52 protein-coding genes, 1 tRNA gene and 1 riboswitch (1 of these 54 running past the window's edge) are annotated in these 57,671 nt (G+C 65.9%); of the genes, 41 read left to right on the forward strand and 12 right to left on the reverse strand.

What is annotated here, in order from left to right; translation table 11 throughout:
• Both HMI58_RS12935 and HMI58_RS12940 read left to right on the forward strand, forming a co-directional pair.
• A partial coding sequence (locus HMI58_RS12935) for an HNH endonuclease signature motif containing protein (protein ID WP_171620328.1) occupies positions 1 to 603 on the forward strand: 603 nt, incomplete at its 5' end.
• Positions 604 to 755: 152 nt separating this feature from the next.
• On the forward strand, positions 756 to 1,529 hold the full coding sequence (locus tag HMI58_RS12940; protein ID WP_171620330.1) for a hypothetical protein: 774 nt from the start codon (positions 756 to 758) through the stop codon (positions 1,527 to 1,529).
• Between the two features lie 364 nt (positions 1,530 to 1,893).
• Here the strand turns inward: HMI58_RS12940 and HMI58_RS12945 are convergent, their stop codons facing one another.
• The gene (locus HMI58_RS12945) at positions 1,894 to 2,151 is read right to left on the reverse strand and encodes a mycoredoxin (protein ID WP_318779267.1); all 258 of its coding nucleotides are present in this window, start codon (positions 2,149 to 2,151) and stop codon (positions 1,894 to 1,896) included.
• Between the two features lie 137 nt (positions 2,152 to 2,288).
• The gene (locus HMI58_RS12950; protein WP_171586953.1) at positions 2,289 to 2,726 is read right to left on the reverse strand and encodes a VOC family protein; all 438 of its coding nucleotides are present in this window, start codon (positions 2,724 to 2,726) and stop codon (positions 2,289 to 2,291) included.
• A gap of 128 nt (positions 2,727 to 2,854) precedes the next feature.
• Here HMI58_RS12950 and thrS point away from each other — a divergent pair, with 128 nt between their 5' ends.
• The 4 genes from thrS (at position 2,855) to pdxS (ending at position 7,152) form a co-directional block, all read left to right on the forward strand.
• On the forward strand, positions 2,855 to 4,870 hold the full coding sequence (gene thrS, locus HMI58_RS12955; RefSeq protein WP_171586952.1) for a threonine--tRNA ligase: 2,016 nt from the start codon (positions 2,855 to 2,857) through the stop codon (positions 4,868 to 4,870).
• Between the two features lie 5 nt (positions 4,871 to 4,875).
• Positions 4,876 to 5,559 (forward strand): HIT domain-containing protein, encoded by a 684-nt coding sequence (locus HMI58_RS12960; protein WP_171620332.1) that lies wholly within the window; start codon positions 4,876 to 4,878, stop codon positions 5,557 to 5,559.
• Positions 5,549 to 6,169: a phosphatidylinositol phosphate synthase gene (pgsA, locus tag HMI58_RS12965; protein ID WP_171620334.1), complete on the forward strand. Its 621-nt coding sequence runs from the start codon at positions 5,549 to 5,551 to the stop codon at positions 6,167 to 6,169. Before HMI58_RS12960 ends, pgsA begins: the two co-directional genes overlap by 11 nt.
• Before the next feature lie 68 nt (positions 6,170 to 6,237).
• On the forward strand, positions 6,238 to 7,152 hold the full coding sequence (gene pdxS, locus HMI58_RS12970) for a pyridoxal 5'-phosphate synthase lyase subunit PdxS (protein WP_171586949.1): 915 nt from the start codon (positions 6,238 to 6,240) through the stop codon (positions 7,150 to 7,152).
• A gap of 76 nt (positions 7,153 to 7,228) precedes the next feature.
• On the opposite strand, the gene HMI58_RS12975 is transcribed toward pdxS, so the two are convergent.
• Positions 7,229 to 7,939, reverse strand: coding sequence for a GNAT family N-acetyltransferase (locus HMI58_RS12975; protein ID WP_171620336.1), 711 nt, complete (start codon positions 7,937 to 7,939; stop codon positions 7,229 to 7,231).
• A 6-nt stretch (positions 7,940 to 7,945) separates the two neighbouring features.
• Complete coding sequence (locus tag HMI58_RS12980; protein WP_171620338.1) at positions 7,946 to 9,955, reverse strand: M3 family metallopeptidase; 2,010 nt, start codon at positions 9,953 to 9,955, stop codon at positions 7,946 to 7,948.
• 389 nt (positions 9,956 to 10,344) lie between these two features.
• Here HMI58_RS12980 and HMI58_RS12985 point away from each other — a divergent pair, with 389 nt between their 5' ends.
• Positions 10,345 to 11,361: a CapA family protein gene (locus HMI58_RS12985; RefSeq protein ID WP_318779268.1), complete on the forward strand. Its 1,017-nt coding sequence runs from the start codon at positions 10,345 to 10,347 to the stop codon at positions 11,359 to 11,361.
• A gap of 44 nt (positions 11,362 to 11,405) precedes the next feature.
• On the opposite strand, the gene HMI58_RS12990 is transcribed toward HMI58_RS12985, so the two are convergent.
• Both HMI58_RS12990 and HMI58_RS12995 read right to left on the reverse strand, forming a co-directional pair.
• A complete protein-coding gene (locus HMI58_RS12990) occupies positions 11,406 to 12,128 on the reverse strand; it encodes a glutamine amidotransferase (RefSeq protein WP_171620340.1) in 723 nt (240 codons plus the stop codon).
• Positions 12,128 to 13,399 carry a Mur ligase family protein gene (locus tag HMI58_RS12995; RefSeq protein ID WP_171620342.1) on the reverse strand — a complete coding sequence of 424 codons (1,272 nt, stop codon included), beginning with the start codon at positions 13,397 to 13,399 and terminating at the stop codon, positions 12,128 to 12,130. Before HMI58_RS12995 ends, HMI58_RS12990 begins: the two co-directional genes overlap by 1 nt.
• 69 nt (positions 13,400 to 13,468) lie before the next feature.
• On the opposite strand from HMI58_RS12995, the gene pdxT reads away from it, so the two are divergent.
• The 9 genes from pdxT to HMI58_RS13040 all read left to right on the forward strand — a co-directional run bounded on the left by pdxT (position 13,469) and on the right by HMI58_RS13040 (position 23,571).
• Positions 13,469 to 14,185, forward strand: coding sequence for a pyridoxal 5'-phosphate synthase glutaminase subunit PdxT (gene pdxT / locus HMI58_RS13000; RefSeq protein ID WP_171620344.1), 717 nt, complete (start codon positions 13,469 to 13,471; stop codon positions 14,183 to 14,185).
• On the forward strand, positions 14,169 to 14,927 hold the full coding sequence (locus HMI58_RS13005) for a YebC/PmpR family DNA-binding transcriptional regulator (protein ID WP_171620346.1): 759 nt from the start codon (positions 14,169 to 14,171) through the stop codon (positions 14,925 to 14,927). Before pdxT ends, HMI58_RS13005 begins: the two co-directional genes overlap by 17 nt.
• Before the next feature lie 49 nt (positions 14,928 to 14,976).
• The gene (gene ruvC, locus HMI58_RS13010) at positions 14,977 to 15,549 is read left to right on the forward strand and encodes a crossover junction endodeoxyribonuclease RuvC (RefSeq protein ID WP_171620348.1); all 573 of its coding nucleotides are present in this window, start codon (positions 14,977 to 14,979) and stop codon (positions 15,547 to 15,549) included.
• Between the two features lie 117 nt (positions 15,550 to 15,666).
• Positions 15,667 to 16,293: a Holliday junction branch migration protein RuvA gene (ruvA, locus tag HMI58_RS13015; protein WP_171620350.1), complete on the forward strand. Its 627-nt coding sequence runs from the start codon at positions 15,667 to 15,669 to the stop codon at positions 16,291 to 16,293.
• Positions 16,293 to 17,432, forward strand: coding sequence for a Holliday junction branch migration DNA helicase RuvB (ruvB, locus tag HMI58_RS13020; RefSeq protein WP_225668751.1), 1,140 nt, complete (start codon positions 16,293 to 16,295; stop codon positions 17,430 to 17,432). Before ruvA ends, ruvB begins: the two co-directional genes overlap by 1 nt.
• A gap of 106 nt (positions 17,433 to 17,538) precedes the next feature.
• Entirely contained in the window at positions 17,539 to 18,090 is a 552-nt protein-coding gene (locus tag HMI58_RS13025; RefSeq protein WP_318779269.1) for a preprotein translocase subunit YajC, read from the forward strand.
• Between the two features lie 86 nt (positions 18,091 to 18,176).
• The gene (secD, locus tag HMI58_RS13030; protein WP_171586938.1) at positions 18,177 to 19,913 is read left to right on the forward strand and encodes a protein translocase subunit SecD; all 1,737 of its coding nucleotides are present in this window, start codon (positions 18,177 to 18,179) and stop codon (positions 19,911 to 19,913) included.
• Positions 19,914 to 20,924, forward strand: a complete 1,011-nt coding sequence (secF, locus tag HMI58_RS13035; protein ID WP_171620352.1) for a protein translocase subunit SecF — start codon at positions 19,914 to 19,916, stop codon at positions 20,922 to 20,924.
• Between the two features lie 397 nt (positions 20,925 to 21,321).
• Positions 21,322 to 23,571 carry a bifunctional (p)ppGpp synthetase/guanosine-3',5'-bis(diphosphate) 3'-pyrophosphohydrolase gene (locus HMI58_RS13040; protein WP_171587009.1) on the forward strand — a complete coding sequence of 750 codons (2,250 nt, stop codon included), beginning with the start codon at positions 21,322 to 21,324 and terminating at the stop codon, positions 23,569 to 23,571.
• Here HMI58_RS13040 and HMI58_RS13045 read toward each other — a convergent pair.
• On the reverse strand, positions 23,568 to 24,209 hold the full coding sequence (locus HMI58_RS13045) for a hypothetical protein (protein WP_171586936.1): 642 nt from the start codon (positions 24,207 to 24,209) through the stop codon (positions 23,568 to 23,570). The genes HMI58_RS13040 and HMI58_RS13045 overlap by 4 nt on opposite strands.
• Positions 24,210 to 24,299: 90 nt before the next feature.
• Positions 24,300 to 25,847 carry a DUF349 domain-containing protein gene (locus HMI58_RS13050; RefSeq protein WP_171620354.1) on the reverse strand — a complete coding sequence of 516 codons (1,548 nt, stop codon included), beginning with the start codon at positions 25,845 to 25,847 and terminating at the stop codon, positions 24,300 to 24,302.
• 311 nt (positions 25,848 to 26,158) lie between these two features.
• On the opposite strand from HMI58_RS13050, the gene hisS reads away from it, so the two are divergent.
• Positions 26,159 to 27,505 (forward strand): histidine--tRNA ligase, encoded by a 1,347-nt coding sequence (hisS, locus tag HMI58_RS13055; RefSeq protein ID WP_171620356.1) that lies wholly within the window; start codon positions 26,159 to 26,161, stop codon positions 27,503 to 27,505.
• 31 nt (positions 27,506 to 27,536) lie between these two features.
• Here the strand turns inward: hisS and HMI58_RS13060 are convergent, their stop codons facing one another.
• Positions 27,537 to 28,787, reverse strand: coding sequence for an APC family permease (locus HMI58_RS13060; protein ID WP_171620358.1), 1,251 nt, complete (start codon positions 28,785 to 28,787; stop codon positions 27,537 to 27,539).
• Positions 28,788 to 28,904: 117 nt separating this feature from the next.
• Between HMI58_RS13060 and aspS the strand changes: the two genes are divergently transcribed.
• The 11 genes from aspS to hisF all read left to right on the forward strand — a co-directional run bounded on the left by aspS (position 28,905) and on the right by hisF (position 39,382).
• Positions 28,905 to 30,671, forward strand: a complete 1,767-nt coding sequence (gene aspS, locus HMI58_RS13065) for an aspartate--tRNA ligase (protein WP_171620360.1) — start codon at positions 28,905 to 28,907, stop codon at positions 30,669 to 30,671.
• Between the two features lie 219 nt (positions 30,672 to 30,890).
• Complete coding sequence (locus tag HMI58_RS13070) at positions 30,891 to 32,441, forward strand: HNH endonuclease signature motif containing protein (protein WP_171620362.1); 1,551 nt, start codon at positions 30,891 to 30,893, stop codon at positions 32,439 to 32,441.
• A 225-nt stretch (positions 32,442 to 32,666) separates the two neighbouring features.
• Positions 32,667 to 32,812, forward strand: a riboswitch (FMN riboswitch).
• 101 nt (positions 32,813 to 32,913) lie between these two features.
• Complete coding sequence (gene pnuC, locus HMI58_RS13075) at positions 32,914 to 33,594, forward strand: nicotinamide riboside transporter PnuC (RefSeq protein ID WP_171620364.1); 681 nt, start codon at positions 32,914 to 32,916, stop codon at positions 33,592 to 33,594.
• A gap of 5 nt (positions 33,595 to 33,599) precedes the next feature.
• On the forward strand, positions 33,600 to 34,739 hold the full coding sequence (gene ribD / locus HMI58_RS13080) for a bifunctional diaminohydroxyphosphoribosylaminopyrimidine deaminase/5-amino-6-(5-phosphoribosylamino)uracil reductase RibD (protein WP_171620366.1): 1,140 nt from the start codon (positions 33,600 to 33,602) through the stop codon (positions 34,737 to 34,739).
• Positions 34,724 to 35,434 carry a riboflavin synthase gene (locus tag HMI58_RS13085; protein WP_171586841.1) on the forward strand — a complete coding sequence of 237 codons (711 nt, stop codon included), beginning with the start codon at positions 34,724 to 34,726 and terminating at the stop codon, positions 35,432 to 35,434. The genes ribD and HMI58_RS13085 overlap by 16 nt, the downstream gene beginning before the upstream one ends.
• Positions 35,431 to 36,126, forward strand: a complete 696-nt coding sequence (ribB, locus tag HMI58_RS13090) for a 3,4-dihydroxy-2-butanone-4-phosphate synthase (RefSeq protein WP_171620368.1) — start codon at positions 35,431 to 35,433, stop codon at positions 36,124 to 36,126. The genes HMI58_RS13085 and ribB overlap by 4 nt, the downstream gene beginning before the upstream one ends.
• Positions 36,123 to 36,806, forward strand: coding sequence for a GTP cyclohydrolase II (gene ribA, locus HMI58_RS13095; protein ID WP_171620370.1), 684 nt, complete (start codon positions 36,123 to 36,125; stop codon positions 36,804 to 36,806). The genes ribB and ribA overlap by 4 nt, the downstream gene beginning before the upstream one ends.
• 73 nt (positions 36,807 to 36,879) lie before the next feature.
• On the forward strand, positions 36,880 to 37,359 hold the full coding sequence (gene ribH, locus HMI58_RS13100) for a 6,7-dimethyl-8-ribityllumazine synthase (protein WP_171620372.1): 480 nt from the start codon (positions 36,880 to 36,882) through the stop codon (positions 37,357 to 37,359).
• A gap of 63 nt (positions 37,360 to 37,422) precedes the next feature.
• Entirely contained in the window at positions 37,423 to 37,686 is a 264-nt protein-coding gene (locus tag HMI58_RS13105) for a phosphoribosyl-ATP diphosphatase (RefSeq protein WP_171586837.1), read from the forward strand.
• A gap of 72 nt (positions 37,687 to 37,758) precedes the next feature.
• A complete protein-coding gene (gene hisG, locus HMI58_RS13110) occupies positions 37,759 to 38,601 on the forward strand; it encodes an ATP phosphoribosyltransferase (protein WP_171586836.1) in 843 nt (280 codons plus the stop codon).
• A 10-nt stretch (positions 38,602 to 38,611) separates the two neighbouring features.
• Positions 38,612 to 39,382, forward strand: coding sequence for an imidazole glycerol phosphate synthase subunit HisF (gene hisF / locus HMI58_RS13115; RefSeq protein ID WP_171620374.1), 771 nt, complete (start codon positions 38,612 to 38,614; stop codon positions 39,380 to 39,382).
• Positions 39,383 to 39,705: 323 nt separating this feature from the next.
• Here the strand turns inward: hisF and HMI58_RS13120 are convergent, their stop codons facing one another.
• A complete protein-coding gene (locus HMI58_RS13120; protein WP_171586853.1) occupies positions 39,706 to 40,353 on the reverse strand; it encodes a TIGR03085 family metal-binding protein in 648 nt (215 codons plus the stop codon).
• Positions 40,354 to 40,472: 119 nt separating this feature from the next.
• Between HMI58_RS13120 and hisI the strand changes: the two genes are divergently transcribed.
• The 11 genes from hisI to pyk all read left to right on the forward strand — a co-directional run bounded on the left by hisI (position 40,473) and on the right by pyk (position 55,700).
• On the forward strand, positions 40,473 to 40,883 hold the full coding sequence (gene hisI, locus HMI58_RS13125; protein WP_171586834.1) for a phosphoribosyl-AMP cyclohydrolase: 411 nt from the start codon (positions 40,473 to 40,475) through the stop codon (positions 40,881 to 40,883).
• A gap of 60 nt (positions 40,884 to 40,943) precedes the next feature.
• Complete coding sequence (locus tag HMI58_RS13130) at positions 40,944 to 42,518, forward strand: anthranilate synthase component I (RefSeq protein ID WP_171586833.1); 1,575 nt, start codon at positions 40,944 to 40,946, stop codon at positions 42,516 to 42,518.
• Positions 42,515 to 43,177, forward strand: coding sequence for a Trp biosynthesis-associated membrane protein (locus HMI58_RS13135; RefSeq protein ID WP_171620376.1), 663 nt, complete (start codon positions 42,515 to 42,517; stop codon positions 43,175 to 43,177). The genes HMI58_RS13130 and HMI58_RS13135 overlap by 4 nt, the downstream gene beginning before the upstream one ends.
• 74 nt (positions 43,178 to 43,251) lie before the next feature.
• Positions 43,252 to 43,584, forward strand: coding sequence for an HGxxPAAW family protein (locus HMI58_RS13140; protein WP_171586831.1), 333 nt, complete (start codon positions 43,252 to 43,254; stop codon positions 43,582 to 43,584).
• Positions 43,585 to 44,409 carry an indole-3-glycerol phosphate synthase TrpC gene (gene trpC, locus HMI58_RS13145; protein WP_171620378.1) on the forward strand — a complete coding sequence of 275 codons (825 nt, stop codon included), beginning with the start codon at positions 43,585 to 43,587 and terminating at the stop codon, positions 44,407 to 44,409.
• Positions 44,410 to 44,452: 43 nt separating this feature from the next.
• Positions 44,453 to 45,808: a tryptophan synthase subunit beta gene (trpB, locus tag HMI58_RS13150; protein ID WP_225668321.1), complete on the forward strand. Its 1,356-nt coding sequence runs from the start codon at positions 44,453 to 44,455 to the stop codon at positions 45,806 to 45,808.
• A complete protein-coding gene (trpA, locus tag HMI58_RS13155) occupies positions 45,805 to 46,605 on the forward strand; it encodes a tryptophan synthase subunit alpha (protein WP_171586828.1) in 801 nt (266 codons plus the stop codon). Before trpB ends, trpA begins: the two co-directional genes overlap by 4 nt.
• Positions 46,606 to 46,608: 3 nt before the next feature.
• Positions 46,609 to 47,661: a prolipoprotein diacylglyceryl transferase gene (gene lgt, locus HMI58_RS13160; RefSeq protein ID WP_171586827.1), complete on the forward strand. Its 1,053-nt coding sequence runs from the start codon at positions 46,609 to 46,611 to the stop codon at positions 47,659 to 47,661.
• Positions 47,662 to 47,934: 273 nt separating this feature from the next.
• On the forward strand, positions 47,935 to 52,686 hold the full coding sequence (gltB, locus tag HMI58_RS13165) for a glutamate synthase large subunit (RefSeq protein WP_205208169.1): 4,752 nt from the start codon (positions 47,935 to 47,937) through the stop codon (positions 52,684 to 52,686).
• A complete protein-coding gene (locus tag HMI58_RS13170) occupies positions 52,679 to 54,136 on the forward strand; it encodes a glutamate synthase subunit beta (RefSeq protein WP_171620380.1) in 1,458 nt (485 codons plus the stop codon). The genes gltB and HMI58_RS13170 overlap by 8 nt, the downstream gene beginning before the upstream one ends.
• 70 nt (positions 54,137 to 54,206) lie before the next feature.
• Positions 54,207 to 55,700: a pyruvate kinase gene (pyk, locus tag HMI58_RS13175; RefSeq protein ID WP_171586825.1), complete on the forward strand. Its 1,494-nt coding sequence runs from the start codon at positions 54,207 to 54,209 to the stop codon at positions 55,698 to 55,700.
• Positions 55,701 to 55,783: 83 nt separating this feature from the next.
• Here pyk and HMI58_RS13180 read toward each other — a convergent pair whose 3' ends face one another.
• A complete protein-coding gene (locus HMI58_RS13180; protein ID WP_318779235.1) occupies positions 55,784 to 56,386 on the reverse strand; it encodes a response regulator in 603 nt (200 codons plus the stop codon).
• A gap of 194 nt (positions 56,387 to 56,580) precedes the next feature.
• On the opposite strand from HMI58_RS13180, the gene HMI58_RS13185 reads away from it, so the two are divergent.
• Positions 56,581 to 56,662 (forward strand) — tRNA-Leu (locus HMI58_RS13185).
• Positions 56,663 to 57,091: 429 nt separating this feature from the next.
• On the forward strand, positions 57,092 to 57,451 hold the full coding sequence (locus HMI58_RS13190; RefSeq protein ID WP_275690917.1) for an SOS response-associated peptidase family protein: 360 nt from the start codon (positions 57,092 to 57,094) through the stop codon (positions 57,449 to 57,451).
• 219 nt (positions 57,452 to 57,670) lie between these two features.
• On the opposite strand, the gene HMI58_RS13195 is transcribed toward HMI58_RS13190, so the two are convergent.
• A protein-coding gene (locus HMI58_RS13195) for a hypothetical protein (RefSeq protein ID WP_171620384.1) crosses the window boundary here: on the reverse strand, position 57,671 shows a 1-nt sliver of it. The gene runs 740 nt beyond the window's last position; just 1 of its 741 coding nucleotides falls inside the window; its start codon lies beyond the right edge, outside the window — the gene reads right to left on this strand; only part of the stop codon is in view: it crosses the right edge, with 1 base visible at position 57,671.

The raw sequence follows: 57,671 nt of genomic DNA on the forward strand, positions 1-57,671 counted from the left end.
AGTGACACCCGTGCCAGCGACACCGTCACCGGCGGGACCCGTACCCGGCCCGCGGACGCCAGCGGAACGGGTGCCGGTGAAGACCCTGCTGAGGGTGCGGGGGTGGTGGATTTGGCATCGGTGCTCGGTGTCCAGCCCGTGGTGTTCGTGACCGTTCCCGTGCTGACCCTGCTCGGCGGGAACGAACCAGCCGAACTCGAGGGTTTCGGACCGATCGACCCGGACACCGCAAGGAACCTCGCCGCCCACGCCAAAGGATTCACCAGGATCCTCACACACCCGGAAACCGGGACAGTGCTCAGCGTTGGCCGGGACCGCTACAAAGTCCCCAAAGACCTCCGCAAAACCGTCCTGATCAGAGACAAAACCTGCCGGCACCCTGGGTGTAACCGGCCCGGCCCGGTATGCGACCTGGACCACACCATCCCCTGGCACCACGGCGGAACCACCAGCTACGACAACCTCACCGCCCTCTGCCGGAAACACCACCTGCTCAAAACCGCCGGCTACTGGCACTACCAACAACCCCACCCCGGCACCCTCACCGCCACCTCACTCACCGGCAAAACCTACACCACACAACCCCAACCACCCCCGTTCTAACCAAAGGAAACCGCGCCCCGAAGAAAACCGCCCCGAAAAGAAGACAAGGGGCACCCCCGTGGCAATTAGATCTGATTCCAAATGGCGGGCAGGGGAGGATACTGGTCGCTAAGTGGTCAGAGTCGAAGATCAATTGAGGGCTGAGGTGGCTGATGCGACGCAGGGATCGGCGTGTTCTGGTGGCCACCGCGATCACCGGTGCTGCGCTGCTCGGGGGCTGCAGCGTTCCGGACGGGCCCCGTGGCGATGCGACCTGGCACCTTGCCCGTCCCGCCGACGTATCAGCCGATTCGACCAGCCTTGAAGTGGGGGTTGAGCGCGCTGCCTGTGCCAGCGGCAGGACGGGGACTGTACTCGAGCCGGAGGTCACCTACGAGACGGACCGGATCATCGTGACGACCTATGTCGAGCCCCTGACCGGCGGCGTCCAATCATGCCAGGGCAACGATGTAGTGCCACTCACCGTTGAGCTTGGAGAGCCGATCGGGGAAAGGAAACTGGTGGATGGTGTATGCCTGGTGCCCGACGCGGTACCCGCATCGTTGTGTGAGGACGACGGCGTTCGCTGGGCTATCCGTACACCGTCTGCGTCTGCTGTCTGGGGACTACCGAAGGGAGAGGTGGTCCGGCCAGGTTCGACGAGCTTCAGGGTTGATGTGACCCGGACGGGTTGTTCTGGCGGTGTGACTGGGCGTGTGCTGGAGCCAATGATCACCTACGGGGCGGACCAGATCATCATCAGGACCGATGTCGAGCCGTTGCCGGAGGGCGCATATGACTGTCCGGGCAATGAAATTGTCGAAAAGACAGTCGAACTATCAGAACCAGTTGGGGACAGGGAACTGGTCGATGCGGCATGCGTGACCGGCGACGCTGTCACCACTACCTTCTGCGAGGACGACGGCGTTCGCTGGGCTCCGCGGTGACTCAGCAGCTTGCCGGACTAGCGACCGGCCACCACGGGACGCTTTCTGACCTCTACTCCCCAGAATGCGGTCACCGGGTGACCGCATCTCTCGGTAGCGTGGGGATCCAGTCATAAGTCCAACCCTGCTGGACACCAGCTGGCAGGGCCGGAGGGTCCGCGCAGTGCACGGACCCACCGACCTCAGCTGGCGCGTGGGTTCGGTCTGCCGCCTGCGGTAGCCGATGCTGCGTTGGGCATGTCGACAGGACTGCGGGACGACTTCACTCCCGAGCAGCCACGGACCGTTGCCACGACCACCGCCACCTCACTGTCGTCCTGGGTCCACGACGAACTTATTGCCCAGATCTGAACCCAGGGTCGGACTAGCTACCCAGGCGGGCCATCACATCGGAGACTGAAGGATTGGTGGCGGCAGAGCCGTCAGGGAACAACACCGTCGGGACCGTCTGGTTGCCACCGTTGAGGGATTCCACCAGGGCTGCGGTGCCTTCGACCTCTTCGATGTTGATCTCCGTGTAGCCGACACCCTTGGCATCAAGCTGCTTCTTCAGTCGGCGGCAGTACCCGCACCAGCTGGTTGAGAACATGGTGATCGTGCCGGCATCGGGGGTGTAGTCCACGGTGCTCCTTTGAGAAATTGTTGGTGGCGGCAAGACAGGAACGCCTTGCACGGATACGCAATGATTCACGTATACAGGGTTCAACACACGCGGGGTCGGTTAGATTCCGCGCGCGGTGATGATGGGTTGCTGGCGGGTCAAACGATCTCGCGGAGCGTGACCGTCCCGTCGTCGGCTACAGACAGGCCCGGGTTGTGGCAGACCTCCCAGTGGAAACCGTCCGGATCGGCGAAATATCCCGAATAGCCGCCCCAGCTCATCGCGGTGCCCTCAGCGACCAGTTCCGCACCAGCGCTGACAACCGTCTGGAGAATCGCGTCCACCTCGTCCGGTGAATCGACGTTGTGGCCCAGCGTCAGCGGTGGGGCGATCGGACCGTGGCCAATATCCCCTGCCTCCGCAGCCAGGTGATCGGCCCGGAAAAGTGATAGCACCAGGCCGTGGCCTACCTGGAAGAACGCCACCTCATCAGGGACGTACACGAGGGGCTCCCACCCCAGAGCCTTTGCGTAAAAAGCGTAGGAGGTGTCAAGGTTTCGGACACCCAGCGTGATGACTGTGACCTGAGGTTTCATGAGTTGATCCTACTGACACATTCGCGGGTTCAGCACCGGCGCGCGCTGGCCGGGTTGTTGGTCGCTTCAGGCGCAGCGGATACCATCAGAGAGTTAACCCACCGCACCACCTTTGCTAGGAGACCACTGTGTCAGCGCCTTCCCTTATCACCCTCCTCGTCGACGGCGAAGAGCATCAGGTGACTACGGGCACTACCGGCGTTGACCTGTTCGCCGACCGCCGCGATGTAGTTGTCGTCCGTGTTGACGGCGAATTGGTGGACCTGGATCAGCCCATCCCCGCCGGTGCCAAGGTCGAGCCCATCACTATCGGCTCGCCCGAGGGCCTGGAAGTGTTGCGCCACTCGGCGGCGCACGTCATGGCTCAGGCAGTGCAGCAGCTGCGTCCCGGCGCCAAACTGGGCATCGGCCCGTACATCACCGACGGCTTTTACTTCGACTTCGACGTCGAGACCCCCTTCACCCCCGAAGACCTGAAGCAGCTCGAGAAGATGATGCTGAAGATCGTCAACAGCAACCAGCTGTTCGTCCGCCGCGTCGCGACCGAGGCAGAAGCCCGCGAAGCGATGGCTGACGAACCCTACAAGCTGGAACTCATCGGTCTCAAGGGCGGTTCGGGAGACATCACTGACGACGACGGCGCGTCCGTCGAGGTCGGTGCCGGCGAACTGACCATTTACGACAACATTGACCGCAAGAGTGGCGACGTCGTCTGGAAAGACCTGTGCCGCGGCCCGCACCTGCCCAACACCAAGCTCATCTCCAACGCCTACGCTCTGACCCGTTCAGCCGCCGCCTACTGGCGCGGCAGCGAAAAGAACCCCCAGCTGCAGCGCATCTACGGCACTGCCTGGCCCACCAAGGACGAACTCAAGGCCTACCAGGAGCGCATCGCTGAGGCTGAGCGCCGCGACCACCGCAAGCTCGGCACCGAACTGGACCTGTTCTCCTTTCCCGACGAGCTGGGCTCGGGCCTGCCCGTGTTCCACCCCAAGGGCGGAATCATCCGCAAGGCGATGGAAGACTACTCACGCCAGCGCCACGTCGACGCCGGCTACGAGTTCGTCTACACGCCCCACATCACGAAGGGCCACCTCTACGAGGTGTCGGGCCACCTGGACTGGTACCGCGACGGCATGTTCCCGGCGATGCACGTCGACGAGGAACTCAATGAGGACGGCACCGTGCGCAAACCGGGCCAGGACTACTACCTCAAGCCGATGAACTGCCCCATGCACAACCTGATCTTCAAGTCCCGGGGCCGGTCCTACCGCGAACTGCCGCTGCGCATGTTCGAGTTCGGATCCGTCTACCGGTACGAAAAGTCAGGCGTGGTGCACGGGCTGACCCGGGTGCGCGGCATGACCCAGGACGACGCCCACATCTACTGCACCCGCGAGCAGATGAAGGACGAGCTCACCGAGACGCTGAACTTCGTGCTGGGCCTGCTCAAGGACTACGGCCTGGACGATTTCTACCTGGAGCTCTCCACCAAGAACCCCGAAAAGTCGGTGGGCTCGGATGAGATCTGGGACGAGGCAACCCGGACCCTCGCCGAGGTGGGCGAAGCCTCGGGGCTCGAACTGCGTCCCGATCCAGGCGGAGCCGCGTTCTACGGTCCCAAGATCTCTGTCCAGGCCCGCGACGCCATCGGCCGCACCTGGCAGATGTCCACCATCCAGCTGGACTTCAACCTGCCGGAACGGTTCGAACTGGAGTATCAGGCCGCCGATGGTACCCGTCAACGCCCGGTCATGATCCACCGTGCATTGTTCGGCTCGATTGAACGGTTCATGGGGGTGCTCACCGAGCACTACGCCGGTGCGTTCCCGGCCTGGCTTGCGCCCGTTCAGGTGCTGGCCATTCCGGTCGCTGAGGCCTTCAACGAGTACCTGTTCGACGTCGTGGACAAGCTCAAGGCCGAGGGCATCCGTGCCCAGGTGGACATCGGCACTGACCGCTTCCCGAAGAAGATCCGCACCGCGAGCAAGGAGAAGGTTCCCTTCGTCCTAATCGCTGGCGGCGACGACCAGGACGCCGGAGCAGTATCGTTCAGGTTCCGCGATGGCAGCCAGGACAACCAGGTGCCGGTCGACGAGGCAGTCCGGCGCATCGTCGAGGCCGTCCGGAATCGGGATAAGTAAAACGTATGGAGGGTACTACGGGGGCTGACGGGGCGAACGCCGACGGGCATTATCCTGGCGACGACGATGTGAGGGACGACTTCGAGCTTGCCGGGGTGCCCGACGCTTTTCAGCGCCTGTGGACTCCGCACCGGATGGCCTACATCAAGGGCGGGCAATCCCAGTTCAAGGACAAGGACTGCCCGTTCTGTGTGGCGCCATCCCGTAGCGACGAGGAATCCCTCATCGTGCACCGCGGCACCCATGCCTATGTGATCCTCAACCTCTTCCCGTACAACCCGGGTCACCTGCTGGTCTGCCCGTACCGGCACGTTCCCGACTACACCGACGTCGACGCCGCCGAGACGGTCGAGATCGCCGAGCTCACCCAGACCGCGATGCGCGTGCTGCGGGAGGTTGCCAAGCCCACCGGGTTCAATCTCGGCATGAACCAGGGTGTGACCGGCGGCGCTGGAATCGCAGCGCACCTGCACCAGCATGTGGTGCCGCGCTGGGGTGGCGACGGCAACTTCCTGCCGATCATCGCGCAGACCAAGGCGATCACGCAGACCCTCGACGAGGTGCGGACCCAGATGGCTGACGCCTGGCCGCAGCCGTCAGGTGCCGCGCCGTCCGATGCAGGTCCGTCATCCGATGCAGCTCCGTCAGGGGAGAAGACCCAGCAGGCCGGTGGCGACGATGCTCAATAAGTATGCGCGGAGGTTCTTCACCTCGCTGTTCAGCCCCCTGGCGAAGCTCCTCCTCAAATGGGGTGTCTCGCCTGACGCCGTGACCATCGTCGGTACTCTCGGTGTCGCCGTCGGCGCGCTGGTGTTCTACCCGATGGGCGAGCTGTTCTGGGGCACCGTGTTCATCACGGTGTTCGTGTTCTCCGACCTGGTGGATGGCATCATGGCACGCATCAAGGGCGCGGGAGGGACCTGGGGCAACTTCCTCGATTCCACCCTCGACCGGATCGCCGACGGCGCCCTGTTCGCCGGGGTGGCCATCTGGTTCTTCGGCGACGGTGACAACACCCCCATCGCGATTGCCGCGCTGGCGTGCCTCGTCCTCGGGATGCTCGTGTCCTATGCGAGGGCGAAGGCCGAATCGCTGGGCTTCACGGCCAATGTGGGGATCGCCGAACGGGCCGAACGGCTGGTGTCGGTGCTGGTGGTGACTGGCCTGACCGGGTTGGGGCTGCCCGAGGTGGTGCTGCTCACGGTACTGATCCTGCTGGCCCTCGCCAGCACTGCCACGGTCATTCAGCGGGTAGCGGTGGTCCACAAACAGGCGATGGCCTCCAGCGGAAGCCACTAGCGGCAGATCCCGGTCTTTCGCGGGCGTATTATTAATTGTTATCTTTTTACCTAACTTAGGGGCGAATTGTGTCCACCGTTGAAGAAACTTCGACAACCGCGCCCGTGACCGGCAGCAGCCGGGTCAAGCGCGGCATGGCTGAAATGCTCAAGGGCGGCGTCATCATGGACGTTGTCACGGCCGAGCAGGCGCGCATCGCTGAAGATGCCGGCGCCGTCGCCGTCATGGCACTCGAGCGCGTACCGGCCGATATCAGGGCGCAGGGCGGCGTGTCACGGATGAGCGACCCGGACATGATCGACAGCATCATCGAGGCCGTCTCCATCCCGGTGATGGCCAAGGCCCGGATCGGCCACTTTGTTGAGGCGCAGGTGCTGCAGTCCCTCGGCGTCGACTACATCGACGAGTCCGAGGTACTGACCCCGGCCGACTACGCCAACCACATCGACAAGTGGAAGTTCACTGTTCCCTTCGTCTGCGGTGCCACGAACCTGGGCGAGGCGCTGCGCCGCCTCAACGAGGGTGCAGCGATGATCAGGTCCAAGGGCGAGGCCGGCACCGGTGACGTCTCGAACGCCACCATGCACATGCGGAAGATCCGTTCCGAGATTCTGCGCCTGTCCTCGATGGCCGAGGACGAACTGTACGTGGCCGCCAAGGAACTGCAGGCACCCTTTGACCTGGTCAAGGAAGTTGCCCGCACCGGCAAGCTTCCGGTGGTGCTTTTCACCGCCGGCGGCATCGCCACCCCGTCCGACGCCGCAATGATGATGCAGCTCGGCGCCGACGGCGTCTTTGTGGGCTCCGGCATCTTCAAGTCCGGCAACCCGGCCGAGCGCGCGGCAGCCATCGTGAAGGCGACCACCTTCCACGACGACCCCGACATGATCGCCAAGGTCTCCCGTGGCCTCGGCGAAGCGATGGTCGGTATCAACGTCGACGAAATCCCCGAACCGCACCGTCTCGCAGAGCGCGGCTGGTAGCAGTTCACCCACCAGTACAAAAAATGCGGACCGCCCTTCGGGGTGGTCCGCATTTCTTGTGTGCTGTGGCCCGGAACTAGAGTTCCAGCCAGTACGTCTGGCCCCGGCCAATCAGCTCAAATCCCCGGCGCGAATACAGCTCAAAGCCCTGCGGCGTGGCGTTCAACGCGAGGTTCTCGGCGCCCGAAGCGGCAGCGGCACTGCTCAACCGGCTCAGCAGCGCAGTCCCCAGGCCCCGCCGCTGGTAGTCCGGCAGCACCTCCATGTTGAAGATGCCGCCCAGTCCCTTCAGCCCCGACACCCCTGATGGGTAGAACGAGTACCCGGCGCCCGCAATGGAACCGTCCACCCTCGCCTCCGCGTGCCACGCCTGACGGGGCTGGGACCTCACCACCCGCAGCTCCTGCAGCAATGGCCCCCGGTAGTCGGGGACCTCGGTGGTGAGGAGCGCGGCGGCGTCGTCGTACCCGGCCGGATCCTCCACACTGGCGGCCATCCACCAGGGCTGCCACCCTGGGCTGAAACCCAGCCCGGTCAGGGGTGACCCTTTGACCCCACCGCCCAGCCAGACGCCCACCCGGTGGGCGCCCAGCCGGGTCGCCTCGGCGAGGGCTGGCCGGATCCCGGCAGGCGAGATTTCCAGCGGAAAGAGCAGGATCAGTTCCCGGCGCGCCGGAAGCCAGACCCACTCCGAGCCGTGGGTGGTGAACATGCGCCCGCCCGTGGCCGAGGACACCGCAGCGAACCAGGATCGTTGCAGGCGCTGGCACGCCGCGATGGTGACCATGGGTTCCTAGGCCAGCCCGCGCCGGGTGAGCAGCGGATCAATCAGCGCGTCGCGGCCACGGAAGTTGCGGAACGCCTGCAGCGGGTCAATGCTGTTGCCGCGGGACAGCAGCTCGGTCCTGAAGTGGTCACCATTCTCGCGGGTCAAACCACCGGAGGACTTGAACCATTCGACGGTGTCGGCGTCAAGCACTTCGCTCCAGATGTACGCGTAGTACGCGGCCGAGTAGCCTCCGGCGAAGATGTGCTTGAAGTAGCCGGTCCGGTAGCGCGGCGGTACGGGGGAGAAATCGAGGCCAGCCTTGGTGAGCGCCTCCCGTTCGAACTCCACCGGGTCCTCGACGGTGGTCCCTGCCGGGATCGCGTGCCAGGCCAGGTCCAGCAGCGCAGCCCCCAGATACTCGGTGGTCGCGAAGCCTTCACCCCAGGTCTGGGCGGCGAGCAGCTTCTCGACGGTCCCGGCTGGCAGCGGCTCGCCCGTCTGGTAGTGCTTGGCGTAGTTGGCCACCACCTCCGGCCACAGGATCCACATCTCGTTCACCTGTGACGGGTACTCGACGAAGTCCCGCGGCACTGAAGTCCCGGAGAACGTTGGGTAGGTGACCGATGAGAACAGGCCGTGAAGGGCATGCCCGAACTCGTGGAACGTGGTCACCACCTGGTCGAACGTCAGGAGGGTGGGTTCGCCGGCGGGCGGCTTGGGGATGTTCAGGTTATTCACGACGACGGCGTGCGTGCCGGTGAGTGTCGACTGCTCGACGAAGGAGTTCATCCAGGCGCCGCCGTTTTTGGTGTCCCGGGTGTAGTAGTCGCCGAGGAACAGTCCCAGTTCCCCGCCGTCGGCGTCCCTGACCTCCCAGACCCGCACCTCGGGGTGGTAGCCCTCAAGGTCGGACCGCTCGGAAAAGGTCAGGCCGTAGAGCTTGTTCGCGGCGAAGAAGATGCCGTCCTGCAGCACCCGCTCCAGTTCGAAGTAGGGGCGCAGGGCGGACAGGTCGACGTCGAACTTGTCGGCACGCACCTTCTCTGAGTAGTACGCCCAGTCCCAGGCTTCGATCGGATGGCCGGCGGCGGCTTCAAGGTCCACTGCCTCGGCCCGCGCGTTGCGGACCGCCGCGGGAGCCAGCTGGCCCAGCATCTGGTGGATGGCGTCAAGCGACGGGGCCGTCTGGTCGTCGGTAGCGGCCGCGGCGTGGCTGTCGAACCCCAGCAGTGCGGCGCGGTTGGCACGCAGCTCGGCCATCCGGGCGGCAATGCCGAGGGTCCGGTTCTCGTTGTCGGCGAATCCGCGGTTGACTGAGGCCTCGTGCAGCCGCTGTCGGGTGGCCCGGTTGGTCAGGGTCTCCATCGCCGGCTGCGCCGTGGGCAGGATCAGGGTGAGCAGGAACTTCCCCGGGTGGCCAGCGGATTCGGCTGCGGCAGCGGCCGATCCGATGTCGTCAGCCGACAGGCCGGCGAGCTCCTCAGCTGTGTCGACCAGGAGCGCCGAGTTGTTCGTGTCCCGGAGCAGCCGCTGCTGGAAGTCGGTGCTGAGCTGGGAGAGTTCGGTGTTCAGTGCCCGCAGCTTGCCCTGGGCGTCGTCATCGAGCTGTGCACCGGCGCGGATGAACCGCTTGATGTACTCCTCGACCAGCCGCGTGGACTCGGCGTCCAGGCCGTCGGTCGGCACTGCCTTGATCCTGTCGAAGAGGCCCCGGTTCAGGGAAATGTTGTCCTCGTGCTCGGCGTAGCGGGGAAAGATCTCGGTCTCCAGCGCCTGAATAGCGGGCGTGGAGTGCGCGGAGGAGCTGTTGTAAAACGTCAGCGCCACCCGCCGGAGGGTGGACCCGGCACGTTCGAGGGCAACAACTGTGTTCTCGAAGGACGCTGGCTCCGGCGAGGACACGATCGACTCGATTTCCGCGAGATGCTCGGCGAACCCCGCCTCGAAGGCTGGCAGGTAGTGGTCATCCTGGACCAGGCCAAAGGGTGGGAGCTGGTACGGCAGGGTACTGGGGGCAAGGAAAGGGTTGCTCATAACAACTAACCCTTACACATGGCGGGCGGGCACTCCAGCAACCCGCGAATCAGCTTCGGCGCGCGGCGGGGCCCGGATCGCACGGCGGGGCCTATCATGGGGGAACATCGACGAGGGGGTCAGCCGTGCGGGCAACTTTGACCAGTTTGGCAGGAGCAGTGCTGGCTATCGGGCTGCTCAGTAGCTGCTCGGCGCCGGGGGAGAGCCCGACCCCCGACGGACAGGAGCCGACGACTGCGTCCGCTGCAAGCGAGCCAGCGGCCACAGGTGAGCCGGCCCCATCACCGGGCACCGACACCGCGACCCCCGAACCCACAACACCCGAACCCACAACACCTGAGCCCACGCCGGGCGAGGGGCCCCCGTGTGACGCGGACAGGTGTTTCAGCGTGGCCGCCACCGGTGACTTGCTGATCCACCCCGGACTGTGGGAGCAGGCCGCCGCCGACGGGGAGGCGGCCGGCACGGGGGACCTCGACTTCGAGCCGCTGCTCGCGGGGCAGCGCGGGTATCTGGACCAGGCCGATCTGGGAATCTGCCACATGGAAACGCCGGTTGCGTTACCAGAGGGCCCGTTCAGCGGCTACCCCCAGTTCAATGTTCCCCCGCAGATCCTCGACGCTGCCCGCGACGTCGGCTACGACGCCTGCACCACCGCGAGCAACCACACGATCGACGCCGGAACCGAGGGGCTGAACCGCACCCTCGATGTCCTGGACGGGCTGGGCCTCGAACACACTGGCTCCTACGCCGATGAGGAGTCTTCAGGTGACGTAATGATCCTCGAGACCCCTGCGGCCCGGGTGGCGGTGATCCAGGCGACCTATGGCCTGAACGGGCTGATCCCCGAGCAGCCGTGGCAGGTGGACCTCATCGACGCCGCTGTGATGACTGAGAAGGCCAGGCAGGCCAGGGACGAAGGCGCCGACGTCGTCATCGCTGTCATCCACGCAGGCGATGAATACGCGACAGTGCCCAACGCACAGCAGGTGGAGGTGGCCCACGCCCTCGCCGACAGTGGGGAGGTCGACTTCATCTACGGCCACCACACCCACTCGGTGCTGCCGATCGAGAAGTACAACGACACCTGGATTGTCTACGGCCTGGGCAACGGCGTCAGTGAACTGTCACCAACCTACGCGGTGAACAACGAGGGCCTGATGGTGAGGGCCCAGTTCGCCCAGGACGACGGCGGCGACTGGACGGTCAGCGACCTCGCCTGGGTGCCCTCCATCATCGTCGCCGACCCGTACCGCTGGTGCGCGCTGGCACCGGAGCAGCCCGCCGGGACCTGCACCGCACCCGACCGCGAGGCGGAGGTCAGCGGACGGATCGCGCAGGTGGTCGACACGTTCGGCGCTGTCGACGACGGCGCCCACCTCTGGGACCTCACCGACGACCAGTGAGCGGTACGGCTGGGGATAGCCAGCCCGGAGCCGCGGGGATTTCCCTAGCGGGGGCGGGCCCCCGCATGGCGGCGCGCCAGGTCAGCGAGGCTGTCGTCGAGGTCCGCTGGCTCGAATGAGCCGAACTTACGCTCGGCGGCCTTCCTCAGCAGGAAGTCGGCAATGGCCGGGTTCTTCGGCAGCAGCGAGCCGTGCAGGTAGCTCGCGACAACATTCAGGTGGCGTGCGCCCTCGTGGCCGTCCTGGGAGTTGTTGCCGGCTCCCTTGGTGACCGTACCCAGTGGACGGACGCCGGGACCCAGCCGGGTCTGGCCGCTGTGGTTCTCGTACCCGTGGATCTCGCCGAACTCCTCGCTGTCCGCGACCACGTTCCCGATCAGGCGCTCATTGGTGCCGTGGGTTTCCAGATCGAGAATCCCGATGCCGGGGATGACCGTGCCGTCGTGGGTCTTGAAGAAGTTGCCGAATAGCTGGTAAAGCCCGCAGATGACGAGCATCGGCAGGCCATCCTCGGCGAGTTCCCGCAGATTCGGGGCGATGGCCTGCAGATCCTGCTGGATGACCAGCTGGCCGCTGTCCTGCCCGCCGCCCCCGATGATCAGGTCAATGTCTTCGGGAAAGGTGTCCCCGGCGCTGTGCTCAAGGATGTTCGCCGTGTACCCGTGCCAGGCCAGCCGCTGTTTCAGCACTAGGACGTTGCCCCAGTCGCCATAGATATTCATTTCGCGGGGGTAGAGCTGCAGGATGTTCAGGGTGCCTTTGGACATCAGGAAACCACCTCGACTGTCGTGATCTTGGAGAGGTCTCGGCGGACCGCGAGCATCGCGGTGTAGGTGCAGAAAATCCGCTTGGGCTGGTCATGGGTGGCGCTGATGAACGCCTTCAACGCCGCAGTCGTGTCGGGTTCGACGGCGCGGACGTCGACGTCGTCGTACTTGAGCCGCAGCGCCATGTCATAGGCCCGGACACCGCTGACCATGTCCACCCCGGCCAGTCCGAGGGAATCGAAGTCGACGTCCCAGAGCCAGGACATGTCCCGGCCGTCGGCGTAGTTGTCGTTGATGGCGATCATGGTGGCGTACCCGGCGGCGTCGAAGGACTTCAACCCGAGGCGGAACCCGCTTGGGTTCTTCACCAGCACCAGTTCGAGCGGCTTGCCGTCCACCACGAGGGATTCACCGCGGCCGAAGGCGGGCTCGACGGTGGCGAGGGAGGCGAACAGGGCGGCACGGTTGATGGCCCCGCCGAGAACGGTACGCGCCATGGCCAGCGCCGCGGCCGCATTGAAGATGTTGTAGACCCCACGGAGCCGCAGGTCGACGCTCGTCGATTCGCCGTCGGTCAGGAACATTGCCGTGTTCCCATCGACGTGTTCGAGGATCACATCGGCGGGGAGGCTCGACGGGGGAGCGACACCGATATCCCCGCGCAGTTCGTCGTCGTTGGGAAAGGTGCTGCGCAGCGACGCGTCGAGACCGAAGTAGGTGATCTCGGCGTCGTGGACTGTCGACGCGATCCCGGCGACGCGGGGGTCCTCACGGTTGAGCACCACGGTACCGGTGGTCTTCGCGGCGATCTGTTCCAGGAGGCGGGTGGTCTGGTCGATCTCGCCGAAACGGTCCAGCTGGTCGCGCAGCACGTTCAGCAGCAGGCAGTGGGTGGGCGGGACCAGTTTCACGAAGTGGACCGCGTGCGCCTCGTCGAGCTCGAGGACCGCGATGTCGGCCTTGAGCCGGCCCCGCCAGTTCACTTCGCCGAGCAGCGCGGCGGCCACTCCGCGGGTGAAGTTGCTGCCGGTGCGGTTGGTGAAGACGGTCAGGCCCTGGCCTTGGAGGAGTTCCACGACCATCTTGGTGGTGGTGGTTTTCCCGTTGGTTCCGCTGATGACCACCACTCCGTGGGGCAGGCCGCTCAGGGCACGGCCCATGAACCCCGGATCGATCTTTTCGACGACCAGGCCCGGCAGCGCCGAGCCTCCGCCACGCAACCGCGAGATGCGGCGCACGGCCTTACCGACCAGCACACTGAAGGGAAACATGGAACCTAACTTATCGCAGTCCGGGCTCCGGTTTATCGCTGGCTGGCCCGCCCAACCTAGAATGGATCAATGACCACTTACCCCGTACCCGCCCCCTCCGGCGTGCATGTTGGCGTGCTGGCTGTCCAGGGCGACGTGCGGGAACACATCCGCACCATCGAGTCCCTCGGCGGGCGGGCCAGCGCGATTCGCCGGCCCGGCGAGCTGGCCGGGATCGACGGCCTCATCATCCCGGGCGGCGAATCGACGGCGATCGACAAGCTCACCCGGGCCTTTGACCTGGCCGGACCGCTGCAGGAACTCATCGCGTCGGGGCTCCCGGTCTACGGATCCTGCGCCGGGATGATCATGCTCGCCGACGCCATCGCCGACCCCGCCACCGACCTGCAGGGCAGGCCACAGCAGACGCTGGGCGGTCTCGACATTGTCGTCCGCCGGAACGCTTTCGGCCGCCAGCGGGACTCCTTCGAAACGGATCTTGAGTTCGCCGGCCTGGCACCGTCGTCGTCGGGGGAGGTACCGCCGGTGCGGGCCGTGTTCATCCGTGCGCCCTGGGTGGAGCGGGTCGGGGAGTCGGTCGAGGTGCTTGCACAGGTACCGGCGCAGGCTCTTGCCGGCGACGCGCCGCAGCCGGATGCGGGCCGGGTCGCTAGGATTGTTGCGGTGCGGTCGGGGAACCTGCTCGCCACCAGCTTTCATCCCGAGGTAACCGGGGAGCGGCGGATACACGAATTGTTTATGCAGATGATCGTAAGGAGAACGGTAGATCATGTCGGGGCACTCTAAATGGGCAACCACCAAACACAAGAAGGCCGCGATTGATGCGAAGCGGGCCAAATCCTTTGCCAAGCTGATCAAGAACATCGAGGTGGCCGCGCGAGCCGGCGGCGCCGACATGGCCGGTAACCCCGGCCTGGAACTCGCCGTGCAGAAGGCCAAGAAGACCTCTGTGCCGATCGACAACATCAACCGTGCAGTGAAGCGCGGCGCCGGGCTGCTCGGCGACGCCGTCGAATACCAGACCATCATGTATGAGGCCCGCGGACCGCAGGGTTCGGCACTGCTGATCGAGTGCCTCACCGACAACAAGAACCGTGCCGCCTCGGAGGTCCGCCTGGGTGTCACCCGCAACGGTGGCTCGATGGCCGACCCGGGGTCGGTGTCCTACCTGTTCACCCGTAAGGGTGTGGTCACCCTCCCGGCCAACGAGCTCACTGAGGATGACCTGCTGCTCGCCGTGCTCGACGCCGGCGCCGAGGAAGTCAAGGAAACCGGCGGGCGTTTCGAGGTCATCTCTGAACCGCAGGACCTCCGGGCCGTCGTCGCCGGCCTTGAGGAGGCCGGAATCGACTACGACACCGACGAGGCCGAGTTTGTGCCCTCCATGCAGGTGGAACTCGACGCCGACGGCGCGCGCAAGTTCATCCGCCTGGTCGACGCGCTCGAAGACCTGGACGACGTGCAGAACGTATATTCCAACGCCGACCTCTCCGACGAGGTACTGGCCGAGCTGGACGGCGACGACTAAGCCCAGTGGCTACCCTTCCCCTCCAGCCCCCTCACCGCCGGGCCATCCGATGACCCTGCGCGTGATGGGGGTGGACCCGGGCCTCACCCGCTGTGGTCTGGCGGTGGTCGACATCGAGCCCAACCGGCGGTCATCGCTCGTTGCCGTAGGGGTGGTCGGCACACCGGCGGGCCAGGACCTCGACCAGCGGCTGCTCGTCATCTCCGACGCCGTCGATGAGTGGCTCGACACCCATTCACCCGACGTGCTCGCCGTCGAACGGGTGTTCAGCCAGCTCAACGTGAGCACGGTGATGGGCACCGCCCAGGCATCAGGGGTGGTGATCGTCGCCGCCGCACGCCGCGGCATCCCGGTGGCCCTCCACACGCCCACCGAGGTGAAGGCCGCCGTCACCGGCAACGGCCAGTCCGACAAGGTAGCGGTCACCAAGATGGTCACCAAGATTCTGCGGCTGGACACCGCGCCCAAGCCGGCCGACGCCGCCGACGCCCTCGCCCTTGCCATCACCCACGCCTGGCGGCAGGGTGTTGCAGCGAACCGGGCCTCGGCCAGCGGTGGCACCGCCACGGCGGCCCAGCGGATCTGGGCTGAGGCCGAAGCCAAGGCCCGACGACGGCGCTAGCCCCGCCGTACACCGTCGCTAACGGTGTGGCGCACGGGTCAACGAGCGTTGATACCGGTACGCTGTTCGTAGATATGTTCGTAGATATGTTCGGATAGAAATTTTGGAGTAGCTCGCATGATCAGTTCCCTCCGCGGCACGGTTGCCCACGTTGGCCTCAACTCGGCAGTGCTGGATGTCAATGGGTTCGGCATGCAGATCCTGGCCACCCCGCAGACCCTCGCCACCCTGCGTACGGGGCAGGAGGCGCAGGTCTTCACCGCGATGATTGTCCGTGAGGACTCGATGACCCTGTTCGGGTTCGAGGAGGCCGACCAGCGCGAGGTGTTCGAGACCCTGCTTGGCGTCAGCGGCGTCGGCCCAAGGCTTGCCCTCGCCGTCCTGGCCGTGCATACCCCCGAGGCCATCCGGGTGGCTGCCTCCTCCGGAGATGACAAGGCGTTCAGCAAGGTACCGGGAATCGGCCCGAAGGGCGCCCGGCGAATCGTGCTCGAACTGGCGGACAAACTCGTTCCCCTCGGCACTACCGGTGGAACCCCGAAGAACGCTTGGCAGGGTCAGGTGCTGACGGCGATGATGGGTCTGGGCTGGTCCGAGAAGGATGCGGGCGCCGCCATTGATGCAGCGACCGCAGAGGCGCCCGAGATAGCCGCCACCGGCGACGTGGGAGCCATCCTGAAGCTCACGCTTCGCCGTCTCGGCCAGGACGGCGCCCGAGCCTCCGCCCGGAGCCGGGTGAGCTGATGGCGCGCGACGACGCAGCAGCGGGGGAGGAGACCCCAGTGGTTTCACCCGCCGGCGACCCCGAGGACCGGGCGGTTGAGGCTGCGCTCCGGCCCAAGAACCTCGACGACTTCGTGGGCCAGCAGCGGGTCCGCCGTCAGCTGTCCCTGGTGCTGGAGGCATCCCGGCTTCGCGGCCGGACGGCCGACCACGTCCTGCTCTCGGGCCCCCCGGGGCTGGGCAAGACCACCCTCGCCATGATCATCGCCGCCGAAATGAACGCACCACTGCGGATCAGTTCCGGACCGGCGATCCAGCATGCCGGTGATCTTGCCGCCATCCTCTCCTCCCTCACCGACGGCGAGGTCCTCTTCCTCGACGAGATCCACCGGATGTCCCGACCGGCGGAGGAAATGCTCTACATGGCGATGGAGGACTTCAGGGTTGACATCATCGTCGGCAAGGGGCCCGGGGCGACGGCCATCCCGCTGGACCTGCCGCCCTTCACCCTCGTCGGCGCCACCACCCGCGCCGGGCTGCTGCCCGGACCGTTGCGCGACCGGTTCGGTTTCACCGGGCACCTGGAGTTCTACTCGACCGAGGAACTTGAGCTGGTGCTCCGTCGGTCGGCCATGCTCATGGATATGAAGGTCAATTCGGCGGCGTTCTCCGAGATTGCTGGCCGGTCCCGCGGGACCCCCCGTATCGCGAACCGGCTGCTGCGCCGGGTCCGTGACTGGGCGCTCGTCCACGGGGTGGACCTGATCGACGCCCGCTGCGCCGGGGCAGCCCTGGACATGTACGAGGTCGACGCGAAGGGCCTGGACCGCCTGGACCGGGCCGTACTGACTGCCCTGATTACCAAGTTCAACGGCGGCCCGGTGGGACTATCCACCCTGGCCATCGCCGTCGGCGAGGAACCCGAGACGGTGGAGACGGTCGCCGAACCCTACCTCGTCCGGGAGGGCATGCTGGGGCGCACGCCCCGCGGACGGATCGCCACCCGGGCCGCCTGGGACCATCTGGGCCTCGTCATGCCAGCCACCGTCGCAGCCGCGATGCCGGACGATCTCTTCGCCGTCCTGTCCGAGGAAACACTCTCCGATGACACCCTCGTTGATGGCAACGGTGAGGTAACGGAATGGGTCAATACCGACTGATAGGCGAGCCGCAAGGACGCGGACAATCCCGTTTCCCTTTACACTGATATGACGTGCGGCACGTCAGGTGCGTGCGGATCCCAAGATATAGAAACGGAATTACTCTGTGTTCTCAACCTTATTAGCCCAGACTGCCGCCCCAGAGCAAGGCTTTGATATTTTCAGCCTTCTTTTGCCGCTGGCGCTCGGAGCATTGATCTTCATGATGTTCCGGAGGCAGCGGAAGACCCAGAAGACCATCAAGGAACAGCGCACCCAGATGGTTCCCGGCACCGAAGTAATGACCAACTTCGGCCTGTTCGGCACTGTGCTCTCCCTCGATGTGGAGAACAACAAGGCGGTGCTGGAGCTCGGCCCCGGCGCCACCGCTACCGTGCACATGCAGACCCTCACCAAGGTGGTCCAGCCTGAGCCCGCCGAGGACGACGACGATACCCCAGCCGTTCCCGACGACGCCTCATCGCTGACCAGCCCCGCCGCCGACAGCCCTGTCACCGATACCCGGACCGCCACCGTCGACGGCCAGGACCAGCCGAGCAAGGACGGGGTACTCCCCGCCGAGTCCGGTACGGAGCGTCTCGACGCCCGTGCGGACGACGATCTCCGTCTGGACTATGACAGCAAGCGGGACAACACCCGGGACAACAAGGACAACTAGCGCCGGGTGGGGCGGCCGGGATCCGGTGACAGCCCCACCCCCACCAGCAGTACACAGCGCGCTCTTTCGATAAAAGGAAATTCCACATGCCTCGTACCGGCCCAGGCACGGCAGCGAAACGGACACTCGTTTGGCTCGGCGTTATGTTTGCATTACTTGCAGTTCTCCTGGGCAGCGGGTCCATCTGGGGCACCGCGAGCTGGAGCCCCAAACTGGCTCTCGACCTGGAGGGTGGCACCCAGATGATCCTGGCACCGCAGGTCCAGGGTGGCAGCGACTCCATCACGGAGGAGCAGCTGGACCAGGCGGTGGAAATCATCCGGCAGCGTGTGGACGGCAGCGGCGTGGCCGAAGCCGAGATCAACACCCAGTCCGGCCGCAACGTGATCGTGTCTCTCCCCGGCATCCCCGACGCTGAAACCCGCGAGCTCATCCAGGCCTCGGCGCAGATGGAATTCCGTCCGGTGCTGTTCGGCGGTCCGGGCCAGGCGCCCGCTGCCGAGGAGCCCACCCCCGAGGAGGAGCTCCCGACACCGACCGCCGAGCCCACCGACGCGAGCGATCCGAACTGGATCACCGCCGACATCTTCTCCGAGTTCGAGGCCCTGGACTGCACCTCTCCCGAGGCGCTTGAACCAGCCGAAGAGCCCGCACCTGCTGATCAGCCGATGGTCGCCTGTGAGCCGAACACGCAGGGTAAATACATCCTGGGTCCGGTCGAAGTACCTGGAACGGACATCGACTCCGCGGACTTCGGCATGCAGCGCGGCGCTCAGGGTCAGTCACTGAACACCTGGGCCGTCAACATCCAGTTCAACGCCGAGGGCAGCGAGACCTTCCGCGAGGTGACCGAACGGCTGTTCGCCTTCGGACAGGGTGACCCCCGGAACCAGTTCGCCATCGTGCTGGACGGCACGATCATCTCGGCTCCGACCACCAACGCGGTCATTCCCGACGGTCGCCCCTCGATCAGCGGCAGCTTCACCGAGGAATCCGCCGCAGCCCTGGCCGAGCAGCTGAAGTACGGCGCACTGCCGATCAGCTTCGAGATCCAGAGCGAGCAGCAGATCTCCGCAACCCTGGGCGCGGACCAGCTGCGCCTGGGCCTCATCGCCGGTGTCATCGGGCTCATCCTGGTCGCAGGCTATTCGCTGCTGCAGTACCGGATGCTCGGCCTGGTCACCATCACCTCCCTCGTCGTCGCCGGTCTGCTGACCTACCTGGCCATCTGCATCCTCGGCTGGACCGAAAACTACCGGCTTTCCCTTGCCGGTGTCGCCGGCCTGATCGTCGCCATCGGGCAGACCGCCGACTCCTTCATCGTCTACTTCGAGCGAATCCGCGACGAGCTCCGGGACGGTCGGGGGCTGGTCTCAGCCGTCGAGAACGGGTGGCGCCGGGCCAAGAGCACAGTGCTGGCATCAAAGGCCGTCAGCCTCCTCGCCGCCGTCGTGCTGTACTTCGTGGCCGTCGGCAACGTCCGCGGGTTCGCTTTCACCCTCGGGCTGACAGCGATCGCCGACCTCATTGTGGTCTTCCTCTTCACCCACCCCGTCATGCGCCTGCTGGCGATGACCAAATTCTTCGGTGAGGGGCACCGCTTCTCCGGCGTCGACCCGAAGAAGCTGGGCGTCATGCCCCTGTACCGCGGTGCCGGACGCATCCGGATGCCCTCCGCAACACCGGAGTCGGCCGCACCGCGCACCAAGAACAAAGCTGTGTCAGGCGAAATCGCCCGCCGCACGACCATAGCCGAACGGCGGCTGGCTGAACAAAAAGCCCACGCCGCGCGCAGCAATGGTACCGATCAGGAGGAAAAGTAAATGCGGGGCAATAGTTTCGCCAGGTTCGGCAACGACCTCTATTCGGGCAAACGCTCCTACCCCTTCGTAGCGAAGCGCAATCTGTGGTTCACCATTGCGGCTGTTGCCGTCCTGGTCTCGATCATCATTCCGATCGTCAAGGGCGGGTTCAACCTGGGGATCGACTTCCGTGGCGGGTCCGAGTTCACTGTCTCCAGCGTTGAGAACACTGACATCACGCTCGGCGAGCAGGCGGTCACCAGCGTGGTCCCCGACGCAGTCCCGAGTGTCACCAATATCGCCCCGCAGACGATGCGGATCCAGACCGAGCGGCTGTCCGACGACGAGACGCTCAGCGTCCGCGATGCACTGATCAGCGCCTACGACGTCACCGAGGAAGAGGTGACCACCAACTTCGTTGGACCGACCTGGGGCGAGGACGTCAGCCGGCAGGCACTGATCGGCCTGGTGGTCTTCATCGGGTTGGCGGCCATCCTGATGGCCCTGTACTTCAGGACCTGGAAGATGTCAGCGGCAGCACTGATCGGCCTGGTGGTGGTGATGACCGTGACGGCCGGGCTGTATTCCCTCAGCGACTTCGAGGTCACGCCGTCGGCGATGATCGGCTTCCTGACGGTGCTGAGCTACGCGCTGTATGACACGGTGGTGGTCTTCGACAAGATCAAGGAGAATACCGCCGACCTCGATGTGTCGACGAAGCGGACCTTCAGTGAACAGGTGAATCTGGCGGTCAACCAGACCCTCGTGCGATCCATCAATACGTCGGTTGTCGCTGTGCTTCCTGTTGCGTCGATCCTCTTCATCGGTGCGCTGCTCCTGGGCGCCGGTACCCTGCGGGACCTGTCGCTGGCGCTGTTCATCGGCATTATCATCGGCACCATCGGCACCCTGTTCATCGCCGCACCAATGTACGCGTGGCTACGGATGCGGGAGCCCGACATCAAACGGCAGGAAAAGCGGGTTCTCCACCGCCGGTCGGTGGAGGCTGCGGACGCCGTCGCCACCACCTGATGTTCAGCAACTGAAGGAAGTGTCCCGGACCCGGAGTGGTCCGGGACACTTCCATTTCCGGCACGTGGTAGTACGCCTGTGGAGAACCGTTTCAGCACGGTTTGGTTTGCACGTCTAGACTTAAATGTGCATGCCGAAGAACAAGCATGGTGTAATTCTTTTCAGCCGTTTCACGGTTGAGGAATCGGGGTAGTACGTGGCAGATGCCAGTGGTCCAGCAGAGCGGCCCGACACTGATGGCAGTGTGGAGCGCGCCGGTTCAACCACGCGCCCATCGACTGCCCGGCTCGCACAGGTTCCCACCCCACCCGTGGCAGCATCCCCGGTCCGGACCCGTGACGTGGCGGTTGCCTCGTCAGGATCCGCGCCGTCGGCTGCCAGTGCTGACCACAGCGGGTTGCCGGAGCGGAAGGTCAGGACCAGGTCCCGGCTGGCCCGCCTGACCGGCAGGGCGTCGAGCGGATACTCTCCGGTGCTCGAACCATTGCTGCGCACCGTCCGGGCGAACAACCCCAAAGAGGACCTTGACCTCATCCAGCGGGCCTACCTCGTCGCCGAACACAGCCACGAGGGACAGAAGCGCAAGAGCGGTGACCCCTACATCACCCACCCGGTGGCCGTCGCAACCATCCTTGCCGAACTGGGCATGACGGGTACCACCCTCGCCGCTGCCCTGCTGCACGACACGGTCGAGGACACGGCGTGCACCCTTGACGACATCAAACGGGACTTCGGTCCCGAAGTGGCGATGCTCGTTGACGGCGTCACCAAGCTCGACAAGGTGTCGTTCGGCGATGCGGCCCAGGCGGAGACGGTCCGCAAGATGGTCGTGGCCATGGCGAAGGACATCCGGGTCCTGGTGATCAAGCTCGCCGACCGGCTCCACAACGCCAGGACCTGGCGTTTCGTTTCACCGGAGTCCTCGGCACGGAAGGCCCGCGAAACTCTCGAGATCTTCGCGCCCCTGGCACACCGCCTGGGCATGAACACGATCAAGTGGGAGCTGGAGGACTTGTCCTTCGCGGCACTGCACCCGAAGGTGTACGAAGAGATCGTCAGGATGGTCGGCGACCGCACCCCCGAGCGGGAAAAGCATCTGGCCGTGGTGCGCAGCCAGATCGGCGAGGACCTGAAGTCTGTCAAGATCAAGGCCACGATCACCGGCCGGCCCAAGCACTACTACTCGATCTACCAAAAGATGATTGTCCGCGGCAAGGACTTCGACGACATCCATGACCTGATGGGTATCCGGGTGCTCGTGGACAGCGTCAGGGACTGCTACGCCACCCTGGGCCAGCTCCACGCCCGCTGGAATCCGCTGCCCGGCCGGTTCAAAGACTACATAGCGATGCCCAAGTTCAACATGTACCAGTCGCTGCACACCACGGTGATTGGGCCGGGTGGGCGTCCGGTGGAGATCCAGATCCGCACCCACGACATGCACCGCCGCGCCGAGTATGGCGTCGCCGCCCACTGGAAGTACAAGGGTAACGGCGCGAAGGGCGGGGATGGCCCGGACAACAGCGATATGGGGTGGCTGCGCAGTCTCGTCGACTGGCAGCAGGAGACCTCCGATCCTGACGAGTTCCTCGATTCGCTGCGGTTCGAGATCAATGCCCGCGAGGTATTCGTGTTCACCCCCAAGGGCGAGGTGATGGCGTTGCCCGCCGGGTCCACTCCGGTCGACTTCGCCTATGCGGTGCACACCGAGGTGGGGCACCGGACCATCGGTGCCCGGGTCAACGGCAAACTCATCCCGCTGAACAGCGAACTCAATCACGGTGACTGGGTGGAGATTTTCACCTCGAAGGCTGAAGGTGCCGGACCCAGCCAGGACTGGCAGGGGTTCGTCAAGAGCCCCCGGGCGCGGAACAAGATCAGGCAGTGGTTCACCAAGGAGCGCCGCGAGGAAGCCATTGAGAAGGGCAAGGAGTTGCTCACCCGCGCCATGCGGAAGCAGAACCTGCCGCTGCAGCGGATGATGACCCACGACGCCCTGATGGCAGTGGCGCAGGACCTGCGGCACGCCGACATTGCCGCGCTGTATGCCGCCGTCGGGGATGGGCACTCCTCGGCCCAGAACGTGATCGAGCACCTTGTGGCCCTGATGGGTGGGAACGAGGGAGCCGAAGAGAGCATCGCGGAGACCGCTGTCGCCACCAGCCCCCGCCGTCCCAAGTTCTCCGACTCCGGGGTGACTGTTCGCGGCGTAGGCGACGTGTGGGTGAAGATCGCCCGCTGTTGCACGCCCGTCCCGCCGGACCCGATCATTGGCTTTGTTACCCGCGGCTCGGGGGTGTCGGTCCACCGCAACGACTGCCGAAATGTCGAGGAGCTTCGCGACCAGCCGGACCGCATTGTCGAGGTCGAGTGGGCCCCCACCCAGTCCAGCGTGTTCCTGGTGGAGATCCAGGTTGAGGCGTTGGACCGGAAGAGCCTGCTCTCCGATGTCACCCGGGTCCTGTCGGAGAACCACGTGAACATTCTCGCGGCGAGCGTCAACACGTCGACCGACCGGGTGGCAATGTCCCGGTTTGCTTTCGAAATGGGCGACCCGAAGTACCTGACCCACATTCTCAACGCCGTCCGACGGATCGACGGCGTGTTTGACGTGTACCGGACCACCGGGGCGCAACGCCGCCTTTAGGCCGGGCGCGCGGCGTCCACCTGATGCATCGCTGACTGCATCCGGGCCAGTGCCCGGTTTTTCCCGGGGACGCGGCGTGCGGCTTCGATAGCTGTCACCACCAACCGCAGGTCGCAGTTGAGCCCTGGCAGGGTGGCCAGCCGGACGAGTGTGGGAACCGTCCACGCGTCGTCCCCGTGGACCGCAATATCCAGTGCGGTCCGGAGTGGGGAGGTCACCCCCACACCGCCGATCAGCCGCACATCACAGGGCCCCAGCGCCACCTGATGCATGAGGGCGTCGCTGAAGGGCGGCAGCGCGGTGGTTCGGCGCCGGTGGTCTGTCACCAGGATGACAGTGGCAGGCAGGGCCGAGCAACCGTAAACCCAGGCGGCACTCTGGCGGGCCAGAACCACCTTGGACCGTAGCGGTCCCGGGACACACAGTATTGCGGACTGCGCTCTGGAGGCCGGGTCGAGGCGATGGTCGGCGCGTGCATAGGACTGACCACACACCCGGTGCACCAGGCCGTCGATGCGCATGGCCTGTAACTCCGCGCTACTGAAGATATCGTCGGCGCGGAAGAGCACGCCACCGGTCGAGTTCACCGGCACCCCGGACTCCGGTCCGGGGGCGGTGCCAAGCTGCGCGAACGCCATGGACCCAAGCATCCCGAACGGCCCGGCAATACGAAAGCCCCGACCCCCGGATGTGGATAAATCGGGGGTCGGGGCAATCGTCAGAACGGTCTAGGAGAAGTCCTGCGCCGACTTGCGCAGCATCTCCATCCACTGCTGGCGGGCGGCGAGTGCTTCCTTGGCGGCAGCGATACGCTTGGCGTCGCCCGCCTTCTCCGCCGCGTCCAGGTCCTCCTGGAGTGCTGCGATGGTCGACTCAAGCTGGCTCAGGGCACTGTTGGTGCGGGCCTGGGTCTCAGGGTTGGTCCGCTCCCAGTGGGCGTCGTCGGCGGCCTTGACCGCGTCCTCCACTTCCCGGATGCCGGCTTCGATCCGGCCCATGTCTGCGCGTGGCACCTTGCCAGCTTCTTCCCACCGGTCGCGGATCGACTGGAGAGTCTTCTTGGCTGCCGCAAGATTCTTGATGGGCAACAGCTGGCGCGCCTCAACGAGCAGCGCCTCCTTGACCACGAGGTTAGCTCCGTATTCCTCGTCAATCGCCTCGTTGGTTGCCTTCCGGGCGGTGAAGAATTTGTCCTGGGCGGCACGGAACCGTGCCCACAGGGCGTCGTCGTCCTTGCGGCTGGCCCGTTTGGAAGCCTTCCACTCGTCCATGAGCCTGCGGTACTCGCCGGCGGTGTGGCCCCAGTCGGTGGAGGTGGACAGCGCCTCTGCCTGCTGGATGAGTGATTCCTTGGCCTGCTTGGCCGACGCGTTGTCGGTGTCCAGCTGGGAGAAGTAGGCGCGGCGGTGGCGGTCGAAGATGGTGCGTGCCGCGCGGAAGCGCTTCCAGAGCCCGTCCTCGGTACCGCGACCCAACCGGACGCCGTTCTTCTGCGCGGCCTTCCAGGTCTCGAACAGCTCGTTCATCCGGGTGCTGCTGGCTTTCCACTGCACAGTGGACGGATCGCGGCCGGCGATTTCCTCGGCTTCCGCGACGATCGCCTCACGGGCAGCCAGCTCGGCTGCCTTCACGGCGTCCTGTTCGGCCTTTTCGGCGGCTTCCAGTTCGGCGATCAGGCCGGTCAGCGCATCGAGGCGTGCTTCGAGGGCCAGCACGTCGCCGACAATCTTCTTCTCGGCGACCTGTTCCCGCAGGTGGTCCGCGGTCTTCTGCATGTCGGACGAGGGGGCCTTGGCATGCACTCGCTGCTCAAGCAGCGCGATCTGGCTGGCGACGTCGTCGTACTTGCGCACGAAGTAGGCGAGGGCTTCATCCTTCGACGCGTCGGGGTACTGGCCGACGGCGTGCTCCTCGCCGTTGACGATCAGGAACACGTGGCCGTCTTCCTCGACGCGGGCAAATTTGGCGGCCTCGCTTAGGGGAGTGCTGTGCGACGGCGGAGCGGCGACCGCTGCGCTGGGCTTCCCGCCAGGTTTCGCGCCCGAACGCTGCGCCATCGCAGCGGGGCTCGGGGTGGCACTGGGGTGGGGGACCGGCCGGGGCGTCGCGGACGGAGCCGGTGCTTCCTCGGGTGTCGCCTCGGGGGTTACGTCCTCAGCTGCTGCTTCCTCAGGCGCGGCAGCCTCGGGGGCCGCCTGCTCGGGTGTAGTTGTTTCCTCGTCGCCTGACGTTTCGTCGGTACGGGGTGTTTCGTCGGATTGCTGACTGTGTGTCACCGCTAGAAGTCTTTCGCTCGTTGGTTTGCCTGCTACCTCGCGGCAATTAGTTCAGGGCTACTGAGTCTATCGTCACAGCACCTACCGGCGGACCGTTCCCTGTCTTTCCTCCGGCGAGCTTGATGCCTGCAGTGCCGTACATCCCCAGGGGTTACTTTACGCACAAGGGTTCGACAGCGGAATCTCGCAGCCACCGGGCGCGGATGTCCACCCCCGTGGGACCGCGCCGTTTCGCGTGGGTTCGCCGCAACCCCTAAAATGAGTGCCGCACCAGTCACCCGAAAGCGATGTACCGCAAGGAGCTCAGCCGCATGGCACGTAAGGCCTCACTGTCCGGTTTTCCCGAATGGCTGCCGGAGGAGCGCCTGGTCGAACTCCATGTGCTGGACACGCTGCGCAAAACTTTCGAGCTGCATGGCTTCTCCAACATTGAAACCCGTGCGGTGGAGACCGTTTCCCACCTGCTCCGCAAGGGCGAGATCGACAAGGAGGTGTACGCCGTCTCCCGTCTCCAGGCCGACGACGACTCCTCCAAGACACCCAGCGCTGATGACGGCCTCGCCCTGCACTACGACCTGACCGTGCCCTTCGCGCGCTACGTCGTCGAGAATTCAGGCCACCTGGCCTTCCCCTTCCGCCGCTACCAGATCCAGAAGTGCTGGCGCGGCGAGCGTCCCCAGGACGGGCGGTTCCGTGAGTTTACCCAGGCCGACATCGACGTCGTCGGCGACGGCGTCCTTCCGTTCCGGTACGACGTTGAGCTGGCCCTCGTGGTGGTCGACGCCCTTTCCGCGCTGCCGATTCCCGACTTCACCGTGCGTGTGAACAACCGGAAGCTGGCCGAGGGCTTCTACCGGGGCATCGGCCTCGAAGACACCGCCGGTGTACTGCGCAGCATCGACAAGCTGGAGAAGATCGGCGCGGAAAAGGTCACGGCGCTGCTGCAGACCGAACTCGGCGCCACCGACGATCAGGCGGCTCTCGCGCTTCGTCTCGCCTCGATCAGGACCGGCGATGTCTCCTTCGTCGACCAGGTGCGCGAGCTCGGCGTCACCCACCCGCTGCTTGAGGAGGGACTGAACGAGCTGGAGCAGGTCATCGCTGAGGCGTCGAAGCGGGCGCCAGGCCGGGTGGTTGCCGACCTGAGCATCGCCCGCGGTCTGGACTACTACACCGGCACCGTCTACGAAACTGTCCTCAATGGACATGAGTCCCTGGGGTCCATCTGCTCAGGCGGCCGCTACGACAGCCTGGCAGCCAAGGGCAACAGGACCTTCCCCGGGGTGGGTCTATCGATCGGCGTCACCCGGCTGGTGTCGCGGATCCTCAGCCAGGATTTCACTGCTGTGTCCCGACAGGTTCCCACCGCTGTCCTGATCTCGTTGACTGACGATAGCTCGTGGTCCGCCGCTCAAGACATTGCCGCCTCCCTGCGGGGCCGCGGCATCTCGGCCGAGGTGGCAGCCTCAGCCGACAAGTTCGGCAAGCAGATCAAGTTCGCTGACCGGCGCGGGATCCCGTTCGTCTGGTTCACCGCAGCGGACGGCACCCACGAGGTCAAGGACATCCGCACCGGCGCCCAGGAACCCGCGGACCCGGACACCTGGTCACCGCCAGCGGCTGACCTGGTGCCGACCGTGCTTCGCGCTGACGGCTAGGCGGCAGGCCCGGGTCCTCCCCGCGCAGTGACTAGGCTCGCCGTCGTCGTATCCCGAGGACGACGGCGCGGCCCAGGACTCCTGCCGCCAGCACGGCGACCATCATGACGACCGAGGTCGCTGGCAGGGTGAGCGCCAACAGCACGCACCCACAGAAACCCACCACGTTCAGCGCCCGCGGGGAATGCCACGGCCGCTCGGTGAGGGTGAACGCCGACAGGTTAGCGATCGCGTAGTAGATCAGCACCCCGAAGCTGGAGAAGCCCACCACCGTCAACACGTCGGTGGTCAGGAGCAGGACGATGACGACGACGGCGGTCGCCAGGTCAGCGGCATAGGGGACGCCGAAGCGCTCCCAGATTCCGGCTAGCGCCCGGGGGAGGTCCCCCTCGCGCGCCATGGCCAGCGTGGTCCTGCCGACTCCTGCGATGAGAGCCAGCAGGGCCCCCAGGCTGGCGAGGGCAGCAGCTACCGTGACCGCGGTCGTCGGGATCCCCGAGGTGGAGGCGGCGAAGACCTCCCGAAGGGGTGCAGCGGAGGTGGCGAGCGTCGTCGGGCCGAGTGCGCGGAGCAGGCCGATAGACAGCAGCAGGTATAGCACCAGGGTAAACCCGAGCGACCCGAAGATCGCGGCCGGGATGTTGCGGCGCGGATCCCAGACCTCTTCGCCCATGGTGGCGATCCGCGCGTACCCGGCGAAGGCGAAAAACAGCAACCCGGCGGCCTGCAGGACGCCGAGCCAGGTGGTGGGCAACCCGACGGCGTCGGGCGGTGGGGGTGCGGCGAAGGCTGCGACCACCACGAACGCCAGGACCGGGACCACCAGGGACACGATGATGCGGGTCATCAGCGCGGTGCGGGTAACCCCGAGCAGGTTCACGACTGTCAGGCCCACCACCGCCGCAACCGCAGCAGCGGTCTCGAATCCGGGTGCCGCATAGAGCCCAAACGTCAGGGCCATCGCCGCGCAGGAGGCGATCTTGCCCGTCACGAAACTCCAGCCAGCGACAAACCCGGGCCATGGGCCGAGCTGGCGGCGCGCGTAGACGTAGGTTCCACCGCTGTGCGGGTGGACCGCGGCGAGCTGCGCCGACGCTGCGGCATTGCAGTAGGCGACGAAACCGGCGATCGCGACCGCCACCGGCAGCCAGGTGCCCGCCGACGCGGCCGCAGGCGCGAACACCACAAACACGCCGGCGCCGATCATCGAACCGATGCCCACGGTGGTGGCGTCGAAGCCGCCCAGCTGCCGCCGAAGCCCTGGTGGGTTACTCATGGCCATGTGGTTCCCCTGCCGTGGCGGGTGGGTCCCGGTATCACCGGTAAACTCGAACGAGACGATCTTTTCATACGCGGGTAGCGCTTTTCTGCCCCGTGCCCCCCACCCGGAAGGAATGCTGTGCTGCGCACACATGACCTCGGTTCACTGCGGACCGAGCACATTGGACACACCGTCACCCTGGCAGGCTGGGTAGCCCGCCGCCGAGATCACGGCGGTGTCGCATTCCTCGACCTGCGCGACGCCTCAGGTTTCGCCCAGGTGGTGGTCCGTGAGGAGGAAGTGTTCCACGGGCTGCGCAACGAGTACGTCCTGCAGATCACCGGCTCCGTCGAGAAGCGGCCCGAGGGCAACGAGAACCCCGCACTGGCCACCGGCGGCATTGAAGTGATCGCCGAGACAGTGACCATCCTCAACACCTCCGACCCGCTGCCGTTCCAGATCGATGAGCACGTGGAGGTCGGCGAGGAAGCCCGCCTCAAGCACCGCTACCTCGACCTGCGCCGGCCCGCGCCGAACGCCAACCTCCGCCTCCGCTCCGAGGCGAACCGGGTGGCCCGCGAACTGCTGCACCAGGACGGGTACGTCGAAATCGAGACCCCCACCCTGACCCGGTCCACCCCCGAGGGTGCCCGCGACTTCGTGGTCCCGGCCCGCCTGTCACCCGGGTCCTGGTACGCCCTGCCCCAGTCCCCGCAGCTGTTCAAGCAGCTGCTCCAGGTGGGCGGCTTTGAAAAGTACTACCAGATTGCCCGCTGCTACCGCGATGAGGACTTCCGCGCGGACCGCCAGCCTGAGTTCACCCAGCTCGACATCGAAGCCAGCTTCGTGGAGCAGGACGACATCATTGCCCTGGGCGAAAACCTGGTGAAGGCACTCTGGCAGCTGATCGACGTCGAGATCCCCACCCCCATCCAGCGGATGACCTACGCCGACGCGATGGCACGGTTCGGTTCCGACAAACCCGACCTGCGGTTCGGGCTTGAGCTGACCGAGCTCACCGAGTTCTTCAAGGACACTGAGTTCGGTGTCTTCAAGGCACCCTACGTCGGCGCCGTCGTCATGCCCGGCGGTGCTTCCCAGCCGCGCCGCCAGCTCGACGCGTGGCAGGAATGGGCCAAGCAGCGCGGTGCCAAGGGTCTCGCGTATGTCCTGGTCGACGACGACGGCAGCCTCCGCGGTCCCGTCGCGAAAAACCTCACCGACGCCGAGCGCGAGGGCCTGCCCTCCGCCGTCGGTGCCAACCCGGGCGACTGCATCTTCTTCGCGGCCGGGGAGAAGACCCCGTCCCGGGCACTGCTCGGTGCAGCGCGCGTGGAGATCGGCCACCGTACCGGCCTGATCGACCCGAACGCGTGGGCCTTCGTCTGGGTGGTTGACGCACCCATGTTCGAACCGGCGTCGGCAGCTGTCGCGGCGGGCGACGTCGCCGTCGGCGGGGGAGCCTGGACGGCCGTGCACCACGCCTTCACCTCCCCGAAGCCCGAGTACATGGACACCTTCGACAAGGATCCCGAGACCGCTCTGGCCTACGCCTACGACATTGTCTGCAACGGCAACGAAATCGGCGGCGGCTCGATCCGTATCCACCAGCGTGACGTTCAGGAACGGGTCTTCTCGGTCATGGGCATCAGCCAGGAGGACGCGCAGGAGAAGTTCGGCTTCCTGCTCGAGGGATTCAAGTACGGCGCGCCCCCTCACGGCGGCATCGCGTTCGGCTGGGACCGCGTCGTTGCACTGATGGCCGGTACCGAGTCAATCCGCGACGTCATCGCGTTCCCCAAGTCCGGTGGCGGGTTCGATCCGCTGACTGCGGCGCCGGCCCCGATCACCGCGCAGCAGCGCAAGGAAGCCGGAGTGGACTTCAAGCCGGAGAAGAAGAACTAGTCTTTCACGCTCACTGAGGGGCTGCTCCCCTCAAACCCCCCGCCGAGGAGTTGGATCTGGCGGGCCCAGCGCTCCTGGGTCCACCCGACCTCGCTCCTCGGCGGGTGTGTTTAAGGAGCTTTCGGGGCCCTCGATTACGCCGGAAAAACTTGGAGAAACTTTCTCGAGATCCTCTTTTGTGACCCTTATTTTGGGGGTGGCGGGTGATGGACTTGAGATATGAAAAGCCCCAACGCTTCTTCTGCTGGGACGGGATTTCTTCCCGGATTCGGGTCTGATCCGGCCGCGGATGGCGGGGCCGGGGATGCTTCTGCGGGGGCGCCGGGTGAAGCTGGTCCTGGCTCGGCCAGGTATGGGGCTGATGGGCCGTTGGGTGGCGAGGCGTTCTGGGCGGCTCCCGTGGGTGATACGGGCGTCTTCACTGGTGTTCCCGGTGTGGGTGCTGGCGGATCGTCTGGGCGGGAGCGCGCCAGCGACGGGCCGCCGGCGTTGACGGGATGGCTGGGGCTGACCCCGGTGGGGGAGTTGGATCATTCCGAAGCCGTTGATGCGTTGAAGGATCTGGCCGAGTTGCGGTCGTGGGCAGATGCGCAGGAGGCCAAGGTTGTCACCCGGATTGCGGATTTGACGGCCGAGTCGGCGGGTCCGGCGGGGCGGTTGGGGTATGCCCGGATGGTGACGGAGTCCGAGATTGGTGCTGCGTTGCGTGTTCCGGAGCGGTCTGCGGGGTCACTGATTGAGCACAGTGAGTTGTTGACCCGGCATTACCGGGTGGCGTTGGCCGCGTTGGAGGGCGGGAAGCTCTCGAAGCGGCATGCGTGGGCGGTGGTGGAGGAGGCCACCGGCATCCCTGACCTGGTGCCCGCGGTGACGGCGGCGTTCGAGCAGCGTCTGGTGGGGATGGCGGGCAAAACGACGGTGACCCGGTTCTGTTATCAGGCGCGGCGGTTGCGGGAGCGATTGCATCCGGAGTCGATCAGTGTCCGGCATGCGAAGGCGGTGCAGGGGAGGCTGGTGCAGTTGACCCCGCAGCGGGATGGGATGGCCTGGCTGGAAGCCTACCTACCCGTGGATCAGGCTGCCGGGATCTTCCACCGCGTCGACACCGCAGCCCGCCACCTACAGGGCCCCGACGAGTCTCGTACGCTCGCCCAATTGCGGGCTGACGTCCTGGCAGACGTCCTCACCAGCGCCGGTGCCACCGGGCACATAGCTGACGGCTACAGTAACCCCACGGAACCTAACGACAGCGGCGCCTCCTATTGGGGTGTGCAGGCGAAGGTGTTCGTGACCGTCCCGGTGATGACCCTCCTCGGCGGGGACGCGCCGGGAGAGTTGGAAGGGTACGGGCCGATTGACCCCGAGACCGCCCGGAGACTCGCCGGGCATGCCCCCTCGTTCACAAGGATTCTTACCCACCCGTTCACCGGGGCGAGGCTTGGGGCCGATGCCACCACCTACCGGGTTCCGAAGGACCTGCAAGATGCGGTCAGGGTGCGGGATCGGACGTGTCGGCATCCGGGGTGTAACCGGTTGGCGGTGTTCTGCGAACTCGACCACACCACACCCTGGTCACACGGCGGGAAAACCAGCTACGGCAATTTGGCGGCATTGTGTAAACGCCACCACAAACTCAAATCCGAAGGCTACTGGCACTACCGACAACCCGAACCCGGAATGATCATCGCCATCTCACCCGCCGGCGAAACCTACCTCACCCGACCAGACCCACCACCGGCGCCTCTCCCTGAAACCCCACCACCTTTCTAAAGATTCAAGCACCTTCCATCACCGAAGCGGGCAAGCCTGACAACGCAGTGCGCGCGTCAACGCCATGGGCGTGAACCGGCGCGAACCCCGGTGACACGAACCCGAATGCACGAACCGGCGTGAACCCGAACGGCGGGATTAGCGAACCGGGACGGATTGTGCACGTTATGGAATGTGACGGGAATGGACACACGCTTAATCCGGTTATGAAATACTGATACACACAAACATGCTCCGGGGTCGGTGTAATTCCGAACCGGCGGTTATAGTCCGCGACCCGTCCGCTGTCAGTGCTACCGCGCTGGCGTGGCCGGTTGAGCCGGTGAAATTCCGGCACCGACAGTTAAAGTCTGGATGGGAGAAGCATGTGCAGCCTCGGCTGTGCTGGTTTGCTGGCGCCTTATCGCGCCGTCACCGGCACTGGCCGTTCCTGTCGTACCCCGGAGCATACCGCTCAAGACAAGGGGACGACATGGATTTTCTGAGGTGGTTGTTCGACGCTCAGATCCCTGTTGCCGGTAGCTCGCTGTTGCTCCGCGAGGTGATCGGCAACGTCTTCGGGCTGCTCAGCGCACTCGGCGGGATGCGCAGGAAACTGTGGGCCTGGCCCGTCGGCATCGTCGGAAACCTGCTCCTCCTCACCGTCTTCCTCGGTTCCTTCTTTGGCGGGGCCGACGCCGCCAACCTCCTGGGACAGGCCGGCCGCCAGATCATGTTCATCGCCGTCGCCGTCTACGGCTGGCGACAGTGGCGTGCCAGCGCCCAGCCCGACGGCCACGCCATCACGCCGCGGTGGGCTCCCACCCGCGCACGGATCGGCCTGGTCGCTGGCATGATCCTCGGCACCGTCGCGATCACACCCCTTTTCCGGATGCTCGGCTCCTACGAACCGGTGTGGGCAGACGCCTGGACGTTCGTCGGATCGCTCCTCGCCACCATCGGCATGGCCAAGGGGTGGGTCGAGTTCTGGCTCATCTGGGTGGCCGTCGACGTCGTCGGGGTGCCCCTGCTGTTCAGCGCCGGCTACTACGCCACCGCCTTCATGTACCTGTTCTACGGGATCTTCACCCTGATCGGTTTCTTCGTCTGGATGCGCGCCCGGGAGACCAAACCCCGCGTCGACGTCCTGCTACCAGACCCCACACTCCGGTGACCGCCATGACCCACATCGACCCGGCCGCGGCACCGGACGCCGAAACGACAGCGATGCAGCGCGCCCTCGACCTCGCGGGCCGCGGTGTCCGCGGCGCCAACCCCCTGGTGGGGTCGGTCATCCTTGACGAACAGCAGCGGGTTATTGGAACCGGTTACCATCAGGGCGCCGGCACACCGCACGCGGAAATCGCAGCCCTTGCCGACGCCCGGGCACAGCGCGCTGACCTGACCGGGTGCACCCTCGTTTGCACCCTCGAACCCTGCAGCCATGCGGGCCGCACCGGACCCTGCACCCAGGCCATCGTTGCCGCGGGTATCGCCCGCGTGGTCTTCGCCGCCCACGACGACCACGGCCCCGCCTCCGGTGGCGGGAGCTGGCTCCGCACCCAAGGCGTCGATACTGTGGGCGGGCTGCTCGCCGATGAGGCACAGCTCCTGAACCATCGCTGGCGTGCCGCCACCAGTTCACGCCGGCCATTCATCACGCTCAAGACCGCCCAGACCCTCGACGGCCGCGTCGCAGCCACCGACGGCACCAGCCAGTGGATCACCGGCCCCGAGTCACGCAGCGACGGGCACGCGATCCGACGCCGTGCCGACGCTGTGCTCGTCGGCACCGGCACCGTGCTTGCCGATGACCCCCGGCTGTCGGCACGGCACGCCGACGGCACAAACGCCGTGCGGCAGCCCCTGCGGGTGGCGATGGGCCTGCGCGCCGTCCCCGACGACGCCGCGATCCGCGCCGGAAACTTCGTCCAGCTCGCTACCCGCGATCCGTGGGAAGTGGTGAAGCACCTGTACGACGACGGCGTCGGCCACCTGATGATCGAGGGCGGCCCCACCATCGCCACCGCCTTCCTCGCCGCGGGACTGGTGGACGAACTGTTTATCTACCAGGCGCCCCTGCTCCTCGGAACCGGCACCCCGGCCATCCAGGGCCTCGGGATCGGGTCCCTGCAGGACGCCAGCAGGTGGGCGCTCGATCCCCATGGCGGCGCGGCGATCAGCCAGTGCGGCAGCGACGTCCGTCTCCACCTCAGTCCGGTCCCGGCCGACGACGGGCCCAGCACGCCGGCACCACCGAAGTCTTCTCACCGAACGATCACCAGCAGCAAAGGAACCAGCACATGTTCACAGGAATAGTCGCCGAAAAGGGCAGTGTTGTCTCACTTGAGGTCGCGGCAGACCAGACAAGCGCCGTCCTCGTGTTCGACGCGCCCACCACCGGACAGGATCTGGGCTTCGGCGGGTCTATTGCCGTCAACGGCGTCTGCCTCACCGCGACCAGCGTCGACGAGGGCAGGATCGTGGTCGACGTGATGGGGGAGACCCTGCTCCGGACCACCACCGGTCTGCTCGCTCCCGGCAGCGCCGTGAACCTGGAACGATGCGTCCCGGCGACCGGACGGCTGGACGGACACGTTGTCCAGGGCCACGTTGACGGCATCGGAACCCTGCTGGAGCGTGAGAACCAGGGCGCCTGGCACCGGCTGCGGTTCGGCCTTCCCACCCGGCTGGCCCGGTACGCGGCAGAGAAGGGGTCAGTCACCGTCGACGGCGTTTCCCTCACCATCAGCGCCGTCAGTGCAGCCTCCGCCCCTGACCCTTGGTTCGAGGTGGGATTGATTCCGACCACCCTGCGGGAGACGAACCTCGGTGTGAAACAGCCGGGCGACTCGGTGAACCTGGAAATGGATGTGCTCGCCAAGTACGCGGAGCGGCTGATGAGCTTCATGCTGCCCGCCTGGCAGTCGCCGAACACCCAGTCTCTGCCCATCCAGAAACCCGCGGTCAGCAAGCCCACGGTCCCGCCAGCGATCGTCGAGCCCCTGTCATGACCACCCACGACACCGAACCTGCGGCCCAGCCCATCCGGCTCGACACCGTCCCCGCTGCGGTGGCGGCGATGGCCGCTGGCCGGGCCGTCGTCGTCGTCGACGACGAGCGCCGCGAAAACGAGGGCGACATCATCTTCGCCGCCCAGTTCGCCACCGAACAGCTGGTCGGCTGGACCGTCCGCTACACCTCGGGCGTCCTCTGTGTCCCCATCTCCGGAGAGGTGGCTGACCGTTTGCTGCTGCCGCCGATGACCGCCGTCAACGAAGACGCCAAGGGCACCGCGTACACGGTGTCCTGCGACGCGGCCGTGGGGGTCTCCACCGGCATCAGCGCCGCAGACAGGGCCCGAACTGCTCGCCTGCTCGCCGATCCGACGACGACGGCGGCCGACCTCACGCGGCCGGGGCATCTGTTCCCGTTGCGCGGGGCACCCGGCGGGGTCAGTGAACGCCCCGGACACACCGAGGCGGGCCTGCAACTGTGTGCCCTCGCCGGTCTGGAACCCGCGGCGGTCATCGCCGAGGTGGTCCACGACGAAGGTCACATGATGCGACTACCCGCACTGCGTGACTTCGCCGATGTGCACGGCCTGCCCCTGATCTCGATCAAGGACCTGCTCAGCTACACAGCCGCCGGGCAGGCTGAACACACCGCACCCACTACACCCGCTGCAGAAAAGGACCTGCGATGACCACTTCCGATGTGACGACCTCCAACCTGACCGGCTCCAACGTGCCCCCCTCCAACGTCACCGGCGGGCCGGTGGTAACCCTCCCGACCGCCTTCGGACCCTTCACCACCCAGGCCTGGACGGACGAGGTAACTGGGGTGGAGCATCTCAGCCTCTCCGCGGTCGGGAACGGCCAGGCGAACCAGAACGGCACTGTACCCCTGGTCCGGCTGCATTCCGAGTGCCTGACCGGTGACGTCTTTTCCTCCTTCCGCTGCGACTGCGGCGAGCAGCTGGAGCAGGCCCTGCAGCTCATCACCGAGCAGGGCGGCACCGTGCTGTACCTGCGCGGCCAGGAAGGCAGGGGCATCGGCCTCGCCAACAAGATCCGCGCCTACGCGCTGCAGGACACCGGCGCAGACACCATCGAAGCCAACGAGCAGCTCGGACTCCCCGTGGACTCGCGGGATTACCAGGCGGCAGCAGCGATCCTTCACCAGCTCGGTTTGCAGTCGATACGACTGCTCAGCAACAACCCGGAGAAGCGGGACAAGCTCCAGCTCCACGGCATCGAGGTCACCGCCATGGTGCCCTCCGAGGTGCCGGCGCGGGCCGAGAACCAGCGGTACCTCCAAACGAAGCGCGACCGGCTCAACCACCGGCTGACCCTCCTCGAAGACCACGGGCTCCAGCAAAGCTGATCCGGCGGTCACGAGCAATCAACCAGTACTGACAACGCATCACCGACTAGTTACTGCAGGAAAGAGACACACCATGAGCGGCCACGGCGCACCCACCCTGAACCTCAGCCACCTGTCCGGGGTGAGCCCTCTGCGGCTCGCCGTCGTCGCCGCCAGTTGGCACACCGAGATCATGGACGGGCTGCTCGACGGCGCCCTCCGCGCCGCGAAAGATGCAGGCATCGAACCCACAGTGGTCAGGGTTCCAGGGAGTTTTGAACTACCCGTCGCCGCCGCCCGGCTGGCACCGCACTTCGACGCGGTGGTGGCCCTCGGCGTCGTCATCCGCGGCGGCACCCCGCACTTCGACTACGTGTGCCAGGCGGCCACCTCAGGCCTGACCGACGTCAGTGTCCGCACCGGCATCCCGGTAGGGTTCGGCGTCCTGACCTGCGACACGGAACAGCAGGGCCTGGACCGTGCGGGTCTGCCCGGGTCCAGCGAGGACAAGGGCTACGAGTCGGTGGCCGCCGCGCTGACCACCGCCGCCGTCCTGGACAGCTGGCAGGGATAGAGCTTTGTCACACCTAACCCACCGAATGAGGCTCAATGCCGCCAACCCAGTAACGTTGGCAGTGTGAAAAGCTTCGAATCCCTCTTCGCTGAACTCAGCGCCAAAGCCATCGACCGCCCGGACGGGTCGCGGACCATCGCCGAACTCGACTCCGGCGTCCACGGCATCGGCAAGAAGGTGGTCGAGGAGGCCGCCGAGGTGTGGATGGCCGCCGAGTACGAATCCGATGAGGCAGCCGCCGAGGAAATCTCCCAGCTGCTTTACCACCTGCAGGTCCTGATGATCGCCAAGGGTCTGACGCTGAACGACGTGTACAAGCATCTCTAGGCACCATTCCGCCAGGATCCAGGTGCCCCAGCAGCAGACCTCCCTTCGAACCTTCAGCGAAAGAAAACCTCCATGCTTCGTGTAGCAGTCCCCAACAAGGGCGCCCTGTCCGAATCAGCCTCCGCCATGCTCGCCGAGGCCGGCTACCGCCAGCGCCGCGACACCCGCGAACTGGTCCTCGAAGACCCCGACAACGGGGTCGAGTTCTTCTTCCTCCGCCCCCGCGACATCGCCGTGTACGTGGGCGCTGGAACACTCGACGTCGGCATCACCGGCCGCGACCTGTTCCTTGACGCCGACGTCGACGCCGAGGAGCGCCTGACCCTCGGGTTTGGCGCCTCGACCTTCCGGTTCGCCGGCCCGGTCGGGCACTTCAGCAACGTCGCCCAGCTCGACGGCAAGCGGTTGGCCACCAGCTATGACGGGCTGCTGCGCCGTTTCCTCGCCGACCACGGAGTGGACGCCACAGTGGTGCGCCTCGACGGTGCGGTGGAATCCTCGGTGCGTCTGGGCGTCGCCGACGCGATCGCCGACGTCGTCGAGACCGGCAACACGCTCAAGGCCGCCGGAATGGAAATCTTCGGCGACCCGATCCTGCGCAGCGAGGCCGTCCTGATCGGCCGCAGCGGAGACACGCCGGCCGGCCTCGATGTGCTGATCCGTCGGCTGCAGGGTGTTCTCGTGGCACGCCAGTACGTGCTGATGGACTACGACATCCGCAAGGACCTCGTCGACGCCGCAGCCGCGCTGACCCCCGGCCTGGAATCCCCGACGGTCTCGCCGCTCCGCGACTCCGACTGGGTGGCCGTCCGCTCGATGGTGCTGCGCACCCACACCAACCGGATCATGGACGAGCTGTACGAGCTCGGCGCCCGCGCCATCCTCGTCAGCACCATCCACGCCTGCAGGGTCTAGGACGGCAGCCATGGGTGTAGCCATTCGCGTCATCCCGTGCCTCGATGTCGACGCCGGCCGCGTGGTGAAGGGCGTCAACTTCGCCGACCTGCGCGACGCCGGTGACCCGGTGGAGCTCGCGCACCGGTACGACCGGGCCGGCGCCGACGAACTGACCTTCCTCGACGTGACCGCGTCCTCCGGCAACCGGGACACCACGTTCGACGTCGTCGCGCGCACCGCCGAGGAGGTCTTCATCCCGTTGACCGTCGGCGGGGGAGTGCGCGGGATCGCCGACGTCGACAAGCTGCTGCGCTTCGGCGCGGACAAGGCCTCGATCAACACGGCGGCTGTCAGCCGGCCCGAGGTGATCGACGAAATCACCAGCCACTTCGGATCACAGGTGCTGGTGCTGTCGCTCGATGCCCGGCGCGTGCCGGGCGGCGGGACGCCGTCGGGCTATGAAGTCACGACGCATGGCGGCCGGCAGGGCACCGGGATCGACGCAGTGCAGTGGGCCCGCGAGGCTGCCGACCGTGGGGTGGGCGAGATCCTGCTCAACTCGATCGACGCTGACGGCACCAAGGCCGGGTTCGACCTGGAGATGATCCGTGCGGTGCGGGCGGCAGTGAAGGTTCCACTGATCGCCTCCGGCGGGGCCGGCTTGCCGGAGCACTTCCCGCCTGCCGTCCAGGCCGGTGCCGATGCGGTGCTGGCGGCGTCGGTGTTCCACTTCGGGCCGCTGGACGCCATCGCCCAGGTCAAGAAGGCCATCAGCGACGCGGGCTTCCCCGTCCGATAGCTGGGATTTGGTGCTTGGGTGGGCCAGTGAGCCCTCCCACCTGAACGGGCGGGTCGGCGGGCTTCCCGACGCTGCCATCTTCTGTGCAGCTGTGGCGGGTTCCCCCTACCGTTCGTGCAGCTGTGGCGGGTGAGGGCCCTTGCAACCCGCCACACGTGCACAACCTGTCCGACGGCGGCGTCTCGCAAGGGTGGGTACCCGCCACACGTGCACAAAGTGCCCGACGGCGGCACCCTCACGAGCCTTCGCACCCGCCACATGTGCACAAATGTGCCCGACGGCGGAGGGTTACGTTCGGAGGAAGCGGTTAGCCAGGCGGGTGGCTACAGGCCGACTTCGGCGCTGTCCAGCAGCGCGACGGCGTCGGGCTGGCCCTCGAACGTGACGAGGGCGTGGCGGGTCCGGCCGTGGGCGTGCATCAGGAGCTCGCCGGGATCGCCCTTGATGGCGACGGACACGGGCGCTCGTTTCGCGACATGACGCAGCCCGTCGGAGCGCACCAGCACAATCCCCAGGTCCACCCCACGGTAGAGAATCGCGGCGCGTTTGATCAGTTCGTCCCAGAGCGCGTTCGAGTAATCCTCGTCCAGGGCGCGCGGCGCCCACCGGCTCCGTGCGCGACGGACGTCCTCGGTGTGGACGAAGTATTCGATCAGGTTGGCGCTGGCATCCAGCGACTTGGACCGCTTCAGCGGGGAGTAGAAGGGATGCCCGGCGAGGAAATCGTCGACCAGCTTCTTGAAACCCTCAACTGACTCCGCCTTGGCGGCGAGTTTGCGGACCGACTTGTCGGACACGGCGGCCAGGGGCTTGATGACCATGGCAAGGCCAACTGCCGGTCGATGTTCCCGCAGGTAAAGGTGGGCGGCGAGCTCTTTGGCCTGCCAGCCATCGCACAGCGTCGGCGAATGGGGCCCTGCTGCGAGAAGCGTTTCGGCCAGGACTTCGCGGGAAGGTTCTACATATTGCATCACTGCTGAAACTAGCAGATCCGGTGCTTCTTGGCACGGGGAACCGCCGCGCCGCACCACCCTGAAGCACTCAACCGTCCGTCAGCTGGCCAGCTGGTGTCGCGATAGAATTGACGGTGATGCCATCACAGACCGATACCCCGTCAACGCCCGATTCTTCCACCGGCTCAGCCCTTGATCCGCAGATCGCTGCTGCCCTCAAACGCGACCCCGCTGGGCTGGTCGCAGCGGTGATCCAGCAGCACGATTCGGGGGAGGTCCTGATGCTCGGCTGGATGGATGACGAGGCTGTCCACCGCACCCTCACCACTGGTCGGGTCACCTTCTTCTCCCGGTCCCGGAACGCCTACTGGCGCAAGGGCGACACCTCGGGCCACATCCAGTGGGTCAAGTCGGCGGCCATCGATTGCGACGGCGACGCCCTCCTCATCCGCGTCGACCAGGTGGGCGCCGCCTGCCACACTGGCACCCGGACCTGCTTCGACGGCAGGGACCTCGCCGTGGTCACCGGTCCCGACACCTCCCACTAGCGGCCCACGCGCCGCCCACCGTGACGTTTCCCACCGCCAGCTGAAAGAGCACACACCGTTATGCAGGAACTTGGAGTCATCAGCCCCAGCCTTGAAGAGTTCCGCGAACTCGCCAGGGACCGCCGCGTGGTGCCCGTCCATCTGAAGGTGCTCGCGGACGCCCACACCCCCATCGCCATCTACCGCAAGCTCGCTGACGGCCAGCCCGGTACATTCCTGATGGAATCCGCGGCGGTCGGCGGCGTGTGGTCCAGGTACTCGTTCATCGGCGCCCACTCGCGCGCCACCCTGACCAGCCTCGACGGCGAGGCGCACTGGCTGGGGGAGCCGCCGGCAGGTGTCCCCACCACCGGCAGCCCGGTCGAGGCGCTCCGCCAGACCATCGAGGCGCTGCGCACCCCCCGGTTCGATAACCTGCCGCCGTTTACCTCGGGTCTGGTGGGCTTCATCGGCTGGGAATCGGTCCGCCACTGGGAGCGGCTGACCAGCCCACCCGAGGACGATCTGCTGCTGCCCGAGCTGGCGATGTGCCTGGTCACCGACATGGCCGTGCATGACAACTCCGAGGGCACCCTCACCCTCGTCGCGAACGCGATCAACTTCGACGGCTCCAGCGACCGGGTGGATGAAGCCTGGCACGACGCCGTTCAGCGGATCCGCGCCATGCTCACCAAGCTGGGGGAAGCTGCCGAACAGCCCGTCTCCGTGCTGCGGGACGGGTCGGTGGACACCGCCGAACTCCTTTCCCGCGTCGACGAACGCTGGGACAAGCCCAAGTACCTGGCCGCCATCGAGCGCGGGAAGCGGGCCATCGTGGACGGCGACGTGTTCCAGGTGGTTATCTCCCGGCGGTTCGAACTCGACTGCGACGCGTCCCCGTTGGACGTCTACCGGGTGCTCCGGAACACCAACCCGAGCCCCTACATGTACCTGTTCAGCCTGGCCGACGCCGACGGGCGGGAGTACTCGATCGTCGGATCCTCCCCGGAGGCCCTCGTCACGGTCACCGGCAAGGACGTCATCACCCACCCGATTGCCGGCTCCCGCCCCCGCGGGCACACCCTGGACCAGGACCGGGCCCTCGCCGACGAGCTGCTGGCCGACGAGAAGGAACGCGCCGAACACCTGATGCTGGTCGACCTGGCACGCAACGACATTTCCAAGGTCTGTGTGCCCGGCTCGGTCGACGTCACCCAGTTCATGGAAGTGGAGCGGTTCAGCCACATCATGCACCTCGTCTCGACGGTGGTCGGCTCGCTGGCCCCCACGAAGACGGCGTATGACGTGCTCGCCGCCACCTTCCCCGCCGGTACCCTGTCCGGCGCTCCCAAGCCCCGCGCGCTGCGTCTGATCGACGAGGTGGAACCCCACCGCCGCGGAATCTACGGCGGGGTGGTCGGCTACCTCGATTTCGCCGGCGACATGGACCTAGCCATCGCCATCCGGTCAGCACTGCTCCGCGACGGCCGGGCCTACGTGCAGGCCGGCGGCGGGATTGTGGCTGACTCCGTCCTGGAAGACGAGGCGCAGGAAACCGTCAACAAGGCGGCCGCGCCGCTGCGTGCGGCACTGATCGCCTCCAGTCTCAGGACTGTCACCGCTGCCGAGGCGCTAGAGGAAGTAGAGGTCCCATGAGCACCGACCCGGGCACCACCGACGGCCAGGCAAGCTCCTCCGGGCACTCGAAGGCCTCCGCAACACCTAAGGCGCCGAGTGCGTGGCAGCGCAAAGGCACTGTGATTCTGGCCACGGTGCTGTTCTCCCTGCTCGCGTTCGCAAGCACCACCCAGACCTGGCTGACGGTGATCCTGCCACAGGACGCCGTCCAGACCCCCAACCTCACCATCCCCGGCAGCGACGCCGCCACCGCCGTCACCGCCTTCGCGCTGGTGTCCCTGGCCGCGGCGCTGGCCGTTTCCATCGCTGGCCGGATCGCGCGGATCCTGGTGGTGGCGATCCTGCTCATCGCCGGCGTCGGGATCGTCTGGAACAGCCTGCTGGTGGTGGCAGACCCCACCGGGGCCGCTGCCCCGGCGATCGGCGAGGCAATCGGTGTCAGCACTGGCAGCGGTGCCACCCTCGCGCTCACTGTGTTCCCCTGGCTGGCCGCCGCTGCTGGCGTCCTGTTGACAGTGACTGCGGTCTGGATGCTCCTCGCCAGCCGCGGCTGGAACCGGTCCAAGCGGTACGAGAAGGTCGCCGACGAGAACCCGTCCGCGCGCAAGTTGACCGCCCACTCGGACGAGATCGACAGCTGGGACCAGCTCACCAAGGGGAAAGATCCCACCACCTGAGCCAGCACGGCAGACCACGGCCGCCCCTAACTAATGGCAGAATGAACACCAGACGAGTTTCAAGGAGAGTCACCATGGCCAAAGACGCCACAGCCAACGCAACGACCCGGACCGCCTCCGTGGAGCACCCGGAAAATTCACGGGAAAACCACGCATCAATGCATGACGAGACCATCGGCCACGGCAACAGCCCCGCGGCGTGGACCTGCGTGCTGATCATGCTCGTCGGCGCAGCAGTGTCGTCCTTCGCTTATGTCTTCGCCAGCACCGAGGGGAACATGGGCGCCGGGACCGTTCTGTTCTGGATCGGCATTGCAGTCATGGTGGTGGGTCTCGGCGCGGGCCTCGTCATGAAGCGCGCCGGCTACGGTGTCGGCGGATCAAAGCTGAAGGGCAAAGACGACTAGGTGAGCGTTCTCGACGACATCATCGCGGGAGTCCGTGAGGACCTCGCACCCCGTGTTGCGGCGCTCCCGCTGGAGCAACTGCGCGACGACGCCACCTCGGCTCCCGCGCCCCGCGACGCCTACGCCGCCCTGCGCGGTAACGGCACCGGGATCACCCTGATCGCCGAGGTGAAACGCCGCAGCCCCTCCAAGGGAGCGCTGGCCGACATCACCGACCCCGCGGCTCTGGCGGTGCGCTACGAGAACGGAGGCGCCGCCGTCGTCAGCGTCCTCACCGAACAGCGACGCTTCGGCGGGTCACTGGCCGACCTCGATGCTGTGCGCGCCGCCGTCGACCTGCCGTTGCTGCGCAAGGACTTCACCGTCGACGAATACCAGATCTGGGAGGCCCGCGCCCACGGCGCCGACCTGGTCCTGCTGATCGTCGCAGCCCTGACCGACGAGGAGCTCCGCAGCTTCCTCGCACTGACCCACCAACTCGGCATGAACGCACTGGTGGAAACCCACACCGCTGACGAGGTGGAACGGGCCGTTGCGGCCGGTGCCAAGATCGTCGGCATCAACGTACGGAACCTGAAGACGCTCGACATTGACCGGTCGGTCTTCGCCCCCCTGGCCGCCGGTATCCCGGCGGGCACGCTCATCATCGCCGAGTCGGGAGTGCGGGACGCAGCCGACGTCGGACGGTTCGCCTCCGATGGAGCCGACGCCATCCTGGTCGGCGAGGCGTTGGTCCGGCACGACAATCCCCAGGACACGATCGCCGCGTTCCTCGACGCCGGCCGCAGCGCGCGACTGGCCCTCCAGGACCAGCCAACCGCTTAGCCACCGGCACGCAGCACACCACCACGACAGGACAGGCAAGCTCATGACCGATTCGCCCCAGGCAGCCAACGGACCCACCGAGGTCACCGAAGGTACTGCAGAAGCCTTCCTCAACCCCACGGGGAGCCTGCTCAACCCCACGGGGAGCCTGCGCCACGCGCCCGGCCCCTATTTCGGTGAGTACGGCGGCCGCTGGATGCCCGAGTCGCTGATCGCTGCCCTCGACGAGCTCACCGATACCTTCGAGAAGGCCAAGGCGGATCCCGAGTTCACCGCCCAGGTTGCGGAACTGAACCGCACCTACGCCGGGCGCCCCTCGTTGCTGACCGAGGCCAAGCGTTTCTCCGAGCATGCAGGCGGTGTGCGGATCTTTCTCAAGCGCGAAGACCTCAACCACACCGGATCCCACAAGATCAACAACGTGCTGGGCCAGGCCCTCCTGGCCAAGCGGATGGGCAAGACCCGCGTCATCGCCGAAACCGGTGCGGGCCAGCACGGAGTCGCCAGTGCCACCGCCGCAGCCCTGATGGGCCTGGAGTGCGTCGTCTACATGGGTGCCGAAGACTGCCGCCGGCAGGCGCTGAACGTGGCCCGGATGGAACTGCTCGGAGCCACAGTCGTCCCGGTCACCAACGGGTCGCAGACCCTCAAGGACGCCATCAACGACGCCCTGCGCGACTGGGTGGCCAACGTGGACACCACCCACTACCTCCTCGGCACGGCCGCCGGAGCGCACCCGTTCCCGTCAATGGTTAGGTACTTCCACGAGGTCATCGGCGAGGAAGCCCGCGAGCAGGTGCTGGCCGAAACCGGCCGCCTGCCCGACGCGGTGTGCGCCTGCATCGGCGGCGGGTCTAACGCGATCGGTATGTTCCACGGGTTCCTCGACGACCCCGAGGTGGCACTGTACGGCTTCGAGGCAGGCGGCGACGGCGTCGAAACCGGACGCCATGCCGCGACCATCACCCTGGGCCGTCCCGGCGTGCTGCACGGCGCCCGCTCCTACCTGATGCAGGACGACGACGGCCAGACCATCGAGTCCCACTCCATCTCCGCCGGACTGGACTACCCCGGCGTCGGCCCGGAGCACGCCTACCTGGCCGACATCGGCCGGGTCAGCTACGAGCCGATCACCGATGCCGAAGCCATGGACGCATTCAAGCTGCTGTGCCGCAGCGAGGGAATCATCCCGGCCATCGAAACCGCCCACGCCTTGGCCGGAGCCATCAAGGTGGGGCAGCGCCTCGCCGCCGAGGGCGGCGACCCGTCGGAAAAGATCGTCCTGATCAACCTCTCCGGCCGTGGCGACAAGGACGTGGCGACAGCCGCCGAATTCTTCGACCTGCTGCCCGACAACAGCGCCGAATCCGAAATCGGAAAAGACGGGGAACAACTGTGAACACCCAGACCACCAGCAAGTCGGCCGCCGCGATCGACCGTGCGCGCGACGCCGGCCGTGCCGCGCTGATCGGGTACTTGCCCGCCGGTTTCCCCGACGTCCAGACCACCATCGACGCGGCGGTTGCCATGGCGGAGAACGGGATGGACCTGATCGAGATCGGCATCCCCTACTCGGATCCGGTGATGGACGGTGCGGTAATCCAGGAAGCAACGGTGCAGGCCCTGCAGAACGGGTTCACCGTCGAGAAGGTCTTCGACATCGTCAAGGGCATCACGGAGCGCACCGACGCGGCCGTGCTCGTGATGACCTACTGGAACCCGGTCATGCAGCTCGGCGTCCGCGAGTTCGCCCGTCGGCTGCACGAGGCTGGGGGAGCAGGACTGATCACCCCCGACCTGATCCCCGACGAAGCCGCCGAATGGCTGGCCGCCTCCGAAGAGTTTGGCCTGGACCGGGTCTTCCTCGTCGCCCCGTCCACGAGCGACGAGCGGATGGAACGGACGGTCGCGGCCAGCCGCGGGTTTGTCTACGCCGTCTCCATCATGGGCGTCACCGGCGCCCGGACCGCTGTCAGTTCCGCGGCCCGCGCCGTCGTCGACGCCGCCCACGGTGCTGGCGCTGAACGCGCCTGCGTCGGGCTCGGCGTTTCCTCCGCAGACCAGGTCCGGGAGATCGCCGCGTACGCGGACGGCGTGATCGTGGGCACCGCCCTGGTGGCGGCCCTACGCGACGGCGGAGTCCCCGCCCTCGCCGAACTGACCAAGGACCTCAGCAGCGGAACGGGAAAGAGCTAACCCATGCGAATCGTGAGCACCATCGGGACGCTTCCCGCCAGTATCCCGAGCCCACCGGCGGAGTGGGCGTCCTTCAGCCTTGGACCGCTCACCCTCTACACGTACGCCCTGTGCATCCTTGCCGGGATCATCCTGGCCCTGCTGCTGACCGTATCCCGGTGGAAGCGCTACGGCGGCAACCCGGACGTCATCTGGGACGTCGCCATCTGGGCCATCCCGTTCGGCATCCTCGGCGGACGGCTCTACCACGTGATCTCCTCACCCGACGCCTACTTCGGACCCGACGGCGACCTGTCGCGGATCCCGCGGATCTGGGAGGGCGGCCTGGGCATCTGGGGCGCCATCGCCCTGGGTGCCGTGGGCGCCTGGATCGGCTGCCGCCGGTCCGGGGTGCGGCTGAGCGCCTTCGCCGACGCCGCCGCCCCGGGCATCCTGCTTGCGCAGGCGGTGGGCCGGCTCGGAAACTGGTTCAACCAGGAGCTTTTTGGCGCCCCCACCACCCTGCCGTGGGGCCTGGAAATCGACCCGGAGAACGCCAACTTCCCCGACGGCGTCCCCGTGGACACCCTGTTCCACCCGACCTTCCTGTACGAGATGCTGTGGAACCTCGCCGGCGTCGCCCTGCTCCTGCTCATCGACAAGCGGTTCCGCCTCCGCGGCGGAATGATGTTCTGGGCGTACGCTGCCTTCTACACGGCGGGCCGCGTCTGGATCGAAGCCCTCCGCATCGACGACGCCGAACTGGTCACCCTGTTCGGTGTCACCCAGCGGCTCAACGTCTGGACCAGCATCCTGGTCCTGGTCGGTGCCATCGCCGTCCTCATCTACCTCGGTACGAAACGCAAGGGGGCCGACACGCCGTCGCTGTACCTGCCAGGCCGTGAACCGTCGGCAGTGGATTCGCTGGAAGACACCACCGACACCCACATTGCCGACACAGACGAAACGAAATCCACCACCCGTGGTAATCTCGTCGAAACAAACGGTAGTGATGAACCTCTCTCCGAGCGGGACAGCACCGATCCGACAAAGCGGGAGAACGACTCCCGACCCTAGCGTCCAGGGCCACCGCCCACACTGGACACATCGCCACAGTGACGTGGCCCCGGCGCCCCGGCGGAACACCCCTCTCCAGGCGCACCGGATATGGCGGGTACCTCAGGTGCCCAGTTGTTCTGCAATCGTTGTTCCGGGAACCTCCCGGGAAGCATCAGTCACGCCATAGAATTCTGATAACAAGTTTGTTTAGTGAGCAGCCCACTCGGGCTGCAGACCTGGGGCCAAGGCCGTCCCCTCCCGACGCTCCATTCTGGGGGAAGGACACTACCTATGAATGCTCCCACTTCCGGCAACCCCACCGCCGGCGTTTCCACCAACACCTCGGACAACGGGTCAGCGACCCGTTACGGCGAGGATGCCTCGATCGTTGACGACGTCACCCCCGAGGTCACCCCCGGTGCTGACAAGTCCACCGTCGTCTCTCCCTTCGACCGGTTCTCCAACATTCCCGAGGCCACCGGACTGTATAACCCGGAGAACGAGAAGGATGCATGCGGCCTGGCCGTCATCGCGACCCTTCGCGGGGAACCGGGCCACGACATCGTCGATCATGCGCTGACCGCGCTGCGCAACCTTGAGCACCGCGGTGCAGTGGGCGCCGACGAGGGCACCGGCGACGGCGCCGGCCTGCTCACCCAGGTTCCCGACGAGTTCTTCCGCGCGGTAGTCGACTTCGACCTTCCCCCGGCTGGCCAGTACGCCGTCGGGACCGCGTTCCTGCCCGCTGAGGGACGCGAGGAACAGACCGCACGCGCCGGACTGGAAGTGATCGCCGAATCCGAGGGACTCACCGTCCTCGGCTGGCGCGAAGTGCCCATCCAGGCCGACCTCGTGGGCGCCATGGCTCGTGCCTGCATGCCGCACTTCGTGCAGCTCTTCCTGGCACCCACCGGCGGAGCGTCCTCCTCGGACAATGCGTCTCCGGACAGCGCCCCGTCGGGAAGTACAGCTGCGCCGGTCGACCTGGACGCGCTGGCCTTCAGAGTGCGGAAGCGCGCCCAGAACAAGCTCGGCGTCTACTTCCCCTCCCTGTCCTCAAAGACCATGGTCTACAAGGGCATGCTGACCACCGCGCAGCTGGAACCGTTCTACCCGGACCTGTCCGACCCCCGGTTCAAGACCAAGCTGGGCATCGTGCACTCCCGGTTTTCCACCAATACCTTCCCCTCCTGGCCTCTCGCCCAGCCGTTCAGGACCATCGCCCACAACGGCGAAATCAACACGGTCAAGGGCAACCGGAACTGGATGCGCGCACGCCAGTCGCAGCTGTCCAACAGCCTCCTCGGCGACGACCCCGAGGAACTGTTCCCCATCTGCACCCCCGGAGCCTCCGACTCGGCATCGTTCGACGAGGTCGCCGAGCTGCTGATGCTCTCCGGCCGGCCCATCACCCACGCGATCATGATGATGATCCCTGAGGCGTGGGAGAACCACGCCACGATGGATCCCGCCCGCCGTGCGTTCTACCAGTACCACTCGATGCTCATGGAACCGTGGGACGGCCCCGCAGCCGTGTCCTTCACCGACGGCACCCTGGTGGGGGCGGTCCTGGACCGCAACGGCCTCCGCCCCGCCCGCTACTGGGTGATGGAGGACGGTCTGGTGGTCCTCGCCTCCGAGGTGGGAGTCATCGACATCGAACCCTCCAAGGTGGTGCACAAGGGCCGCGTGTCCCCAGGCAAGATGTTCCTCGTGGACACCGAAGCCGGACGGGTGATCGAGGACCAGGAAATCAAGGCGCAGGTCGCCTCCGCCAATCCGTGGGGCGAATGGGTCAAGGACAACCTGCTGCTCCTGAAGGACCTCCCCGAACGCGAGCACGTCCTACACACCAAGGCCTCCATCAACCGGCGCCAGCGCACCTTCGGGTACACGCAGGAAGAGCTGCGGATCCTCCTCGGACCGATGGCGAAGGCCGGAGCCGAACCGCTCGGTGCGATGGGCTCCGACACTCCGGTGGCCGTGCTGTCCAAGCGACCACGGCTCCTGTTTGACTACTTTGTGCAGTCCTTCGCGCAGGTCACCAACCCGCCACTGGACTCCATCCGCGAGGAACTCGTCACCTCGCTGCGGGCGTCCTTGGGCCCCAACGGCAACCTTCTGACTACCAAGCAGGTGCACGCCAAGCAGGTGGGTCTGAGCTTTCCGGTGATCAACAACGACGAACTGGCGAAGATCGCCAACATGTCCAACAGCGACGGCGAACGCATCGCCATGAAGGTCCGCGGTCTGTACCGGCCCGAGGGCGGTGAGGCCTCCCTGCGGGCACGGCTCACCGAGATCTGCGAGCAGGTCTCCAGCGCCATCAACCGGGGCATCCAGTACATCGTCCTGTCCGACCGTGACTCGAACGCGCAGTGGGCGCCCATCCCGTCCCTGCTGCTGACCAGTGCCGTTCACCACCACCTGCTCAAGAGCGCCAACCGGACCAAGACCTCACTGGTGGTCGAAGCCGGCGACGTGCGCGAGGTCCACCACGTGGCCGCGCTCATCGGCTACGGTTCCTCGGCGATCAACCCTTACCTGGCCATGGAAAGCTGCGAGGAACTGGTCCGCAACGGTGACATCACCGGAGTGACCGCCGAGCAGGCCGTCGCCAACCTCATCAAGGGGCTCGGCAAGGGTGTCCTGAAGATCATGTCCAAGATGGGCATCTCAACGGTCGGCTCCTACTGTGGCGCGCAGACCTTCGAGGCACTCGGTCTGGGCCAGGAACTCGTGGACGAATACTTCCACGGCACGCAGACCCAGCTCGGCGGCGTCGGGCTGGAGGTGATCGCTGCCGAGACGGCAGCGCGCCACGCCAGCGCCTACCCGCAGGACGGGATCGACGATCCGCACCGGGACCTGGACAACGGTGGCGAGTACCAGTGGCGCCGCGAGGGCCCACCGCACCTGTTCAACCCGGAGACCGTGTTCCGGCTGCAGCACGCCACCCGCGAGCGGCGCTACGACATCTTCAAGAAGTACACCAGTGGCGTCGACGACCAGGCCAAGGAACTGATGACCCTGCGCGGGTTGCTCCAGTTCAAGGAGGGCGTGCGCGAACCGGTGCCGATTGACGAGGTTGAACCGGTCTCCAGCATCGTCAAGCGGTTCTCCACCGGCGCGATGAGCTACGGCTCCATCTCCCAGGAGGCCCACGAGACGCTGGCTATCGCCATGAACCGCCTCGGTGGCAAGTCCAACACCGGCGAGGGCGGAGAAGATATTGACCGGCTGCTCGACCCCGAGCGCCGGTCAGCGATCAAGCAGGTTGCCTCCGGCCGGTTCGGCGTGACCAGCCTGTACCTGACCAACGCCACTGACATCCAGATCAAGATGGCGCAGGGTGCCAAGCCCGGCGAGGGCGGCCAGCTGATGAGCCAGAAGGTCTACCCGTGGGTGGCCCGGACCCGGCACTCCACTCCCGGCGTGGCCTTGATCTCGCCGCCGCCGCACCACGACATCTACTCCATTGAAGACCTCGCCCAGCTGATCTACGACCTGAAGCGGTCCAACCCGTCGGCGCGCGTGCACGTCAAGCTGGTCTCCGAAGTGGGGATCGGCACGGTCGCGGCTGGCGTGACCAAGGCCAAGGCCGACGTCGTCCTGATTTCCGGGCACGACGGCGGCACCGGTGCCAGCCCCCTGAACTCGCTCAAGCACGCGGGCGTTCCCTGGGAGCTGGGCCTGGCGGAAACCCAGCAGACCCTGATGCTCAACGGGCTCCGCGACCGCGTGGTGGTGCAGGTCGACGGGCAGCTCAAGACCGGGCGCGACGTCGTCATCGCCGCGCTGCTCGGCGGCGAGGAGTTCGGTTTCGCGACGGCGCCGCTGGTGGTCTCGGGCTGCGTCATGATGCGCGTCTGCCACCTGGACACCTGTCCGGTGGGCGTCGCCACGCAGAACCCCGAGCTGCGTAGCCGGTTCACCGGCAAACCCGAGTTCGTGGTCAACTTCTTCGAGTTCCTCGCCGAGGAGGTCAGGGAGATCCTGGCCAGCCTGGGCTTCCGGTCCATCGAGGAAGCCATCGGCCACAGCGAGTCGCTCGACGCCCGCAAGGCAATCGACCACTGGAAGGCCGACGGTCTCGACCTCGACCCGATCCTGCGCGGCAACGAGTTCGGCGACGACGCGCCGATGCGCAACATGACCACGCAGAACCACGAGCTGGACCAGCACTTCGACAAGAAGCTCATCGAGATGAGCGCCGACGCGCTGGACCACCGTGCCCCGGTGCGGATCTCGGTCGACGTCGTGAACACCGACCGTTCGGTGGGCACCATGCTGGGCCACGAGGTGACCCGGCGGTTCGGTATTGACACCCTCGCCACCGACACCATCGACGTCACCCTCACCGGTCAGGCGGGCCAGTCTCTTGGCGCGTTCCTGCCCGCGGGCATCACCCTGCGGCTGTTCGGCGACTCGAACGACTACGTGGGCAAGGGACTCTCCGGTGGACGGATCATCGTCCGGCCGGACCGGTCCAACGTCTTCGCTGCCGACCGCAATGTCATTGCCGGCAACGTGATCGGCTACGGTGCCACCAGCGGGGAGATCTTCCTCCGCGGGCAGGTGGGGGAGCGGTTCCTGGTGCGCAACTCCGGTGCGACGGCGGTGGTCGAGGGTATCGGCGACCACGGGTGCGAATACATGACCGGCGGCCAGACCCTGATCCTGGGCCGGACCGGACGGAACTTCGGTGCCGGCATGTCCGGCGGCACCGCCTACGTGCTGGACCTCAACCGGCGCCGGATGAACACCCAGAGCATCGAGAACGGGGAGCTGAAGCTCGTCGAGTTGGATGCCGAGGACATCGAAATTGTCCGTCAGCTGATGATCAAGCATGTTGAAGAGACCGAATCGAACCTCGCAGCGCACCTGCTGGAGAACTTCGAGGACACCATCGCGCGGCTCACCAAGGTGCTGCCCCGCGACTACGCAGCTGTTCTGGATGCCCGGGCCGCTGCGGTTGAAGATGGCCTTGACCCCGACGGCGAAGAAGCTTGGACCCGAATCTTGGAGGTAACCGGTGGGTGACCCACGCGGATTCATGAAGGTACGCGAACGCCAGACCCAGCCCCGCCGGCCCGTGCCGGTGCGGATCATGGACTGGAAGGAAGTCTACGAGGCGCAGGAGAAGGGCGTCCTCAAGGCCCAGGCCGGACGATGCATGGACTGCGGCATCCCGTTCTGCCACCAGGGCTGCCCGCTGGGCAACCTGATCCCGGAGTGGAACGACCTCACCTACCGGGACAAGGGCAGGGAAGCGATCGAGCGGCTGCATGCCACCAACAATTTCCCCGAGTTCACCGGCAGGCTGTGCCCGGCACCCTGCGAGGCATCCTGCGTGCTGGGGATCAACCAGCCGCCGGTCACCATCAAGCAGGTGGAAGTCTCGATCATCGATGAGGCCTTCGCCGAGGGTTGGGTTGAGGCGCACCCGCCGGAACGACTGACCGACAAGACCATCGCCGTCGTCGGCTCCGGCCCTGCAGGCCTTGCCGCAGCGCAGCAGCTCACCCGCACCGGTCACACGGTGGCCGTGTATGAGCGTGACGACAAGATTGGCGGGCTCCTGCGTTACGGGATCCCCGACTTCAAGATGGAAAAGAGTCACCTGGAGCGTCGCCTTGAGCAGATGCGTGCCGAGGGTACCCGGTTCAGGACCGGCGTCGAGGTGGGACGCGACATCAGCTGGGACCAGCTCCGGCGTCGTTACGACGCGGTCGTGGTGGCCACCGGTGCCACCATTCCCCGTGACCTGCCGATCCCGGGACGGGAACTGGAAGGCGTTCATTTCGCCATGGATTACCTGGGCCAGGCCAACCGGGTGAGTGCGGGCGGTGTTGTTGAGGACCAGATCCACGCGGAGGGCAAGCACGTGGTGATCCTTGGTGGCGGCGACACGGGCGCTGATTGCCTGGGCACCGCCCACCGGCAGCACGCGGCCTCCGTGACGACGCTGGCCATCGGACAGCAGCCGCCGGCGGACCGTGCGGCGCACCAGCCGTGGCCGACGTTCCCCACCCTGTTCGAGGTGGCCAGCGCCCATGAGGAAGGCGGTGAGCGGACCTACCTCGCCTCGACCGTCGAGTTTGTGGGCGAGAACGGCAAGCTCACCGCGGTCCGGGTGGCGGAGACCGAGTTTGTGGACGGCCGCCGGGTGCCGAAGGCCGGCACCGAGAAGGACATCCCGGCGGACCTGGTGTTCCTGTCGCTGGGGTTCACCGGTCCGGAGCCCGCCGGCCTCACCGAACAGGTTCAGGCCGACTTCGATGAGCACGGCAACATTGGTCGGGACGGCTACTACATGACCAACACGCCCGGGATTTTTGCGGCTGGCGACGCCGGTCGTGGACAGTCACTCATCGTCTGGGCCATCGCGGAGGGGCGCGCGTGCGCCGCAGCAGTGGACAAGTGGCTGATGGGGGAGACCAAACTGCCGGCACCGGTGGCTCCCACCGACCGCGCTATGGCAGTGCTCTGAGTGCACCACGTCGCGGAAAGGTCACCGCGCACCCCACAACACCTCCAACAACACGACTAGGCTAGGTTTCATGAGACGCGCAAAAATCGTTGCAACATTCGGCCCTGCAATCGCAAGCTATGAGAACACCGTGGCGGTGTTGGAGGCCGGTGTGGACGTTGCCCGGATGAACATGAGCCACGGCGATCACACGGTGCACAACCAGACCTACGAGTACGTACGGCAGGCATCGGAAGAACTGGGCCGCCCGGTCGCGATCTTCGCGGACCTGCAGGGTCCCAAAATCCGCCTTGGTCGATTCGTGGACGGCCCGCACGTGCTGGCCCCCGGCGACACCTTCACCATCACCACCGAGGATGTCGAAGGCACCCAGGAGATCTGCTCCACCACCCACCTGGGACTGCCCCAGGACGTCAACGTGGGTGATTCCCTGCTGATCGACGACGGCAAGGTCGCCCTCCGGGCCACCGCCGTTGACGACACGAAGGTTGTCGCTGTGGTGACCGTGGGGGGAGCGGTGTCGAACAACAAGGGCATCAACCTGCCCGGCGTCGCCGTGAGTGTGCCAGCGATGAGCGACAAGGATGAGGCCGACCTGCGGTGGGCCATCCAGCGCGGCGTCGACATGGTTGCGCTGTCCTTCGTGCGGAACGCGTCCGACGTCGTCCGCGTCCACGAGATCATGGACGAGGAGGGACGCCGGGTACCGGTCATCGCGAAGATCGAGAAGCCCCAGGCTGTGGACGCGATCGAGGAGATCATCGACGCGTTCGACGCCATCATGGTGGCCCGTGGTGACCTGGGCGTGGAGTTGCCGCTCGAAGAGGTTCCCATTGTGCAGAAGCGTGCCATCGAATTGGCCCGTCGCTGGGCCAAGCCGGTCATCGTCGCCACCCAGGTGCTGGAGTCGATGATCGACAACCCCCGCCCCACCCGCGCTGAGGCCTCTGACTGTGCCAACGCAGTGCTGGATGGTGCTGACGCCGTCATGCTCTCCGGCGAAACCAGTGTCGGCAAGTACCCCATGGAAACCGTGCAGACGATGGCGAATATCATCGAGTCCACCGAGAAGCACGGACTGGACCGGGTGCCGCCGCTGGGCAGCAAGCCACGGACCCGCGGTGGCGCGATCACCCGCGCTGCGGTGGAGATCGCGGACCAGCTGGATGCCCGTTACATCTGTACCTTCACCCAGTCGGGTGACTCGGCGCGGCGTCTGTCACGTCTGCGCCCGAGCAAGCCAGTCTTTGCCTTCACCCCTGTGCAGTCGACGCTGAACACGATGGCGATGATCTGGGGCGTGCAGCCCATGTTGGTGCCGTTCGTTGAGCACACCGACCAGATGACCGCCCAGGTGGACCGGGTGCTGTTCGAACAGGGTCTCGTGGAGCCCGATGACCTGGTGGTCATTGCTGCCGGTTCGCCTCCCGGACAGGCCGGGTCCACGAACTCAATCAAGGTGCACAAGGTCGGCGACATCGCCGACGCGGGTCAGCTGCCTGACGGCTACACCCCCAACAAGGAGAAGGTCGGCCCGTGGCCGGTCAAGAACAAGCACAAGTAACCCTTTAGACGCGAGAAGGTCCCCGCCGGTTTTCACCGGCGGGGACCTTCTCTCTGTTCAGGGTGTGTTGTTCGAAGTGGCAGCTAGTTGACCTGGTTGATGATGGTCTCGGCAACCTCGCGCATGCTGAGGCGGCGGTCCATCGAGGTCTTCTGGATCCAGCGGAAGGCCTCGGGCTCGGTGAGGCCCATCTTGGTGGTGAGCAGGCTCTTCGCGCGTTCCACGAGCTTGCGGGTGGCGAACTGTTCCTGCAGATCCGAGACCTCGTGTTCCAGTGCCTTGATCTCCTCGTGGCGGGAGAGGGCAATCTCGATGGCCGGGATCAGGTCAGCTGGGGTGAACGGTTTGACGACGTACGCCATCGCGCCGGCGTCGCGGGCTCGTTCCACCAGCTCTTTCTGGCTGAAAGCGGTCAGCAGGACGACGGGGGCGATACGTGCCTTGACGATCTGTTCTGCCGCGGTGATGCCGTCCATGACGGGCATCTTGACGTCCATCAGGACCAGATCGGGCTTGTGCTCCTTGGCGAGCTGGACGGCCTTCTCGCCGTTGTCAGCTTCGGCGACGACGTCGTACCCTTCGCCGCGGAGAATCTCCACAATGTCCAGGCGGATGAGGGTCTCATCCTCGGCAACAATCACTCGCCGCGCAACACCCGAGACGGTTGGCTCGTTGGATTCAGACACAGCAGGCTCCTTGTTCAATTCCATCATTTGCCCGGCCGGGCTGCACCCGTTGCCGGTTCACTGAAACAGCCTATCGGCATGTAGAGTAGTTTCGCGCACTGACGATGACTTGAGTACTTCATCTAGCTTTGATCGGGTCTGTCCCGGATCCTGAGCCTGGGTCTTGAGTGGGTCTTTGGTCGGAGCGCACGTTAGCCCGAATGGCGGAATTGGCAGACGCGCTGCACTCAAAATGCAGTATCGAAAGATGTGTGGGTTCAAGTCCCACTTCGGGCACAGTGTTTCCCCTTGTCAGAGGCTGTTTCGCTCTCTGACTGTGCACAAACCGGCTCAGATGGTGAACAGGGTGTGCCTGGTTCGGTGGGTGGGATGCAGTCTTCCTGTGACGGTTCGTCTCCTTTCTCTCTTGAAGCCCTTGGTGGGCTTTCTTACTACTTCATGGGGGAGTACTGCTCCGGGTACATGACTTTGGGGGAAAGTTTTTAACCAAGTTTTCGACCTGTCGCCGTTCTGATATAGGAATCACCGCTGGGCACGAGGGGCCGGAGTGCAACTTGGGGAACCGGGAGAATTCCGAACTACCGTGAGGAGATAAGCGACGGAGGAGCGCCAAACGAAAGTTTGGTCTGCTCCCGGCGCTTCGCGCCCTGGTTGCGCGGAAGACCCGTCCAGCGATGCTGGGGATCAGAATGACGTGCGGCGATGATGCTTCTCCCTGATCTATCTGCCACGGCAGGACGAGGACGAACTATTGGCCGTAGCGACCCTTATGAGTTCTGGCCCAATCCCGAGCTGCCCGAGGAGCATCCGGATAAGTGGTTGGTCACTGCCACTGTTATTGCGACGTCGGCCACCGACGCGCTGGGGCATATCCAGGAGCGCTCACCGCTGATCATCCTCAAAGTCCTCCAAGCTCACTGGCTGGATCCATCGACCACGGACAGGAACCAGGTCCGAGAGCTGGTCAATGTCATACCCGAACCTGACCTAGTGCTCCCAGTCGTCGGCAGTGAAGTCGGCTCAGTGCGCAACAACAACCCACAGCCCATAGAACCAGCACAGTAGGGGCTCTTACCCTTCAGATTCGTCACAAATCGCTGTCAACGACAACCCGTCAGGGACCAACGTCTCTAACGCCGCGCGGGTCGCATTGTAAATAGCACCGCTGGCGGTGATCCGGCTCGTCTCGGTCTCGTCGCCGCCGCGCTAGGTCCCGTCAGCTCCACCCAACTTTCCATCTCCCAAAAATGTAGGCCACTCAGCCGCGCGCCGGTACATTTGCATT

This window comes from Arthrobacter sp. 147(2020), assembly GCF_013116715.1.
Taxonomy (GTDB): Bacteria; Actinomycetota; Actinomycetes; order Actinomycetales; family Micrococcaceae; genus Arthrobacter_D.

Coding starts and splice junctions, on each gene's coding strand:
- secF (WP_171620352.1), top strand. CDS start 19,914: ATGCGGGGCAATAGTTTCGCCAGGTTCGGCAACGACCTCTATTCGGGC.
- lgt (WP_171586827.1), top strand. CDS start 46,609: ATGCGAATCGTGAGCACCATCGGGACGCTTCCCGCCAGTATCCCGAGC.
- pdxT (WP_171620344.1), top strand. CDS start 13,469: ATGACCACTTACCCCGTACCCGCCCCCTCCGGCGTGCATGTTGGCGTG.
- HMI58_RS13120 (WP_171586853.1), bottom strand. CDS start 40,353: ATGCAATATGTAGAACCTTCCCGCGAAGTCCTGGCCGAAACGCTTCTC.
- ribB (WP_171620368.1), top strand. CDS start 35,431: ATGACCACCCACGACACCGAACCTGCGGCCCAGCCCATCCGGCTCGAC.
- HMI58_RS12950 (WP_171586953.1), bottom strand. CDS start 2,726: ATGAAACCTCAGGTCACAGTCATCACGCTGGGTGTCCGAAACCTTGAC.
- HMI58_RS13005 (WP_171620346.1), top strand. CDS start 14,169: ATGTCGGGGCACTCTAAATGGGCAACCACCAAACACAAGAAGGCCGCG.
- HMI58_RS13135 (WP_171620376.1), top strand. CDS start 42,515: ATGAGCACCGACCCGGGCACCACCGACGGCCAGGCAAGCTCCTCCGGG.
- HMI58_RS12960 (WP_171620332.1), top strand. CDS start 4,876: ATGGAGGGTACTACGGGGGCTGACGGGGCGAACGCCGACGGGCATTAT.
- HMI58_RS12980 (WP_171620338.1), bottom strand. CDS start 9,955: ATGAGCAACCCTTTCCTTGCCCCCAGTACCCTGCCGTACCAGCTCCCA.
- ribH (WP_171620372.1), top strand. CDS start 36,880: ATGAGCGGCCACGGCGCACCCACCCTGAACCTCAGCCACCTGTCCGGG.
- hisG (WP_171586836.1), top strand. CDS start 37,759: ATGCTTCGTGTAGCAGTCCCCAACAAGGGCGCCCTGTCCGAATCAGCC.
- HMI58_RS13045 (WP_171586936.1), bottom strand. CDS start 24,209: ATGGCGTTCGCGCAGCTTGGCACCGCCCCCGGACCGGAGTCCGGGGTG.
- HMI58_RS13070 (WP_171620362.1), top strand. CDS start 30,891: ATGAAAAGCCCCAACGCTTCTTCTGCTGGGACGGGATTTCTTCCCGGA.
- pyk (WP_171586825.1), top strand. CDS start 54,207: ATGAGACGCGCAAAAATCGTTGCAACATTCGGCCCTGCAATCGCAAGC.
- gltB (WP_205208169.1), top strand. CDS start 47,935: ATGAATGCTCCCACTTCCGGCAACCCCACCGCCGGCGTTTCCACCAAC.
- HMI58_RS12975 (WP_171620336.1), bottom strand. CDS start 7,939: ATGGTCACCATCGCGGCGTGCCAGCGCCTGCAACGATCCTGGTTCGCT.
- ribD (WP_171620366.1), top strand. CDS start 33,600: ATGACCCACATCGACCCGGCCGCGGCACCGGACGCCGAAACGACAGCG.
- trpB (WP_225668321.1), top strand. CDS start 44,453: ATGACCGATTCGCCCCAGGCAGCCAACGGACCCACCGAGGTCACCGAA.
- HMI58_RS13140 (WP_171586831.1), top strand. CDS start 43,252: ATGGCCAAAGACGCCACAGCCAACGCAACGACCCGGACCGCCTCCGTG.
- hisF (WP_171620374.1), top strand. CDS start 38,612: ATGGGTGTAGCCATTCGCGTCATCCCGTGCCTCGATGTCGACGCCGGC.
- HMI58_RS13060 (WP_171620358.1), bottom strand. CDS start 28,787: ATGGCCATGAGTAACCCACCAGGGCTTCGGCGGCAGCTGGGCGGCTTC.
- HMI58_RS12990 (WP_171620340.1), bottom strand. CDS start 12,128: ATGTCCAAAGGCACCCTGAACATCCTGCAGCTCTACCCCCGCGAAATG.
- secD (WP_171586938.1), top strand. CDS start 18,177: ATGCCTCGTACCGGCCCAGGCACGGCAGCGAAACGGACACTCGTTTGG.
- hisS (WP_171620356.1), top strand. CDS start 26,159: ATGGCACGTAAGGCCTCACTGTCCGGTTTTCCCGAATGGCTGCCGGAG.
- HMI58_RS13190 (WP_275690917.1), top strand. CDS start 57,092: ATGCTTCTCCCTGATCTATCTGCCACGGCAGGACGAGGACGAACTATT.
- HMI58_RS13085 (WP_171586841.1), top strand. CDS start 34,724: ATGTTCACAGGAATAGTCGCCGAAAAGGGCAGTGTTGTCTCACTTGAG.
- pgsA (WP_171620334.1), top strand. CDS start 5,549: ATGCTCAATAAGTATGCGCGGAGGTTCTTCACCTCGCTGTTCAGCCCC.
- HMI58_RS12995 (WP_171620342.1), bottom strand. CDS start 13,399: ATGTTTCCCTTCAGTGTGCTGGTCGGTAAGGCCGTGCGCCGCATCTCG.
- ruvA (WP_171620350.1), top strand. CDS start 15,667: ATGATCAGTTCCCTCCGCGGCACGGTTGCCCACGTTGGCCTCAACTCG.
- hisI (WP_171586834.1), top strand. CDS start 40,473: ATGCCATCACAGACCGATACCCCGTCAACGCCCGATTCTTCCACCGGC.
- ruvB (WP_225668751.1), top strand. CDS start 16,293: ATGGCGCGCGACGACGCAGCAGCGGGGGAGGAGACCCCAGTGGTTTCA.
- HMI58_RS13130 (WP_171586833.1), top strand. CDS start 40,944: ATGCAGGAACTTGGAGTCATCAGCCCCAGCCTTGAAGAGTTCCGCGAA.
- ribA (WP_171620370.1), top strand. CDS start 36,123: ATGACCACTTCCGATGTGACGACCTCCAACCTGACCGGCTCCAACGTG.
- ruvC (WP_171620348.1), top strand. CDS start 14,977: ATGACCCTGCGCGTGATGGGGGTGGACCCGGGCCTCACCCGCTGTGGT.
- pnuC (WP_171620364.1), top strand. CDS start 32,914: ATGGATTTTCTGAGGTGGTTGTTCGACGCTCAGATCCCTGTTGCCGGT.
- HMI58_RS12940 (WP_171620330.1), top strand. CDS start 756: ATGCGACGCAGGGATCGGCGTGTTCTGGTGGCCACCGCGATCACCGGT.